This window comes from Streptomyces sp. NPDC000075 (assembly GCF_040301925.1).
GTDB lineage: Bacteria > Actinomycetota > Actinomycetes > Streptomycetales > Streptomycetaceae > Streptomyces > Streptomyces polychromogenes.
In genome coordinates this window covers 1-50187 of the sequence record NZ_JBEPFL010000050.1, presented here as the reverse complement: position 1 = coordinate 50187, position 50187 = coordinate 1, and the positions used below count along the sequence as shown (strand labels likewise).

44 protein-coding genes are annotated in these 50187 nt (G+C 75.7%); 16 read left to right on the top strand and 28 right to left on the bottom strand.

All coding sequences use genetic code 11. The features are described from left to right. Positions 1-52 precede the first annotated feature (52 nt). The 4 genes from ABT403_RS36175 to ABT403_RS36160 all read right to left on the bottom strand — a co-directional run bounded on the left by ABT403_RS36175 (position 53) and on the right by ABT403_RS36160 (position 7114). Entirely contained in the window at positions 53-709 is a 657-nt protein-coding gene (locus ABT403_RS36175) for a DUF2278 family protein (RefSeq protein WP_344158179.1), read from the bottom strand. A 44-nt stretch (positions 710-753) separates the two neighbouring features. Further along, on the bottom strand, positions 754-2274 hold the full coding sequence (locus ABT403_RS36170) for an alpha/beta hydrolase (RefSeq protein ID WP_344158176.1): 1521 nt from the start codon (positions 2272-2274) through the stop codon (positions 754-756). Between the two features lie 64 nt (positions 2275-2338). Then, positions 2339-5521: an amidohydrolase family protein gene (locus ABT403_RS36165; RefSeq protein ID WP_344158173.1), complete on the bottom strand. Its 3183-nt coding sequence runs from the start codon at positions 5519-5521 to the stop codon at positions 2339-2341. Positions 5522-5677: 156 nt separating this feature from the next. Next, positions 5678-7114, bottom strand: a complete 1437-nt coding sequence (locus ABT403_RS36160) for a multicopper oxidase family protein (protein WP_344158170.1) — start codon at positions 7112-7114, stop codon at positions 5678-5680. Between the two features lie 327 nt (positions 7115-7441). Between ABT403_RS36160 and ABT403_RS36155 the strand changes: the two genes are divergently transcribed. The 3 genes from ABT403_RS36155 (at position 7442) to ABT403_RS36145 (ending at position 10842) form a co-directional block, all read left to right on the top strand. After that, positions 7442-9355, top strand: coding sequence for a choice-of-anchor R domain-containing protein (locus ABT403_RS36155; RefSeq protein WP_344158167.1), 1914 nt, complete (start codon positions 7442-7444; stop codon positions 9353-9355). A 33-nt stretch (positions 9356-9388) separates the two neighbouring features. Continuing rightward, positions 9389-9967, top strand: coding sequence for a TetR/AcrR family transcriptional regulator (locus ABT403_RS36150; protein ID WP_344158164.1), 579 nt, complete (start codon positions 9389-9391; stop codon positions 9965-9967). Between the two features lie 89 nt (positions 9968-10056). Further along, entirely contained in the window at positions 10057-10842 is a 786-nt protein-coding gene (locus ABT403_RS36145; RefSeq protein WP_344158161.1) for an oxidoreductase, read from the top strand. Between the two features lie 71 nt (positions 10843-10913). Here the strand turns inward: ABT403_RS36145 and ABT403_RS36140 are convergent, their stop codons facing one another. From ABT403_RS36140 to ABT403_RS36130, 3 genes are all read right to left on the bottom strand, one after another. Next, positions 10914-11171, bottom strand: a complete 258-nt coding sequence (locus tag ABT403_RS36140) for a hypothetical protein (protein ID WP_344158159.1) — start codon at positions 11169-11171, stop codon at positions 10914-10916. 98 nt (positions 11172-11269) lie between these two features. Then, positions 11270-13327, bottom strand: coding sequence for a sensor histidine kinase (locus ABT403_RS36135; protein ID WP_344158156.1), 2058 nt, complete (start codon positions 13325-13327; stop codon positions 11270-11272). A 147-nt stretch (positions 13328-13474) separates the two neighbouring features. Continuing rightward, the gene (locus tag ABT403_RS36130) at positions 13475-14143 is read right to left on the bottom strand and encodes a response regulator transcription factor (protein ID WP_344158153.1); all 669 of its coding nucleotides are present in this window, start codon (positions 14141-14143) and stop codon (positions 13475-13477) included. A gap of 124 nt (positions 14144-14267) precedes the next feature. Between ABT403_RS36130 and ABT403_RS36125 the strand changes: the two genes are divergently transcribed. Together ABT403_RS36125 and ABT403_RS36120 are read left to right on the top strand one after the other, a co-directional pair. Continuing rightward, entirely contained in the window at positions 14268-15503 is a 1236-nt protein-coding gene (locus ABT403_RS36125) for a dehydroquinate synthase/iron-containing alcohol dehydrogenase family protein (protein WP_344158149.1), read from the top strand. 5 nt (positions 15504-15508) lie between these two features. Then, complete coding sequence (locus tag ABT403_RS36120; protein WP_344158964.1) at positions 15509-17230, top strand: asparagine synthetase B family protein; 1722 nt, start codon at positions 15509-15511, stop codon at positions 17228-17230. On the opposite strand, the gene ABT403_RS36115 is transcribed toward ABT403_RS36120, so the two are convergent. From ABT403_RS36115 to ABT403_RS36105, 3 genes are read right to left on the bottom strand one after another with little or no spacing between them, the layout of a single operon-like run. After that, on the bottom strand, positions 17145-18332 hold the full coding sequence (locus ABT403_RS36115) for an anhydro-N-acetylmuramic acid kinase (RefSeq protein WP_344158146.1): 1188 nt from the start codon (positions 18330-18332) through the stop codon (positions 17145-17147). The genes ABT403_RS36120 and ABT403_RS36115 overlap by 86 nt on opposite strands. Continuing rightward, positions 18329-19630, bottom strand: a complete 1302-nt coding sequence (locus tag ABT403_RS36110) for an MFS transporter (RefSeq protein ID WP_344158143.1) — start codon at positions 19628-19630, stop codon at positions 18329-18331. Before ABT403_RS36110 ends, ABT403_RS36115 begins: the two co-directional genes overlap by 4 nt. Then, entirely contained in the window at positions 19627-21075 is a 1449-nt protein-coding gene (locus ABT403_RS36105; protein ID WP_344158140.1) for a L,D-transpeptidase, read from the bottom strand. The genes ABT403_RS36110 and ABT403_RS36105 overlap by 4 nt, the downstream gene beginning before the upstream one ends. A 169-nt stretch (positions 21076-21244) precedes the next feature. On the opposite strand from ABT403_RS36105, the gene ABT403_RS36100 reads away from it, so the two are divergent. Beyond that, positions 21245-21865, top strand: coding sequence for an L-threonylcarbamoyladenylate synthase (locus tag ABT403_RS36100; protein ID WP_344158138.1), 621 nt, complete (start codon positions 21245-21247; stop codon positions 21863-21865). 29 nt (positions 21866-21894) lie between these two features. On the opposite strand, the gene ABT403_RS36095 is transcribed toward ABT403_RS36100, so the two are convergent. Further along, on the bottom strand, positions 21895-22545 hold the full coding sequence (locus ABT403_RS36095) for a MerR family transcriptional regulator (protein WP_344158135.1): 651 nt from the start codon (positions 22543-22545) through the stop codon (positions 21895-21897). Between the two features lie 119 nt (positions 22546-22664). Here ABT403_RS36095 and ABT403_RS36090 point away from each other — a divergent pair, with 119 nt between their 5' ends. The 3 genes from ABT403_RS36090 (at position 22665) to ABT403_RS36080 (ending at position 24615) form a co-directional block, all read left to right on the top strand. After that, entirely contained in the window at positions 22665-23294 is a 630-nt protein-coding gene (locus ABT403_RS36090) for a hypothetical protein (RefSeq protein ID WP_344158132.1), read from the top strand. Positions 23295-23326: 32 nt separating this feature from the next. Then, complete coding sequence (locus ABT403_RS36085; RefSeq protein ID WP_344158129.1) at positions 23327-23554, top strand: DUF6296 family protein; 228 nt, start codon at positions 23327-23329, stop codon at positions 23552-23554. Between the two features lie 146 nt (positions 23555-23700). Then, positions 23701-24615 (top strand): carbonic anhydrase, encoded by a 915-nt coding sequence (locus tag ABT403_RS36080; RefSeq protein WP_344158126.1) that lies wholly within the window; start codon positions 23701-23703, stop codon positions 24613-24615. Positions 24616-24688: 73 nt separating this feature from the next. Here the strand turns inward: ABT403_RS36080 and ABT403_RS36075 are convergent, their stop codons facing one another. The 10 genes from ABT403_RS36075 to ABT403_RS36030 form a co-directional block, all read right to left on the bottom strand. Further along, positions 24689-25951: an MFS transporter gene (locus ABT403_RS36075; RefSeq protein ID WP_344158122.1), complete on the bottom strand. Its 1263-nt coding sequence runs from the start codon at positions 25949-25951 to the stop codon at positions 24689-24691. Continuing rightward, the gene (locus ABT403_RS36070) at positions 25948-28506 is read right to left on the bottom strand and encodes an ATP-grasp domain-containing protein (RefSeq protein WP_344158119.1); all 2559 of its coding nucleotides are present in this window, start codon (positions 28504-28506) and stop codon (positions 25948-25950) included. Before ABT403_RS36070 ends, ABT403_RS36075 begins: the two co-directional genes overlap by 4 nt. A gap of 123 nt (positions 28507-28629) precedes the next feature. After that, entirely contained in the window at positions 28630-29589 is a 960-nt protein-coding gene (locus tag ABT403_RS36065) for a PLP-dependent cysteine synthase family protein (RefSeq protein WP_344158116.1), read from the bottom strand. 146 nt (positions 29590-29735) lie between these two features. Then, positions 29736-30998, bottom strand: coding sequence for an SGNH/GDSL hydrolase family protein (locus ABT403_RS36060; RefSeq protein ID WP_344158113.1), 1263 nt, complete (start codon positions 30996-30998; stop codon positions 29736-29738). 112 nt (positions 30999-31110) lie between these two features. Further along, positions 31111-31911: an RNA polymerase sigma-70 factor gene (locus ABT403_RS36055; protein WP_425580193.1), complete on the bottom strand. Its 801-nt coding sequence runs from the start codon at positions 31909-31911 to the stop codon at positions 31111-31113. Between the two features lie 141 nt (positions 31912-32052). Continuing rightward, positions 32053-32811, bottom strand: coding sequence for a carbonic anhydrase (locus ABT403_RS36050; RefSeq protein WP_344158107.1), 759 nt, complete (start codon positions 32809-32811; stop codon positions 32053-32055). Positions 32812-32888: 77 nt separating this feature from the next. Further along, entirely contained in the window at positions 32889-33485 is a 597-nt protein-coding gene (locus ABT403_RS36045; protein ID WP_344158104.1) for a HutD/Ves family protein, read from the bottom strand. A gap of 69 nt (positions 33486-33554) precedes the next feature. Then, the gene (locus ABT403_RS36040; RefSeq protein WP_425580177.1) at positions 33555-35327 is read right to left on the bottom strand and encodes a glycosyl hydrolase family 18 protein; all 1773 of its coding nucleotides are present in this window, start codon (positions 35325-35327) and stop codon (positions 33555-33557) included. Positions 35328-35437: 110 nt separating this feature from the next. Further along, a complete protein-coding gene (locus ABT403_RS36035; protein ID WP_344158960.1) occupies positions 35438-36913 on the bottom strand; it encodes a VWA domain-containing protein in 1476 nt (491 codons plus the stop codon). Positions 36914-37044: 131 nt separating this feature from the next. Beyond that, positions 37045-37866, bottom strand: a complete 822-nt coding sequence (locus ABT403_RS36030) for an NADPH-dependent F420 reductase (RefSeq protein ID WP_344158101.1) — start codon at positions 37864-37866, stop codon at positions 37045-37047. Between the two features lie 58 nt (positions 37867-37924). On the opposite strand from ABT403_RS36030, the gene ABT403_RS36025 reads away from it, so the two are divergent. After that, positions 37925-38386 (top strand): hypothetical protein, encoded by a 462-nt coding sequence (locus tag ABT403_RS36025; protein WP_344158099.1) that lies wholly within the window; start codon positions 37925-37927, stop codon positions 38384-38386. Between the two features lie 49 nt (positions 38387-38435). Here the strand turns inward: ABT403_RS36025 and ABT403_RS36020 are convergent, their stop codons facing one another. The 4 genes from ABT403_RS36020 to ABT403_RS36005 form a co-directional block, all read right to left on the bottom strand. After that, on the bottom strand, positions 38436-39797 hold the full coding sequence (locus ABT403_RS36020) for an FAD-dependent oxidoreductase (RefSeq protein ID WP_344158097.1): 1362 nt from the start codon (positions 39795-39797) through the stop codon (positions 38436-38438). Positions 39798-39975: 178 nt separating this feature from the next. After that, a complete protein-coding gene (locus ABT403_RS36015; protein WP_344158094.1) occupies positions 39976-40509 on the bottom strand; it encodes a GNAT family N-acetyltransferase in 534 nt (177 codons plus the stop codon). A gap of 107 nt (positions 40510-40616) precedes the next feature. Next, positions 40617-41582, bottom strand: coding sequence for an isopenicillin N synthase family dioxygenase (locus tag ABT403_RS36010; protein ID WP_344158091.1), 966 nt, complete (start codon positions 41580-41582; stop codon positions 40617-40619). Between the two features lie 116 nt (positions 41583-41698). Beyond that, positions 41699-41878: a hypothetical protein gene (locus tag ABT403_RS36005; protein ID WP_344159012.1), complete on the bottom strand. Its 180-nt coding sequence runs from the start codon at positions 41876-41878 to the stop codon at positions 41699-41701. 247 nt (positions 41879-42125) lie between these two features. Here ABT403_RS36005 and ABT403_RS36000 point away from each other — a divergent pair, with 247 nt between their 5' ends. Both ABT403_RS36000 and ABT403_RS35995 read left to right on the top strand, forming a co-directional pair. Beyond that, positions 42126-42635, top strand: a complete 510-nt coding sequence (locus ABT403_RS36000) for an HPP family protein (RefSeq protein WP_344158088.1) — start codon at positions 42126-42128, stop codon at positions 42633-42635. A gap of 107 nt (positions 42636-42742) precedes the next feature. Continuing rightward, complete coding sequence (locus ABT403_RS35995) at positions 42743-43501, top strand: VOC family protein (RefSeq protein WP_344158958.1); 759 nt, start codon at positions 42743-42745, stop codon at positions 43499-43501. A 12-nt stretch (positions 43502-43513) separates the two neighbouring features. Here the strand turns inward: ABT403_RS35995 and ABT403_RS35990 are convergent, their stop codons facing one another. Next, positions 43514-43936 carry a YjbQ family protein gene (locus ABT403_RS35990; protein ID WP_344158085.1) on the bottom strand — a complete coding sequence of 141 codons (423 nt, stop codon included), beginning with the start codon at positions 43934-43936 and terminating at the stop codon, positions 43514-43516. Between the two features lie 91 nt (positions 43937-44027). Here ABT403_RS35990 and ABT403_RS35985 point away from each other — a divergent pair, with 91 nt between their 5' ends. Then, positions 44028-45065, top strand: a complete 1038-nt coding sequence (locus tag ABT403_RS35985; protein WP_344158082.1) for a PHP domain-containing protein — start codon at positions 44028-44030, stop codon at positions 45063-45065. Between the two features lie 40 nt (positions 45066-45105). Here the strand turns inward: ABT403_RS35985 and ABT403_RS35980 are convergent, their stop codons facing one another. Beyond that, entirely contained in the window at positions 45106-45960 is an 855-nt protein-coding gene (locus tag ABT403_RS35980) for a UbiA family prenyltransferase (protein WP_344158079.1), read from the bottom strand. Between the two features lie 89 nt (positions 45961-46049). On the opposite strand from ABT403_RS35980, the gene ABT403_RS35975 reads away from it, so the two are divergent. Genes ABT403_RS35975 through ABT403_RS35965 form a run of 3 tightly spaced genes read left to right on the top strand, consistent with a single transcriptional unit; the run spans position 46050 to position 48719 of the window. Next, positions 46050-47117 (top strand): type III polyketide synthase, encoded by a 1068-nt coding sequence (locus tag ABT403_RS35975; RefSeq protein ID WP_344158076.1) that lies wholly within the window; start codon positions 46050-46052, stop codon positions 47115-47117. A gap of 40 nt (positions 47118-47157) precedes the next feature. After that, positions 47158-47691 (top strand): isoprenylcysteine carboxyl methyltransferase family protein, encoded by a 534-nt coding sequence (locus ABT403_RS35970; protein ID WP_344158956.1) that lies wholly within the window; start codon positions 47158-47160, stop codon positions 47689-47691. Further along, a complete protein-coding gene (locus ABT403_RS35965; protein ID WP_344158073.1) occupies positions 47688-48719 on the top strand; it encodes an NAD(P)/FAD-dependent oxidoreductase in 1032 nt (343 codons plus the stop codon). The genes ABT403_RS35970 and ABT403_RS35965 overlap by 4 nt, the downstream gene beginning before the upstream one ends. Before the next feature lie 909 nt (positions 48720-49628). Here the strand turns inward: ABT403_RS35965 and ABT403_RS35960 are convergent. Continuing rightward, positions 49629-50135, bottom strand: a complete 507-nt coding sequence (locus tag ABT403_RS35960; protein ID WP_351650726.1) for a hypothetical protein — start codon at positions 50133-50135, stop codon at positions 49629-49631. Positions 50136-50187: the final 52 nt, after the last annotated feature.

Genomic DNA, 50187 nt, shown 5'->3' with positions numbered 1-50187 from the left:
GCCGGGCTCCCCGAGCCCGGCCGGCCCACTGTGGTGACCGGGCGGCGTACCGTCAGCCCTCCCCCACCGGGTGGCCGTCGGCGTCGGTGCGGTCCGCCTGCGGGGCGAACGCGCTCAGGAAGGCGTCGTACCAGCCGTCCGGCCGCCGGGTGAGGACGGCCCCGTCCTGCCAGGTGCCGTTGTCCGGCCACCACCGGCTCCCGTACGGGTCGCCCTGGTTGCGGTGGACGTCGTGCATCCCCGGGCCCCGCTCGGAGGCCGCCCCGAAGACCAGGACCTCACGGCCCGGCACCAGGAGGGCCTCCAGGGCCGCGGCGGCCCCGGATCCGGAACCGGGAACCCACGGGTGCGGCGGGCTCAGCCGGTCCCGCAGGTTCCGCAGCCAGGCGGGCAGCCGGGCCGGCCGGTCCGCGAGGGCCGGGTGGCGCAGGTGGTCGAGGGCGCCCGAGCCGGAGTACGGCGACAGCTCGTGGTAGCCGGGGCCCATGGCCGGCACCGGGTCGAGGACCGAGGCGGCCAGCCGGAGCGTCTTCCACCGGACGCCCGCCCCTTCGCCGCCCGCGCCGTCCAGGCCGACGGAGCAGCGGTGGCGGCCGGCGGGCGCGTCCACCTCCAGGCAGACGTGGAGCCGGTGCCCCGTGGTCTCGGGGCGGTCGCGGAAGTGGCGGTGCAGGGTCCCCGCGAGCACGCCGTAGGAGTCGAGCGGCATGCGGCCAGTCAACCACCGGGCCGGGGACGGGCCCGGCAGCGGGGTCAGTTCGGGCAGTCGGTGTCCCGGGCCGGGCGGGTGCCGGTGGTCAGGAAGCGGGTGACGGCCGCGTCGCCGCAGGCGTTGCCGTTGCCGAGGTAGACACCGTGGCCGCCCTGCTCGACCGTGACCATCACCGCCCGCTTCCCCAGCGCCTGGCGCATCTTCAGGCTCCCGGAGTGCGGCGTCGCGGGGTCCTTGCGGCTCTGGATCATGAGGATGTCCGACGGGCCGCGGTCGGTGATCCGGACCGGCGGCGTGGTGGGCGGGGTCTTCCAGAAGGAGCAGGGGGTGACGTTGACGGGCATGCCCGCCGTCAGGGGGTGACGGGCGCGGTCCTCGTCGACGGCGCGCTGCTGGTCGGCGGCGGACGGCAGGGGCCAGGCGACGTCGTTGCAGATGACCGCGGCCGTCTGCGAGGCGTCCTGGTCGCGCAGCGGCTGGGCCAGCTCGGGCGGGAGGACCGGCGTGGCCTGCGGGTCCCGCAGAGTGAGCAGGAGCCGGGCGAGGCCGGGGAAGGCGGAGTCCCCGTAGAGCGCGTTCTGGAGGGCCTGGCGCAGGCCGTTGCCGGTCAGGGGCACACCCGGGGTGGTGGAGGGGCGCGGGGCGCGGTCCAGGGAGTCGGCGAGGGAGAGCACGAGCGGCTCCACCTCCTCGGGGCTCCGCGCCAGGCGCAGGCCCTGGCCGTCCCGGTCGGGGTGGGCGGCCCAGGCGGCGAAGTCGGGGAAGCGGTCGTCGGCGCCCTCGCCCATGTTGGCGAGCCAGCCCCGGGCGACCCGCCGCGGGTCGGGGTCTCCGCTGCTGTCGAGGACCCAGCGGTCGGTGCGACCGGGGTGGGTCTGCGCGTACACGGCGCCCACATAGGTGCCGTACGAGACGCCCCAGGCGGAGATCCGGCGCTCGCCGAGCGCCGCGCGCAGGCGGTCCATGTCGCGGACCTGGTTGGCGGTGGTGAAGCTGCGCAGGACGGCGCCGCCGTTCGCGGCGCAGGCCTCGGCGACGCGCTGGGAGCGTGCGAGGTTGCCGGTGACGTCGCCGCCCGGGCCCGGCCAGGAGCGCAGGGTGGTGAGGTGGCGGTCCTCGGGGGCGAGGCCGCAGCTCGCCGTGGTGCTGCCGCCGACGCCGCGCGGGTCGAGGGCGACGAGGTCGTAGGCGCCGGCGAGCTGCTTCTGGAGGGCGGCGCCCTTCTGCGTCAGGCGCTGGACGCCGGAGCCGCCGGGACCGCCGGGGATGACGACGAGGGTGCCCCGGCGGGCCTCGGGGCGGTCGCTGCGGATGCGGGAGACGGCCACGCTGATCTGCGGGCCGGCCGGGTCGGCGTAGTCGAGCGGGACGGGGAGGTCGGCGCACTCCTGGATGGCGGGGCCGCCCGGCTTGGCGCAGGGGCGCCAGTCGAGGCGGGGTGCGGAGGTGCCGGAGCGGCCGGGCTCCGCCGGTGCCGCCGACGCGGCGGGGACGGCGGCCGCGGTCAGGGCGGTCGCGGTGGCGAGGGCGAGCAGGAGCGGCGTGGTCCGGTGATTCGTCATGGCGCAAGCCTCGTCGGCCCGCGCCACGCGCCCCATCCGGGAGCCCGGTGGCCGCCCGGTGGGGTTAACCCCCGTGGAGGGAGGGGGTGTTGCAGCAGGCGTCGCGGTGCATCTGGCGCAGGACCGGCTGCCAGGCGGCCGGGGTGGCGGCGGGGGGCTCGGGGAAGGCGGCCTCCAGGGCGGCGCGTTCGTACAGGGTTCCGGCGCGCAGGACGGCGCGGACGCGGACCAGGTCGGCGAAGTCGGTGAAGGGGTCGCCGTCGACGAGGGTGAGGTCGGCGTACTTCCCGGGTTCGACGGTGCCGAGGTGGGCGTCGGCGCCGAAGACGCGGGCCGGGGTGCGGGTGGCGGTGGTGAGGGCCTCGGCCGGGGACAGGCCGTAGCGGTGCAGGGCGCGCAGGGCGAGGTGGAGGTGGAGGCCGACGGGGGTGAGCGGGGCGTCGGTGCCCAGGGCGACGCGTCCGCCGCCGTCCAGGACGGACCGGTAGACGCCGATCTCCCGCTCCAGGGCGGCGAGTTGTTCGGCGGTGGGCGGCTGTCCGGCCGCCGCCCGGATCGCGGGCAGGTCCCAGGGCGGCATCAGGGCGGTGACGCGGCGGTCGGCGGCGAGGGAGGGGTCGGCGCCGATCAGGGGGAAGGCCGTGAAGGGGGTGGCGATCAGGTCGAAGCGGCCGTGCGCGTAGACCTCCAGCGTGTCCTCTTCGGTGTGGCCGCCGGGGGTGGCGCCGTGGCCGTACTCGGCGCGTTCGGTGGCGATCAGATGGGTGGTCAGGTCCTGGCCGGACTGGATGCCGGGGGCGCACAGGTGGCTGCCGGCCAGGACGCCGAGCCGTTCGTGGGCGAAGCGGGCCGCCTGCTCCATGGCGGCGTAGGGGGCGCGGACGTAGGTCTTGACGAAGTCCCAGTCCAGGGCTGCGGCCCGGGCCAGCGAGCGGGTCAGGCCCTCGGGGGTGCGGTGGGCGCGGCCCATGCTGTAGGCGACGCGGGAGCCGTCGAGGAGCTCCCCGCCGGCCAGCAGCCGGGGCGCGGCGAGCAGCCCGGCCCGGACGTCCTCGCGCAGGCGGGCCTGTTCGTAGGCGGAGCCGCCGAGGGAGACGGCGGTGGTGACCCCGTAGGCGAGGTGCAGGACGCCCTGGCGGGCCCCGTAGGTGTACGGGTACGGGTGGACGTGGGAGTCCCACAGGCCGGGCAGGACGGTGCCCCGCGAGGCGTCGACGGTGCGGGCGGTCCGGCGGCCGGGGCGGTGGGGTTCGACGGCGGTGACCCGGCCGCCGCTGACGAGGACGTCGACGTCGGCGCGGGGCGGGGTGCCGGTGCCGTCCCACAGCAGGCCGGCGTGGACGACGGTGTCCACGGGCGCGGGCCGGCGGTGGGTGAGGGCGACGGGGACCGTGCGCGGGGCTCCGGCCGGGGCGCCGGCGGCGTCGAGGGGGAGCAGGCGCAGGCGGCCGGCGGACTGGTAGAGCAGGGTGCGGGAGTCCCCGGACCAGGAGGGGTGGTCGGCGCTCTCGTCGGTGAGGCGGCGAGACTCCCCCGTCGGGGTGCCGTCGGGTGCGACGGGCAGCAGCCACAGGGCGGACTCGCTGACGCAGGCCAGGAAGCGGCCGTCGGGGGACCAGACGGGGCCGGAGGCGTAGCGGTCGGAGAGGGAGGCGTGCGGGGCGAGGGCGTGCAGGCGGGCGGTGCCGGTGGCGGTGTCGACGATCCGGATCAGGTTGTAGCCCTCGCGGAAGCGGCGGCTGAGCCGGTTGCGGTCGCAGAGCGCGAGGAAGCGGCCGTCGGGCGACCAGCTGGGCGGGCTGGGCAGTCCGCCGCCGCCGAGGGCGGTGACGAGGGGGGTCTCGTCGCCGGTGGCGAGGGAGCGGACGAGGAGGCGGCCGGAGAGGTCGAGGGCGGCCAGGCGGGTGCCGTCCGGGGAGAGGGAGCCGTAGACCCGGCCGGGCGGGGACAGGACGCTCTCCCGGCCGTCGGCGAGTTCGCGGCGGCGTACGGTGTTGAGCCCGTCGCGGTCGTCGGTGTAGAGCAGGGCGCGCCCGTCGGGGCTCCACACCGGGTTCTGGGGGTAGGCGGTGGTCTTGGCCTGGACGAGCCTGCGCGGGGCTCCCCCGGTGACGTCGGCGACCCAGAGGGCGCCGAGGGCGGCGAAGGCCACGCGGCGGCCGTCGGGCGAGAGGGCGGGCAGGTGGATCCCGCGTACGGGCAGGGGCCGTTCGGCCTCCAGGGCGTACTCCTTGACCCGGTAGCGGGGGCGGGCCACCTCCAGGGTGGCGTCGAGGGGGATCTCCTCGCCGGTGCGGTCGAGGTGCGGGCGCAGGATGCGGAACCGCCCGTCGAGGGTGACCAGGAGGCGGTCGTCGCCGAGCCAGCGCGGGGGCGCCGGGGCGAGGTCTCCGTCGAGGGCGACGGGACGGCCGTCGGCCCAGAGGGTCAGGTGCTCGGCCTTGCGGGGGCCGGGGGTGGCGCACAGCCAGGCGGTGCGTCCGGCCGGGGAGAGGGCGGGGGCCAGCAGGCCGCCCTCGGTGGCGGTGTGTTCGGTGCGGACGGGGCCGGTGCCGTCGGCGGCCGCCGAGGCCAGGGTCCGCGCGGTGAGGGTCTCACCCGTGAGGGCGGCGCGGACGAACAGCACGCGGGAGCCGTCGGGGGTGAAGACGGGGTCGAAGTCCTCCCAGGCGCCGCCCTGGTCGGGGCCGTCCTGCCCGGGGACGCCGGTGAGGCGGCGCAGGCCGCCGTCCCCGAGGGCCACGGTCCAGATCCGGTACGGGCTGCCCGCCACGGGGTCGCCGCCGCGTTCGGAGCAGAAGGCGAGGGTGCGGCCGTCGGGCGACCAGGCGGGGGCGCGGTGGTCGAAGGGGCCGTCGGTGAGCCGGCGCAGTCCGCTGCCGTCGGCGCGCATCACCCAGATGTGGAAGTTCCCGCCCCGGTAGGCGCTCACGGCGACGCGGCCGCCGTCCGGGGAGAGCACGGGGCGGCCGGGTTCCAGGTCGGGCGGGGTGAGCCGGGCCGCCGGGGAGCCGTCGGGCGGCAGCGACCACAGGACGCCCTGGACCTCGGCGATCACCCGGTCCCCCGCGGCGGTGGCGGTGGCCGCGCCGTTGGTCGTACGGGTGAACCGCAGCCGCAGGGGCGCCGCCGGTTCCGCGGGGGCCGGGCCGGGTGCCGGCGCTCCCGCCGCCCCGGCCGGTCGGTGTCCGAGGAGCGCCGCCAGCGCCCCCGCCGAAGCCGCCCCCAGTACCGTCCTGCGCGCCATCCGCATCGCGAACGCCCCTCCCGTCCCCCGGTCCCGCCCGCCGGTCCCGTCGGACGGTCGAACGACCCGGCCCCGGCCGGGGCAACGGGCCCGGACACGGGCTCACCCCGGCGGGCCCACCGGCCGCCGGGGTGAGGATACGCAGGGGGCGGGGCGTCAGGAGATGCGCATATTGGCCATCATGCCCATGGCGCCGTGGTCGAACAGGTGGCAGTGGTACACGTAGGTGCCCCGGTATCCGGTGAAGGTGGCCTGGAGCTTGACGGTCTCGCCCGGCTTGAGCGGGACGGTGTCCTTGAGGCCGGTCTCGGGGCCGGAGGTGACCGGCTGGCCGTTGCGCTCCAGCACCCGGAACTGGACCAGGTGCATGTGGAAGTTGTGCGGGGCGATCTTGTTGGAGTTGTGCACGGTCCAGATCTCGGTGGCCCCGTAGGCGATCTCGGTGTCGATCCGGTCCATGTCGTACGTCTTGCCGTTGATGTACGCGCTGCCGCCGGGGGCCTCGTCCATCCGCATGTCGAACTCGCGGTTGACGGTGGCCGTGCCCAGCTCGGGCAGGGTGCGCAGGCGCTCCGGCACGGAGCTGTGGTCCGGGGCGGTGCGGGTGACGCGGAACTGGAGGACCTGGCCGACCACGTCCGCCGACTCGAAGGGGGCGATGTCCTTGTTGCGGAGCTCGATGACGGTGCCGACCGGGTAGCGGGAGAAGTCGATGACCACGTCGGCGCGCTCGCCGGGGCTGATCTTGACGACGTTCGTGCGGTACGGGGCGGGCAGCAGGCCGCCGTCGGTGCCGATCTGCACGAGCTCGGAGTCGTCGGCCAGCGACAGGTCGAAGAAGCGCTGGTTGGAGGTGTTGGTGAGGCGGAAGCGGTACTTGCGGGACGCCACCTCGAAGTAGGGCCAGGCCCTGCCGTTGGCGAGGATCACGTTGCGCATCTTGAAGTCGCCCATGGCGTAGACGAGTTCACCGTTCTCCAGGAAGCGCGCGTCGCGCAGCGAGATCGGCACGTCGTACTGGCCCGCGGGCAGGGGCAGCCGGCGCTCGACGTCGTCGGTGAGGATGTAGGTGCCCGTCATCCCCCGGAAGACGTTCTCCGACTCCATGTGGTGGGCGTGGTCGTGGAACCACAGGTTCGCGTGCGGCTGGGTGTTGGGGTACGTGTACGTCTTGGTGCCGCCGCCGGAGGGGATCAGGTCCATCGGGGAGCCGTCGCTGTCCTGCGGGACGTGGGCGCCGTGGAGGTGGATCGAGGTGGGGACGGCGAGGTTGTTGATCTGCTTGATCACCACGCGGCGGTTGGACTCCGCCTTGATGACCGGGCCCGGGAAGGAGCCGTTGAAGGTGCGCAGCGGGGTGCGCAGCCCCGGCACGATCTCCTTCACGGCCTCCTTGAGGGTCAGGCGGTAGTAGCTGGTGCTGCCGGTGTTGAGGTAGGGCGTCAGGACCGGGGGCAGTGGCATCTTCTGTATGAACTTGGTTATGCCGGCGGCGTCGAGCTCGGCCGCCGCGGCGCGGGCGGGCTCCTTCGCGGTGGCGTTCACGACGGGCAGCAGCATGCCGCCGGTGCCGACGATGCTGGTGGCGGCCACGCCTGCCTTGAGTGCGGTCCGTCGAGTGATCACTGTTCCCCCGTGGGTACTGGCCCGGCGCCTCGTGTGCCGGTCGGTCGGGTGGGCGCACGCGCGTGCGCGGTGCTGGACGAGGAGAGCCTGCGCGAGGCCGGTGGTGCCGCGCTGGTGCGGCTGTGGAGGAGCCGTGAAGGGCTGACCCGAACGGGCGACTTCGCGGTGTGTCTCGGGCGTGGTGGGCGTACACGGGACCAACGTGGCGCCCTGGCCGGGGATATTGGATGAATAGCACCGTCCACGTGCTCTGCCAGGCTTTTTGACGGTTCATCACAGTGGAGGCAATGCGTGATGCGCACACGGTCCGTGCTGACGGCCACCGCCCTGCTCACGACGCTGCTGCAGGCGGCGGACGGGACGGCGGGGGCGGCCGCCGCGGGCGGGCCCCCCGACCGGGCCGGGCGGTGGGCCGCCCCGGACCGCCAGGCGGGCCACGAGACGGCCCTGGCCGGGATCAGGGGCGGCGGGAACGCGGCGGCCCAGGAGTTCAGCACCGGCGCCGCCCGGCTGGACCGGGTGAGCCTCTACCTGAGCAGCGGGGCGGCGACCGGGAAGGTGCGGGTGCAGGTCCGTACCGTGCGGGACGACCCCGGTTCCGCGGTCGCGGACGCCGCCGTCGACCTGGCCTCGCTGGGCGGGCCGGGCGCGGGCTGGGTGGAGGTCCCGCTGGCGGCCGCCGTCCGGCCGGGCGCCCGCTACTGGCTGTTCGCCCAGGCCACGACGGCCGAGAACAAGCCGGTCGTCTGGTACGGATCGCGCGGGGCCGCGGCGGGGACCCCGGCCGGCGCGATGTACGAGGAGTCCGGCGGCGGCTGGCGGGAGGGCGACGGACGGTTCGCGTTCTACGTGAACCCGTCGGGTCCGGAGCGGTGCGGGGAGGTGGAGGCCTGTTACGTCCCGGCCTCGCTGAAGCCGGCCCGGACGGCGGGGCTGCTGTCCGACCCGGGCGGGGCGGTGGAGGCGGTCGACCCGGCCTTCGCCGTCGGCGCCCGCTACGTGCCGGGCAGCAACGTGCTGGAGCTGCCGTCCGGGCGGTGGCGCTACCTGCCGGCGGGCGCGGCGAAGTCCCGGTTGGTCGCGGCGGACGACCCGGGGGCCCTCGCGCAGATCGCCGAGTCCCGGCGCTGGCTGGCCTCGGGCACGGTCCCGGGCGGTCAGGGGACCCGGCGCGAGGGGGCCGAGCGGGCACTGCTGTCGATGCGGGCGCTGTTGCGGCCCAACGGGGCCTTCGCGGCGGCCTGGTATCCGTTCTGGGACTTCTCCTGGCCCCGGGACTCGGCCTTCGCGGCGGCGGCGTTCGCGCACACGGGCCATGACGAGGAGGCGTACCGGATCCTGCGGTACAACGCCGGGACCCAGCGGCCGGACGGCACCTGGGAGGCCCGGACCCGCCTCGACGGGTCGGGGCCGCCGGACGACCGGCGGTGGCAGCTCGACGCCGACGGGTGGGTGCCCTGGGCCGCCTGGCAGTGGTACCGGACGGCGCCCGAGGCGGGCCGGGCGGAGCGGCTGCGGGCCCTGTACCCGGCGCTGGCGAAGGCGGCCGACTACACCGCGGGCTCACTGGACGCGGAGGGGCTGCCGCCCGCCTCGCCCGACTACTGGGAGCTGCCCACCGCGACCGCCAACATCGGCACCGCCGCCCCGCTGCTGGCCGGACTGAACGCCGCCAGCGACCTCGCCCGGGAGCTCGGCCGGGACGCGGACGCCGGGCGCTGGGCGCGGGCCGCCGGGCGGCTGGAGGCGGGCATCGCGAAGCGGTTCGCCCCGCTGGGCTACGCGCGGACGGTCGACGGGCTGCACGGGCGGGACAGCGCGGCGGCGTTCATGGCGCCGCCGTTCAACACGGCGCCCGCCGGGCTGCCCCGGGCACTCGACGACACCTACCGGGAGCTGCGGCGGTCCAACGGCGGGCTGGTGCCCGGCAGCGACCCCGGCGCTCCCTGGGGGAACGTCTCCTGGACGGCGAGCACCTCGTTCTTCGCCCTGGCCTGGACCTCCTCGGGCGAGCGGGCGAAGGGCGGCGCGGTGCTCGACTGGGTGCTGGCCCAGCGCAACCTGCTCGGGGAGCTGCCGGAGACGGTGGACGCCCAGGGGCGGCCGAAGGCGGTCGTCCCGCTCGGCTGGACGGACGCGCTGGTGCTGCTGACCCTCGCCGCGCAGGAGGGCCGGGGGGCGCAGACCCCGCCGGAGGCGCGTACTTGACCCGTGGGTACAGAATCAGATTGAATCGTGATCATGGGAAGGCCGAAGCAGTTCGATCCTGATGCCGCCGTCGAGCAGGCCATGCAGGTGTTCTGGCGGCAGGGTTACGCCGCCACCACCCCGCAGGACCTGGTCGACGCGCTCGGCATCGGCAAGGGCAGCCTGTACCACGCCTTCGGCAGCAAGCACGCCCTCTTCGAGCTGGCCCTGCGGCGCTACCGCGACGGCCAGGCGGAAGCCGTGATCGAACTGCTCGGCGGGGACGGGCCCGTGAAGGAGCGGCTGCGGGCCGCCCTGCTGATGCTCGTCGAGATGGACCTCGGCGATCCGGACCGGCGCGGCTGCATGGCGGTGAACACCGCCGCGGAGCTGGCGGCGGCCGACGAGGTGGCCTCCGAGCTGGTGCGGCGGATGTTCGACCGTACGGAGGAGGCCCTGCGGGCGCTGGTCGAGGAGGGCCGGCGCTCCGGGGAGATCCCGGCGGAGCGGAACGCCCGCGCCGTCGGGAGCATGCTGCTGAGCACGGCCGTCGGGCTGCGCCTGCTGGCGCGCGTCGCCGAGGGGCCCGAACGCCTCGCACTGGTGGTCGAGGCCACCGTCGACTCCCTGTAGCCCCCGCTCACCCCGCCCGGCCCCGCCCCGAGTGGGGCGGCTCCGGCATGCCCATGTTTTGTACCTGTAGCTCAAGAACTGGGGAACTCATGAAGCTCGGACTGCACGACAAGACCGCCGTCGTCACCGGCGCCGGCCGGGGCATAGGCCTCGCCACGGTGCGGCTGCTGGTGGAGGAGGGCGTGCGCGTGGTCGGCGCCGCCCGTACGGTCACACCGGAACTCGCCGCCACCGGCGCCCTGGGGGTCCGCGCCGACCTCGCCACCGCCGCCGGGGTGGCCGCCCTCGCCGACGCCGCCCACGCCGAACTGGGCGGCGTCGACCTGCTCGTGAACAACGTGGGCGGCGGCGACCCGGAGAGCGGGCTCACCGGCTTCCTGGACACCGACGACGCCCAGTGGGCGCGGTACATGGACCTCAACCTGATGAGCGCGGTGCGCCTGACCCGCGCGGTCCTGCCGGGACTCGCCGCACGCCGGGGGGCCGTCGTCAACGTCTCCTCGGTCTGCTCCCGCCTGCCCGCGACCGGACCCGTGGCCTACAGCGCGGCCAAGGCGGCGCTGGGGGCGGTGACCAAGTCCCTCGCCGAGGAGTTCGGCCCCCGGGGCGTCCGCGTCAACACCGTCTCCCCCGGCCCGGCCCGGACGGCGGTCTGGGAGGACCCGCAGAACTTCGGGGGCCTGGTGGCGGAGGCCGCCGGGGTCGGGCACGCGGACCTGCTGGAGGGGCTGCCGGAACGGTTCGGCCTCACCACCGGCCGGCTGACGGAGCCACGCGAGGTGGCCTCCGTCATCGTCTTCCTGCTCTCCGGCGCGGCGGGCAACGTCACGGGCGCCGACTACGTCGTCGACGGCGGGATGGTCAAGACGGTCTGACCGCCCGCACACGAGGGCCGGGGCCCGGGACGATGTCGTCCCGGGCCCCGGCGTGATGGGGTGGCCTCCGGTCAGGAGGTGTAGTAGAGCCACCACTTGTAGCTCTCGTAGGAGCAGTGCCAGCTCTTGTAGTGGCCCGACCGGCCGGCCGATTCACAGGCGCCCCTGCTGGAGTAGGGGCCCTTCTTCCCGGAGGAGCGGTGGTCCACGACGGAGGCGGCCGAGGACGCCTCGTGCTGCGGCGCCGCCAGCGCCACCGGGCCGGAGAGGATCACACCCGCGGCCACGAGTGCGACCGGTGCGATCCGGGAGAGCTTCTTCGCGTTCATTTCGGGTTCCTTCTTCCTGTCGGTCCGGGGCCCGTTCGAGCTCCGGACCATCAACGTACGGACGCCCGTGTCCCGGGCACATGGTCCCCAGGTCCCGCTCAGGTCCCGGCCGTGCGCGGGAGCACCGCCCTGACGACGGTCCCGGCGCCCGAGCTGACCAGGGCGAAGGTGCCGCCCAGCTCCTCGGCGCGCTCCGCCATCGAGCGCAGGCCCACACCGCCGTCGCCGCAGGCTCCCTCGGGGACGCCGGTGCCGTCGTCGCGCACCTCCACCGTCACCGCCTCCGGGGTCAGCACCACCGCCGCGTGCGCGTGCCCGGCCCGGGCGTGCCGGACCACGTTGTTCAGGGCCTCCGCCGCGATCCGGTACAGGGCCACCTCCACCGCGGCCGGCAGCCCCGGGAAGGGCTCGGGGGCGAGGCTGACGGTGATGCGCAGGGTGCGGCCCAGGTGTTCGGCGAGCTGGCGCAGGGCGCGCGGCAGATCGGCGCCGTCCAGGGCGGCGGGGGCCAGGCCCCCGGTGATGTGGCGCAGTTCGTCGATGGCCCGGCCGATGCCCTCGGAGACGGTGGCCAGGGAGGCGGTGGCGCGCCCGCCGGGCGGTAGGCCCGTCCGGGCCGCGTCGACCTGGAGGCGCAGCCCGGACAGGGCCGGCCCCAGGCCGTCGTGGAGGTCGTGGCGCAGCCTGCGCCGCTCCTCCTCGCGGGCCAGGACGATCTGTTCGCGGCTGGACTGGAGCTCCTCGTACAGCTGGAGCGAGGCGACGGCCGGGGCGCTGTGCCCGGCCAGGATCCGCACGGCCTCGCGGTCCTGCTGGTCGAGGGCGAGCTCCCCGGCGCGGGGCGGGACGTAGAGGTGGCCGATGGCGTTGCCCCGGTGGACCAGGGGGAAGGCCTCGTCGAGGCCGCCCGGCGTGCCCAGGCGGACCAGTTCGCGGTCGCCGTGGCGGGTGTGGACCACCAGGCGGGCGGCCGGCAGCCGGAGGGTGCGCACGACCGTGTCGCACAGCAGCCGGGGCATCTCGCCGGGATCGAGGGCCTGGCCGAGGCGGTCGGCGAGGGCGCGCACGGCCTGGTAGGGCTGGGCCCGTTCGCCGTAGTAGTAGCGGTCCACGAGCCGGGCGGACCAGCGGGCGGTCGGCCGCAGCAGGGCGCCCACCAGCAGCGTGAGGCAGGCCATCAGCCCGGCCTCGGGGCTGAGCGAGCCGGGGGCGAAGTAGTCGAGGACGAAGGCGCCGCCCGCGTAGGCCATGAAGAAGGCGAAGGTGAGGACGAAGGCGGTCAGGATCCGGCGCCCCGCGCGGTCCAGGGCCCAGGTCCGGTCCCGGACGTGCACGTAGCCCACGGTGGCCGGCCAGGAGGCGGCGGCGAGGTAGACGAGGACCACCTCGAAGCCCATCGGGGGGTCGCCGTACTCGTTGAGCCCGATCACCACGAGCCACAGCACGTACGGCACCGCCAGGATCGCGTACGGGCGCTCGGACTTCGGGGCGCGGGGCCAGCGGATGAGCATGATGAGGATCCCGGCGCCCGCGATGACCGGCGGGACCCAGCGGGCGGCGGTGTCCATCCACGGGGTGAGCATGAACTCCAGGTCGGACCAGGCGGAGTGGGCGAGGGGGCTGGGGACCCCGTAGTAGACGAAGCCGGTGTGGGTGAAGGCGTGGTACTGCTGGAGGGCGCTGAAGAGGGCGGTGAACGTCACGTACGGCGGCCCCCAGCCCCGGGGGAAGCGGCCGGTCGGCAGCCACAGCGGCATCGGGTAGATGATGCTGTTGATCAGCGTGAAGGCGACCATCACCAGGACGAACACGGCGGTGAGCACACCCGGGCCGGCGCCCCAGACCACGGCGATCAGCGGGACCACCTGGGCCAGGGTCAGCAGGCAGCCCGAGCAGAGCATCAGGGCGCCCAGTACGCGCGCGGTGCGGCGGGCCGCGAAGACCATGCCGGTCAGGGCGATGCCCAGGCCCACGAGGACGTGGTCGGCGGCCAGGTGCAGCCTGAGGTGCTCCAGGGCGGGGTGGTCCAGGTGGGTGAGGGTGACCGCGCCCCAGGTGAGCGCGGAGATCATGGTGAGGACGCAGACGGTGTACGCGGGCAGCATTTCGGGCCCCGAGCGGGGCGTGCTCGCCGTGGTCCGGTTCGCTGTGCGCATGTCGGCCTCCCCGGCCGCTCGGTGCGTTGGTTTCCAGCCTGGTGCGCCCCGGGTCCCGGGCGCATGGGGTGATCGTCCCGGTTCCCGGTTCCCGGTTCCCGGTCCGGGCCCTCCGGCGCGGCCCCGGCTACGGGACCGCGCCGGGGGTCAGCCGTCCTCGCCCAGGCCCGCGTCCCGGGCGCGGGCGACGGCCTCGGCCCGGGAGGTGACCTGGAGCTTGTCGAAGACGTGGGTGATGTGGTTGCGGACCGTCTTCTCGGAGAGGACCAGTTCGCGGGCGATGCGCCGGTTGTCGTGGCCCCGGGCGATCAGTTCGAGCACCTCGACCTCGCGGGAGGTCAGGGCCGGGAAGAGCTGCCCCGCGTCACGCCGGTGACCGCCCGCCAGGAGGGCGGAGAGCCGGGCGGCGATCTCCGAGCCGAAGACGGCGCCGCCCGCCGCGACCGTGCGCAGGGCGTGCAGGACCTCCTCGGAGCCCGCGCCCTTGACCACGTAGCCGCGGGCTCCCGCCTGGAGGGCGGCGAGGAGGCTGCCGTCGTCGTCGGACATGGTGAGCATGAGGACCGGCAGTCCGGGGTGGCTGGCCGCGAGGCGGCGGGTGGCCTCGATCCCCGACAGGTCGGGCAGGGACAGGTCCATCACGACGACGTCGGGGCGGTGGGCGTCGACCGCGCCGGGGACCTGGCCGCCCGTCTCGGCCTCCGCGACGACGAGGGCTCCGCCGGTGCTCTCCAGGGCGGCCCGCAGGCCCTCGCGGAAGAGGGGATGGTCGTCGACGATCAAGACGCGGGGGATGGTGCGGTCGTCTTCGTACACGCATCGACACTAGCAGTCACTGCACGATCACTCATGGTAAGGGGGCGGGTGCCGGGCGGGGTGGGACCCGGTGGGGGTTCCTGCCTCAGGCACCCGGGGCTCGGGCACGCCCATCGTGGGCGGCATGCCTGCCGACGTTCCCCTTGTCCGTATCGACCGGTCCCTGCTCCTCGGCCCGGCGCACGTCCGCGTGCAGCTGCGGTGCGGGGCGGGCACCGCCGGTGAACTGACCGGGGTCCTGGGGGAGCTGAACCCCCGCCGGATCGCCCTGGTCACCGACCCCGGCCTGCCCCGGGCGCACGCCGCGCACGTACTGCGGCTGCTCGGTGCGGCCGCGCCGACGGCGGTCCTGTGGCCCCAGCTGCCCACGGGCGGGGGCGCGGGCCTGCCGGCCGTACCGGACGACGCGCTCGTCGTGGCGTTCGGCGGCAGCCGGGTGATGGCCGCCGCCGGCCGGGCGCTGCGCGCCGACGGTACGCGGCCGCCGCTGGTCCGCCTCCCCACGACGCTGCGCGCCATGTCCGACAGCGCCCTGTCGGTGGCGGACGGGACGGGCGGGCCGGGCGCGGCCCCGCTGCTGGTGCGGATCCAGGCGGAGTTCCTGGACACCCTGCCGCCGCGCGCCCTGCGGGCCGGGCTGAGCCCGCTGCTGCGGACCGTGCTGGCCGTGGTGCCGGGATCCGCCGCGCGGGTGGCCGCCCGGCTGCGGCCCGGTGGCGGCTACGGCCCCGAGGTCCTCCTCTCGTTCGTATCGCTGTGCGTGGAGGCCCGTTCGGCCCTCTGCCTCCACGACCCGCTGGAGCGCGGTCCGGCCGCCGCGTTCCGTTACGGGGAGGGCGTGGCCCGGGCCGTGGCGGGGCTGAGCCCCGGGATCCCGTACGGGGAGGCCCTCGCGGCGGGCCTGCGGGCCTCGGCGGCCGTCGCCCGCGCGCTCGGTCTGCTGAGCGCCGCCGACGAGGCCGCGCACGAGGACCTCCTCGCCCGCGCGGGCGCCGCCCGGACCCTGCCCGGGGGGATCGAGCCGGGGCGGGTGGCCGCCGCCGTGACGGGGGGCGGGCGGTCGGCGCCGATGGTGCTGCTGCGCGGGCCGGGCGAGCCGTACGCCCACGGGGGCGGCCTGTTCACCGAGGTCGGCGCGGACCTGCTGCACGAGGCGCTGGCCGCACTGGCCCCGGCCCGGCGGGTCCCGGGACCGGACCGGGACCGCGAGCGGATCGCGGCCCCGCGCGGCCGGGACGGCGGGCGCACCAGGCTGGGCGGTGCGTCCGCGTCCAGGGCGGACGGAGCGTCCGCACCCCTGGCGGACGGAACGTCCACACCCCTGGCGGACAGAGCGTCCGCACCCTTTCCGAGGCTGTGATCACCATGAACCGCTTCCTGGGCCACTTCGGCTTCCGGCTCCCCTCCCACCGGCTGCGTGCCGCCGCCGCGCTCCTGGACCCCGCACCCGGCGGGGCGTGCGTGAACCGGGGCGAGGGGTGGGGGCTGGCGGCACGCCGGACGTGCTCCCGGGACGGGATCACCGCCGTCCTCGACGGCACGGTCGACAACGGGCTCGCCCTGTTCACCCGGCTGGAGGTGCGCGGCCGCGGGGTCGCCGACCGCGACGGGCCGGCCGTGGTGCGGGCCGCCTACGAGGTGGACGGCGCGGAGTTCGCCCGGCACGTCGAGGGCGACTTCGCGGCGGCCGTGGTCGACGCGCGGGGCGCGCCGGTGCTGGTGCTGGCCTGCGACGCGGCGGGCACCGTGCCGGTGTACTACCACTGGGACGCCGGGCGGGGCCGGCTGTGCTTCGCCCCGGACGTGCCGGCCCTGCTCGCGCTGCTGCCGGACCCGCCGGGGCTGTGGGAGCCCGGGCCGGACGCGTACCTGGCGACCGGCGGGCCGCTCGACGGGCACACCCTGATCGACGGGGTGCGGGTGCTGCCGCCCGGGACGACCGCGGTCTGCTCGCGGCGCGGGGGCCTGCGCCTGCTGCCCGGGGCGGGGGCCGGGCCGGGCGCGGAGTCCGGGCCGGGGCGGGGCTCCGGGGTGCGTGAGCGGGCGGTGGATCAGGTGCGGCGGCGCTCGGGCGGGCCGGGGCCGGTCTGCCTGCTCGGTTCCGGCGGGCCGGGGTTCGCGCTGGCGGAGGGGCTCGCGGCGGTGGCGCGGCCCGGGCTGGCGTCCGTCGGCGCGCCGGAGGGCCGGGGCGGCGGGGCCCGGGCGGGGCGGGTCGCGGAGCCGGCGGCGGAACTGGTGGCGGAGCTGGTCTGGCGGACGGGACTGCCCGACGCCGATCCGGCCGTACTGTCCGGGGCCGCGCTGTTCGGGGCGGCGCGGGAGGCGGGCTTCGCCGCCGCGCTGGCCACGGACCCGCTGGACGAGCTCGCCCGGGCCCGCCGCCGGGTCGGGGAGGCCGTCGCCGACGGTTCGCCGGCCCGGTACGCCGAGGCGCTCGCCGTGGTCCCCGCCGGCCTGCGGGAGCGGCTCTACTCCCGCGACTACGGCGCGTACCTCGCCGACCGGGGCGACGCCGGGCAGGCCCTGGCCGGGCGGCTGGACGGGGCGTGCGGGGAGGGGGGCCGGGCCGCGCTGCGGGGCGTGCTGACCGGCTTCGAGCTGGAGGTGCTGCTGCCCGCCCGGGGGCTGCGCCGGCTGGCACACCTGAGCGCGGCCCACGGGGTCCGGGCCCGGCTGCCACTGTCGCCGCACCTGGCCTGGGAGGCCTTGGCCGAGCCCCGTGCCGCCGTCGGACGGGCGGGGGTGTGGCGTCCGTTCACCGCGCCGCCGGTGCTGGAGGGCGCGCTGGGCGCCCTCGTCCGGGACGTGCTCTCCCCCGGCCGCCTGGCCGCCTCCGGGGTGTTCGACCCGGCGGCCGTGGGGCGGTTGCTGCACGCGCACTCCGCCCGTCCGTCCGGCCGGCTCGCGGGCGCCGTCTGGGCCCTGCTGGTGTTCGAGCTGTGGCGGGAGGAGTTCGCGGTCGCGGTACGCCGCCCGGTGCGGCCGGAGGGCCCGCTGACGCTCACCCTGGCGGCGGCCCGACGGCCAGTCGCAGCGGCGGCCGGGACGGGGCGGGCGGCAGCCGCAGCGGCCGCAGCCCCGGGGTGAGGGAGCCCAGCACCCGGGGCCCCCGGGCCCCGGTGCAGGCGGGGGCGTTGCCGGGCAGGCCGTGCAGGGTGAGGAAGCCGAGGACGGCGAAGGCGTACGCCTCCTTGGCGGCGGCGGGCAGGCCGAGCGCGCCGGAGTCCAGCAGGGCGGTGTCCGGGGGCAGTTCCTCGCGGAGCATCCGCATGAGGACGGCGTTGCGGGTGCCGCCGCCGGAGGCGATGACCTCGGTGACGCGCAGCGGGCGCAGGGCGTCGGCGATCGTGCGGGCGGTGAGCCGGGTGAGGGTGGCGAGGAGGTCCTGCGGGGCGAGGGGGCCGAGGCCGTCGAGGGCGGCGTGCAGGTGGCCGGGGTGGAAGAGCTCCTTGCCGGTGGTCTTGGGGGCGGGCAGCCGGTAGTACGGCTCGGCCAGCAGACGCCGCAGGAGCGGCTCGTGGACCCGGCCGGCGCCGGCGAGGGCGCCGTCCTCGTCGTATCCGAGCCGCCCGGCGGTGAGTTCGCGGACGGCGGCGTCGAGGAGGGCGTTGCCGGGGCCGGTGTCGAAGGCCGCCGGCGGGCCGGCCGGGGGCAGGGCGGTGACGTTGGCGATCCCGCCGATGTTCAGCGCGGCGGGGGCTCCGGGCCGGCTGCGCAGCAGCATCAGGTCGATCAGGCTGACGAGGGGGGCGCCCTGGCCTCCGGCCGCGATGTCGCGGGGCCGGAAGTCGGAGACCACGGGGCGTCCGGTGGCCTCGGCGATCCAGGCGGGGCGGCCCAGCTGGAGGGTGCCGTGCACGCGGCCTCCGGTGCTCCAGTGGTAGACGGTCTGGCCGTGGGAGGCGATCAGGGCGGCGCGGCCCCCGCACAGTTCGCGGTCGGCGCGGGCGGCGAGCTGCGCGAAGGCCCGGCCGATCAGGGTGTCGAGGCGGCACACGTCGGCCAGCGCGGTGGGCGCGGGCGGCAGGGCCGCCGCGAGCGCGGCCCGCAGGGTGTCCTCGTAGGGGGCGCTGACCATGCCGAGCGGGACCAGGCGCAGGGTCTCGCCGCCGTCCTCGAGGGTGAGCCGGGCCGCCGCCGCGTCGACGGCGTCACAGGAGGTGCCCGACATCAGGCCGATCACCCTCACCGCAGGGCCCGCCGGTGGTCGTCGCCCCGCAGGCCGGCCAGGGCGAGGGCGCTGAGGGCGCAGGCGCCGGCGGCGTAGTGGGCGGGGACGTCGCCGCTGCCCGTGCCGGCGGTCAGGGCGGTGATGACCAGGCCGGCGCAGCCGGAGAACACCGCGTTGGCGAGGGCGTACGCGAGGCCGAGCCCGGTGCAGCGGACCTGCGCGGGGAACATCTCCGCGAGCATCGCGGGCCCCGGCCCGGCGAGCAGCCCGACGGCGGCGCCCGCGCCGCACACGGCGGCGGCCTTGGCGGGGGCGGGCATGGCGGGGTCCTGGAGGAGGTGCAGGAGCGGCAGGGCGAGGAAGGTGACGGCGAGGGCCCCGCCGAGCATGACGGGGCGGCGGCCGACCCGGTCGCTGAGGATCCCGGCGGGCAGGATCGTGGCGGCGAAGCCGAGGTTGGCGAGGGCGGTGGCCGTGAGGGCCTCGCGCGGGGTGGCGCCGAGGGTGGCCTGGAGGTAGGAGGGCAGCACGACGAGGAAGGTGTACCCGGCGGCGGACCAGCCCATGATCCTCCCGATCCCGAGGAGGACGGTCCGGGCGGTCGCCCGGCTTCCCGGGCCGCCTTCGCCCGTGCGGCGGCTCGCGGCCCCGGTCTCCGGGAGGCCGCGCCGCAGCTTCAGGGCCGTCAGGCCCAGGGGCAGGGCCAGGAGGAACGGGATCCGCCAGCCCCAGGACGTCAGGGCCCGCGGAGTGAGGAGCCAGGCGAGGAGGGCGGCGGTGGCCGCGCCGGCGAGGAGGCCGAGGGCGACGGTGAGGGACTGCCAGGCGCCGTGGCGGCCGCGCCGGCCCGGCGGCGCCTGCTCGGTCATCAGGGCCACCGCGCCGCCGAACTCCCCTCCCGCGCTCAGCCCCTGCACGGCCCGCAGCAGGGTGAGCAGCCAGGGCGCGGCGGCTCCGGCCGTGGCCCGGGTGGGGAGCAGGCCGATGAGGGTGGTGGCGAGGGTCATCAGGCCGACGACGAGGATCAGGGTGGGGCGGCGGCCGATCCGGTCGCCGAGCCGGCCGAAGAGCAGGGCGCCCGCGGGGCGGAGGAAGAAGGCGACCGCGAAGGAGGCGTACACGGCGAGCAGCGGTCCGGCGCCCGCCGGGCCCGTCCGGGGGGCGGGGGTGAAGAAGAGGTCGGCGAGGACGGTGGCGAAGCAGCCGTAGACCCCGAACTCGTACCACTCGACGAAGTTCCCGGCGGCGCCCGCGAGCAGCACCCGGCGCGCCGGCGGGGCCGGCGGCGCGGCGGGGTGCCGCCCCAGGTCGGTCACGTGGTGGGGTCGAGGCGGGAGGCGGCGGCGTCGGTGCGGGGGGCGGCGGGCGCGGCGGCGGGGGTCAGGGCGCTGCCGGCCAGCCAGGTGCGCCAGTCCACGTTCCAGTCGCCGAAGCCGTTGTCGAAGGGGGACATCCGGTCGCCGCCGCTGTTGACCACCTCGACGATATCCCCCTCGCGGACGGTCTCGTAGAACCAGGCGGCGTCCTCGGTGGACATGCCGGTGCAGCCGTGGCTGACGTTCTCCTCGCCCTGCGCCTCGACCGACCAGGGAGCGGCGTGGACGTACTCGCCGCTCCAGGTGACCCGGGTCGCGTAGAGGACGGGCAGGTCGTAGAACTCCTTGGTGCCCTTCCGGATGCCGACGCTGTCCCCGCGCATGCGGACCTTGGCCTCCTTGCCCAGGACGACCTTGATGCCGCTGCGGGTCAGGAAGCCCGCCTTGCCGGTGGTGACCGGGATGGTGCGGATGACCCGGCCGTTGCGGCGGACGGTCATCTCGTGGGCGGCGGAGTCGGTGACGGCCTCGATCCGGTCGGCGACGGTGAACTCCAGGGGTTCGGAGGGCCCCCCGTAGCCGTGCTCGCCGAGGGCGAGGCCGTCGAGGCCGCTGCGGACGCGGACGACGGTGTGGGCGGGCCAGTAGGTGCGGGGCCGGAAGTGCAGGGTGGCGTCGTCGACCCAGTGCCAGGCCCCCTCGACGTGGGGTTCGGAGGTGACCTGGAGGGCCTGTTCCACGCGGGCGCGGGTCTCGGGGGCGTCGGCGGGCACGGGGTGGCTGAGTTCGGCGGTGACGATCTCCCCGGCTCCGTACGTGCCGGGGCGGGGCCCGAACTCGGCGGTGAGGCGGCCCCCTTCGGTGGTGGGGCGGGCGGTGCGGAAGGCGAGGGTCACCCCGACCGGGGTGCCGTCGCCGTCCTGGGCGCCGACCTGGAGGGTGTAGGCCTCCCCCGCGCGCAGGGGTTCGGTGTTGTGCCAGCGGCCGGTGTCGGGGGCGAGTTCGCCGGCGAGCCGCCGGCCGTGGCCGTCGCGTACGGTCACGTCGGTGAGGCGGCCCGCCTCGGCGCGGGCGAGGGCAATCTCCAGGGGTCCGCCGGCGGCGGTGGGGAGCGTGCCGGTGCCGGCGAGGGACGGGTTCCACAGGAGGGCCGCGGCTCCGTGGGCGGTGGCCAGGACGCGCTGTTCCCGCCAGGCGCCGCAGGGGCCGCTGGCGAAGGCGGGGGCGGCGCACCAGCGGGCGGCGGGGGCGCGGCCGCGGTCCAGGGCCCGTGGGTCCAGGGCCCGTCCGACGAGCAGGGTGACCGCCGCGTCCCGCGCGCCGGGGGCGTCCGGGCCCTGCGGGGTGCCGGCTCCCGTGGTACGGCCGGGTGCTGCGGCGACGGCCAGCAGGGCTCCCGTCACCGCGGCCGCCGTGCTCCACGCCTTCGTCCGCGATGTGGCCACGCGGCCCTCCCAGTTGTCGTGCGTCCGGATGGGAGCATCAAAGGCGACGAGAAGCCGAACCGATGATCGTAAGCGCGGTCCTGCGGCCGAACGGGCGCCGCAAGTGAACCCGGACGGAGCAGGGGGGCGGAGCGGAACGGGCCGGTCCCCCGTCCCGTAGGCTCGGCGGATGGCGAAGTACTTCGACGTGCACCCCGAGAACCCTCAGCGGCGCACCATCAGCGGCGTGGCCGACAGCATCCGCTCCGGCGCGCTCATCGCGTATCCGACCGACTCCTGTTTCGCGCTGGGCTGCCAGCTGGGCAACCGGGAGGGCCTGGCGCGGATCCGGCAGATCCGCGAGCTCGACGACAAGCACCACTTCACGCTCGTGTGCCAGAACTTCGCGCAGCTGGGGCAGTTCGTGCACGTGGACAACGACGTGTTCCGCGCGATCAAGGCGTCCACCCCGGGCGCCTACACGTTCATCCTCAAGGCCACCTCGGAGGTGCCGCGCCAGCTGCTGCACCCGAAGAAGAAGACGGTCGGGGTGCGGATCCCCGACCACGTGGTCACCCAGGCGCTGCTGGAGGAGCTGGGCGAGCCGCTGCTGTCCAGCACCCTGCTGCTGCCGGGCGAGGACGAGCCGATGACCCAGGGCTGGGAGATCAAGGAGCGGCTCGACCACGTGGTGGACGCGGTCGTCGACTCCGGGGACTGCGGGACGCGGCCGACCACCGTCATCGACTTCTCGACCGGCGAGGCCGAGATCGTCCGCCGGGGTGCCGGCGACACCGACCGCTTCGAGTAGAGGGACCGCCGGGTCCGGGCCCGGCCCCGTCAGGTGACCCCGTAGCGGCGGACCGTCTCCTCCTGCTGCGCGATGCGGTGCATGGCGCGGAGGATCGGTTCGAAGAGGATGGTGGCGGCCACGGCCGCCTCCACCCGTTCCGACTCCGAGGGGAAGGTCTCCACGAAGTCCAGGTCGTGGACGGCGACCTGGCGCATCATCCGGGCGTAGGGGGTCATCATCTCCGCGTTCCACCCGTAACCCAGCCGGATCAGCGAGGCGACCGCCTCCACCAGCGAGGCGTGGTCCGGGTTGAGCGGGGCGAGATCGCGGGCGCTCTCCCAGCCCAGCTCCTCCAGCAGCCGGTCGACCTCCCGGCGTGCCGTGACCCGGGCCTCGTCGTCCTCCTCGGCGTCCGGCGCGGGCGGGTGGGGCAGCGCCCACAGGGAGGCGCCCAGGCGGAACGTGCGGCCCACGGTGTCGTCGTCCACGTGCCGCAGCACCTTCCCGGCCGCCGCCACCGAGAGCCCGCCGACCTGGAGCAGGGTGCGGACGAGGCGCAGCCGGCGCAGGTGGGCCTCGTCGTAGTCGGCGGTGGTGGCGCTGATCCGGCGGCCGGGCTCCAACAGGCCTTCGCGCAGGTAATACTTGATGGTCGCGGTGGAGACGCCACTGCGTTCGCTCAGCTCTGACAGCCGCATCCCTTGCGCCTTTCCTCGGATAGCGCCACTATCTCATCACCCCCTGTTGGACAGCGACGCTATCCAACCCGCGGCCCACCGTCCGGCGGCACCGCAGGCACGAAGCGATAGGGAGAACGATGTTCCAGCACGGCAGTACCCGGCGCACCGCCGCACGGCGGGCCGGCCTCGTGGCGGCGCTCGGCCTGAGCCTCGCGCTCACGGCGGCGTGCGGCGGCAAGGACACCGGGTCCGGGTCCTCCTCGTCCTCGAAGGGCGGCGGCGGGTCCTGGCAGGTCGGCGACTGCGGCGGCCCCGACCCCAAGCAGGCACCGGACGGGTACCGGGCGATGGGCTGCGACGAGTCCGGCGCGACCTTCAAGGCCCTGGAGGTCACCTCGGCCGGGTTCCTGCCCGGCTCGGTCCAGTGCCCGGCCGGGACGGACCTGATGATCCGGGTGTCGGTGTCGTACGGCACCTCCAAGGACAAGTCCAAGGGCGGCGGCATCCCCACCCACACGGTGTGCGGGCGCAACCTCTCCGGCGACCACCCCGGCGACGCCGGGGCCGGCGGCGGACAGCTGGTCAAGGGCGACTGCGTCTCCTCCTCCGCCCAGGAGGTGGCCTGCGCGTCGGCCGGCGCCGGCGCCTTCAAGGTGCTCGACCTGGTCAAGGAGAAGGGCCAGTGCCCGTCCGGGACCACCGAGCCCATGGAGCTGACCCTGTCGATCGGACGCCCGTACGACGTGATCTGCGCGGCTCCCGCATAGCGGGGCGGGCCGGGGCGGCCCACGATGGACACATGAGCGCGGGACGGTACGAGCTGAGGTTCCCCGGCGGCGCCGGGACGGGCGAGGACACCGTGGTCGTGGACCGTACGGAGGCGACCGGTCCCGGCGGGCATCCGGTCTACGCGGACGCCACCGGGATCGTGCGCGCCGAGATCAGCGACCGGGGCGAGGTGCGGATGCTGGCCACGGGCGGCCACCAGGTCCCGTCCCAGCCGGTGACGGCGCGCCCGCTGCCCTAGGGGTGTTGCGCCCGCGTCGTGTGGGCCGACGGTGCGAAACCCGGACGTCGCCGCTCGCGCCTGCGGCCGCCGCGCCCGGGCCGGGTCCGATAGTCGCCTGGGTGCCCGCTGACGGGACCCGTACGGCGACCCCGGAGGAACAAGCGATGGACAGCGCAGGACTGCCGCGCCGCACGGCCCTGCTCGCCGGCGGCCTGGCGGCCTTCGCCGCGGGCACGCTCGCGGCCTGTACGGCCAGGCCCGCCATCCCGGCCGGCAGCACACGGGGGCGGCCCGAGCCCGCCGCGCCCAACCCGCAGACCACCACCCCGGCCGCCGCCTACGCGCGGCTGATGGAGGGCAACAAGCGGTGGGTGGACGGCAACCTCCAGCACCCCGACCGGGACCCCACCCGCCGCCAGCTGGTCGCCCAGAGCCAGACCCCGTTCGCCGTGGTCCTGTCCTGCATCGACTCCCGGGTGCCGCCGGAGCTGCTGTTCGACACCGGGCTCGGTGACATGTACGTCCTGCGCACCGGCGGGCAGGCCGTCGGCCCGGTGGTCACCGGCTCCGTCGAGTACGGGCCGCTGACCTCGGCCACCCCGCTCGTCCTGGTGCTCGGGCACCAGCGCTGCGGCGCGATCGACGCCGCGTACAAGGCGGCGCGCGACGGGAAGCCCCTTCCGGGCAACCTGGAGGCGATCACGAAGGCGCTGCGCCCGGCGTACGAGCAGACCGTCAAGGAGGGCGGACCGGACCCCGTCGACCGGATGATCCGCGCCCAGGTCAGGCTGACCGCCGACGAGCTGCGCGGCAACGCGGACCTCGCACCGCTGGTGCGCAAGGGCACCCTCGCGGTGGTCGGCGCCTACTACTCCCTCGACACCGGGAAGGTGGAGGTCCTGACGGGCGCCCTGCCCACCGGGACGGCCAGCACGACGGCCGGCACCACCCCGGAGCCCTCCGGGACGCCCGTCGGCACCGCTACGCCCTCGGGGACCCCCGCGCCCAGCGGCAGCGCCACGCCCTCCGGCACCGGCCTGCCGACGGAGACCGCTCAGCCGACGGGCCTGCCGTCCTGAGCGGCGGCACGCGGGAGCCCCGTGCCGGGCCGCGGGAACGCGACCCGGTACGGGGCTCCGGAACCGGCGGGCGTCAGGCCGCCGGCGCGGGCTCGGCCGGGGCGGCCTTCGCCGGCCGGGGGGCCGGGTAGACCGCCTCGCGCGGCAGCCTGGGCTCCAGGCGCAGGACGCCCAGGGCCGAGACGGTCGCACCCACCGCGAGGACCAGCCACATGGCCGTCGGCGAGAGGGTGAGCAGGGCCGTCAGGACGGCCGGGGCCAGCGCGCTGGGCACCGCCCAGGAGAGCTGGTAGACGGCGAGGTGCCGGCCGCGCGTCTCCTCCGGGGCGGCCTGCGCGCACAGCGCGGAGGCCGTGGCGCCGTGCATCAGCTCGCCCGCCGTGAACAGGACGGTCGCGGCGAAGATGCCCACCAGGATGACGGACTTGTCCCCCACGGCGGCCAGAGCGGCGAAGACCACGAACGAGGCCGCGAACACGGCCGCGCCCAGGGCCACCGCGCGCGAGCGGCGGAAGGCCACCAGCGCCCGGGTGACCGGGATCTGCAGGAGCGCGATCCCGACCGTGTTGACCGCGTACAGGACGCCCACCAGCGAGGTGGACGCGCCCAGGTCCTGGGTGACGTACGCCGGGATGCCGACCGCGAGCACCGTGTAGCCGAACGCGGTCGGCACGTTGAGCAGGGTCAGGGCGAGGAAGGGCCGGTTGCGGGCGACGAGGCGGTAGCCGCCCTTGCGGGAGACCCGGGGGGCCGCGTCGCCGGGGGCCGTGCGCGGGATCGGGATGGACCCGAAGCAGAACGCTGCCAGGACGTATCCGGCGGCCGTGCAGAACACGATCACGTAGTAGAACGCGTCGCTGCCCAGGGCCAGGACCCCGCCCGCGATCAGACCGCCCACGCCCAGACCGGCGTTGCGCAGGCTGCGCTGCGCGGCGAGCAGCTTGTCCCGCTCGTTGCCCTTGACGAACTCGGCGATGAACGACTGGATGGCCGGCGGGTACGAGGTGTCGCCGAGCGCCACCAGCAGGATCACGCAGAACATCGTGTAGCCGTTGTCGACGAGCGGGTACGTGCAGAAGCCCGCGGCCCGCAGCAGGTACCCGCCGGTGACGACGGCCTTGGCGCCGAACCGGTCGATGAGGACGCCCGCCGCCGGGTTGCTGATCAGGCCGATCACGGCGGCGGCCGTCATGAGGGTGCCCACCTGGGTGAGCGGCAGCCCCGTCACGTGGTGGAAGTACAGCAGCGACAGGGGGAGGTACATGCCGGCGCCGGTGGCGTCGACGACCATCCCCAGCATGTACCGCGTCTTCGCCGACAGGCGGGCCCCCGTCATGACGCGTCCCCGATCACGCTGTGTTCGCGCACCCACTCGCCGAGCTCGCGCAGCCGGCGCTCGCACTCGGCGCGGTCCGGCGCGGTGCCCACGGCGGCGGCGAGGAAGTCGGAGGATCCGGAGGCCGGGGCGATGACCTGGCCCTCCTCCGCGTAGAGCCAGAAACCGTCGAGCCAGGGCTCGTCGGGGACGGCCGGCAGTTCGCGCACCAGGCCGGGCCGCTTCATCATGAGGAGCTGGCCGGCCATGTGACGCGGGCTCGGCAGCCCGGCCGGGTCGTCGCCCCGGCGGACGGCGTCGGGGAGCGGGTGACCGGCGTCGGCGCGGACGGCGTACTCGCCGAGGTGTACTCCGAACAGGCTGTGGAAGACCTCGCGGATCTTGGCGCCGCCGGGGCGGCAGGCGATCTCGCACAGCACCAGACGGTCGTCGGGGGTGTGGAAGACCTCCATGTGGAAGGCGTGGTCGCGCAGCCGGGAGCCCTCGGGGGCCAGGGTGGCGAGGACCCGCTCGGCGAGGTCGAGCAGGCGCGGGGTGAGCGGGTCGTCCTCGTCGAGGGTGAGGTCGATCCGCGGGCCCGGGTCGGAGGCGAAGGAGGACAGGTCGTACTGGTACTGCGAGGGCCAGGCCATGGCCACGCGGCCGTCGCGCACCACGCCGTCGACGTGGCACATGCGGCCCGGGACGAAGCCCTCCAGCAGGACGTCGTCCCGCTCGCCGGCGGCGTACGCCTCGGCCAGGGTCTCCTCGAAGGAGGCCGCGTCGCGCAGGATACGCAGGCCGATGGCGTTGAAGCCGCTGCGCTCCTTGAGGACCAGGGGGAAGCCCTCGGCGTCCGCGAAGGCGCGGGCCTCGTCGGCGGTGCGGGGCTGGACCCAGGGGGCGACCTCGATGCCCGAGGCCTGGGCGCGGGTCTTCATCAGGGCCTTGTCGCGGAAGGGCTTGACGTCGTCCTTCCAGGGGCCGCGCAGCCCGGCGCGCTGGCGCAGCCGCGCGGCCAGGTCCATGTCGCCCTCGTGCAGCACGGTGACACCGGTGATGTGGTGCTCCGCCATGAGTTCGAGGGCGCGGGCCTCGAACTCCGGGGAGTCGAAGTCGTCGTGGACTTCCAGACGGGTGTAGCCGAGGTTGCCGTCGGGGACCTTCTCGCCGGCGAGTTCGATCTTCTCTCGGTTGGCGAGGACGACGATGTCGCCGGTGTGGTCCGGCAGCCAGGAGCGGTACGGGAACGGCTCCAGCGGGTTGCGGTGGATGATCAGCAGGTTCTCGCGGGGCGCGATCTCGGAGGGCCGCGCGAGGACGGTGGTGCCGTCCGGGTGGGCCAGGGTGATGCGGACGTGGTCGCGGATCACCTCGGCGCCGCGGCGGATCGCGGCGGTGGTGTCCTCGGCGGCGACGGCGATCAGGCCGAGCCGGTCCCAGTTGTCGGTGAGGACGCGGACGCCGTCGCCGGGCTTGGCGCCGACGGTGACGGAGATGACACCCTCGGCGGCGCGGGCCCCGTCGAGCCCGGCGACGGACTCCACGGTGGTGCCGGGGGTGCCGACCACGGCACGGACGCTGGCACCGCCATGCGCGACGGGCCGGTCGGGCAGTTCCTCGACCAGGCCGAAGGGGTGGCCGACGGCGAGGGTGATCAGGTCGACGCCGAAGGCGCTGCGCACCAGTTCGGGGATGGAGTCGCCGCCGATGCGGTTGTGGCCCTCGATGACGCGGGGGCCCTTCGGCGTGAGGCGGACCTCGGTGTGGCAGACGCCGTCGCGCATGCCCATCACGTCGAGGAAGCCGCGTATGCCCTCGCGTATCGCCGCGTCGTCGGCCTCGGAGAGCCGGGCCGGGACCGCGTGGCCCAGTTCGGCGAAGTGGCCGTCCGAGGTGAACTTCTCGGTGACGGTGATGATGACGTGGCGGCCGGCGAAGCTGAAGGACTCGACGCTGAACTCGGGGCCGTCCAGGAACTCCTCCATGAGGAAGTCCTTGAGGACGAACAGCGAGGAGACCCGGTCGGTGCGGGTGCCGGAGAGCCGGGTGACCTCGTCCCAGACCCGGTCGGCGTCCTCGGGGCCGCGCACGCGCATGACGCCGATGCTGGCGGTGGCGTCGACGGGTTTGACGATGAAGGGGAAGCCGTAGGAGGCGCCGAAGGCGTCCAGGTCCTCGCGGGTCTTCAGGGAGCGGGCGCCCACGGCGTGCTCCGGGTCGTGCTCGGCGACGTAGCGCCGCATGGCCGCCTTGTCACGGATCCGGGCCGTGACCTCGTAGCCGGTGCCCCCGAGCCCGTACAGGTCGTTGATCCGGCCCGCGTTCTCCAGCCCCGGCTCGGTGAGGGAGACGACGGCGGCGAAGCCGGGGCTCTCGTGCCAGGCCCGGACCAGGGGCTCGACCAGGGTCCAGTCGGTGAAGTCGACGACCTCGACGGCGGCGGCGAGACGGTTCTGCACCTCGCTCACCTTGGTCGGGTGCTGGAGGAGCAGCACGTTCAGCCCCAGGTCGTGGGCCTTCTGCACGGTCTCGTCGGTCCCACCGACGAGCAGCAGGGTGCGCTCGGGGTTCATTCGCTCTCTTCTCCCCCTGCGGCGGCAGGGAATGTTCAGGCTCTTACTCGGGCAGGCGTGGGGGGCGGGGAAGGAGTGGGGCGGGCGGCCCGGTCCGCCGTGCGGCGGGCTCCGGTGCCGCGTTCAGGGCCGGCCGGCGGTTTCCGCTTCCGGCCACCAGCTGAGGTAGCGCTCGCCGCTGTCGGGGAACACGGTCGCCACGACGCTGTCCGACAGGTCGTGCCGCCGGGCGAGTTCGGCGCAGGCGTACGCGGCCGCGCCCGCGGAGATCCCGACGAGGAGCCCGGTGCGGGCGGCGAGGGCGCGGGTGGCGGCGGCGGCGTCGGCGTCGTCGACGGCGATCACCTCGTCGATGAGGTGGACGTCGGTCACGGGGCTGATGAAGCCGCCGTTGAGGCCGGGGATGCGGTGGGGGCCGGGCTCGCCGCCGGAGAGCAGCGCGGAGCCCGAGGGCTCGACCGCGACCACCTTCAGGTCGGGGTTGCGCTCGCGCAGGTAGCGGGCGATGCCGGTGATGGTGCCGCCGGTCCCGATCCCGCACACCAGGTAGTCGACGCGGCCGCCGGCGTCGCGCCAGATCTCCGGGCCGGTCGTCGTGTAGTGGGCGCGGACGTTGTCGGGGTTCTCGTGCTGGCGCGCGTACCAGGAGCCGGGCATCTCGGCGTGCAGCTGTTCGGCGCGCTCGCAGCAGGCGCGGAAGCCCAGGGTGTGGTCGGTGAACTCGACCTCGGCGCCCAGCATGCGCAGGGTCAGCACGCGCTCGCGCGAGGCGTTGGAGGGGAGGACGATCAGACAGCGGTAGCCCCGGGAGGCGGCGAGCGCGGCCAGGGCGATGCCGGTGTTGCCGGAGGTCGACTCGATGACGGTGGCTCCGGGCACGAGGGCGCCGGACTCCTCGGCGGCCCGCAGCATGAAGAGGGCGGCCCGGTCCTTGATGCTGGACAGCGGGTTGGCGGCCTCCAGCTTGGCGAGGACCCGGGCGGTGGCGGGCAGGCCGTCGAGCTGGAGTTCGATCAACGGCGTCTCGCCGACGAGATCCTCGAACGATGCCGCGATGCGGCCGGCGGTGAGCGCGTTGTTCACGAGGCTCCCCCTTTGGTGCTGGACGTGCGGTCGGTCCTCCGAAAGGTAGCCAGGTGCGGTGGTGCGCGATTGGGGCCCGGCTCGGGGGAGGCTGGAGCCCCGCTCGCGCACCGCGCGTGCTGGTGACCGACGCGACGCCCTTGGTACTAGAGCGCGTTCACGTCTATCGCGTCGGCCATCGCCCGGTAGCCGGCGTCGTTCAGGTGGAGGTGGTCGGCGAAGGCGTACTCGGCCTTGAGCTTCTCGGGGTGCTCCGGGTCGGCGACGGCCCGGTCGAAGTCCACGACGGCGTCGTAGGCGCCGCCGGTGCGGATCCACTGGTTGACCTCGGTCCGCACCGCGTCGCCCCGCGCGGTCCCGTAGCCCGAGTCCCCGAAGGGCGGGATGGTGGCGCCGATGATCCTGACGCCCCGGGCGTGGGCCTCGCGGATCAGCTCCCGGTGTCCGGCGATGATCTGCTGCGCGGAGACCCGGGGGCCCGTGGTGCAGCGGTCCTGGGGGCCGTCGGGCTGGACGATGTCGTTGGTGCCCTCCAGGACGATCACCGTGCCGGTGTCGGGGCGGCCGAGGGCGTCGCGCCGGAAGCGGTTCAGGGCGCTCTCGCCGAAGCAGGCGGAGTCGGTGAGGACCTTGTTGCCGCCGATGCCGGCGTTGAGGACCGGGCGGGGCCGGCCCTGGGCGGCGAGCCGGGCGGCGAGCGCGTCGGGGTAGCGGCGGTCGGCTCCGGGGGTCGCGCCGAAGCCGTCCGTGAGGGAGTCCCCGAAGGTGACGACCGCGTCCCGGCGCGGGCCGGGGGCGGCGGGGCTGCGGACGTCGACCCCGGCCAGGTAGTACCAGGAGTAGCTCTGGTTCCCGGGCGCGGAGAAGGCGTCCCCGGCGGCGTCGCGCAGGTGGTCGCCGTCGGCCCGGAAGGAGGTGGCCATGGCGACGTTGTGGAAGGTGGCGGGGCCGCTGGGGTCCTGGAAGTACAGGGTGACGGTGAGCTGTTCGAAGGCCTGGACGGGCAGGGACACGGCGTCGCTGGACAGTTCCGCGCCGGCCGCGAGGGTCACCGCGGCCCCGCCGCCGAAGCGCAGCGGGCGTACGGTCCCGGGCTGGAGGGCCGCGCCCCCGGCGCTCTTGGCGACGGTCGCGCCGGTGAGGCGCAGCGGGGTCTTCCCGTAGGCGTTGGACAGGCGCACGCGCAGTTCGCTCCCCTGGGCCCCGGCCCGGATCACCTGGCGCACCGACTGGTTACGGAAGCCCTCCTCGGACCAGTTGGGGAACCAGTCGGTGTGGGTGGCGGTCTGCGGGGAGGCGCCCCAGGCGCTGTGCCAGGGGTTGCCGTACGCGGCGGCGGGGGTGGTGGCGGCCGCGGCCAGGAGGGCGGCGGCCAGCGGGACGGCGAGAGCGGTCTTGTTCTTGTTCACACCACCCTGACCCGTGCCGGCCCCCGGATGTGACAGGAGTGCCGGAAATTCCTCGTGATTTCCCGTCCCCCGGGTCCGGTCCCGGCGGGCCGGGACCGGACCTGAGGGTTCCTCAGCGGCGCACGCCCGCGAGCTTGTCGGGGTTGACCTGGATGCGGAGGTTGCGGATCAGGCCGTTCTCCAGGTCGAAGGTGAGCGCGGCGACGGGGTTGCCGTCCACCTCGGTGAGGACGCCGAGCTCCCCGTTGATGAAGGCCGGGGTGACGACGGCCGCGGCGTTGGCGGGCTTGGCCAGGACGCCGAAGAGCCAGCGGGCCACGTGGTCGGCGCCGTACAGCGGGCGGCGGGCCGCGGTGACCTTGCCGCCGCCGTCGGACCAGGCCGTGACGTCGGGGGCGAGCATCTCCAGGACGGCGTTGATGTCGCCCCCGGCGCAGGCGGCCAGGAACCGGTCGGTGACGCGCTCGCGCTCCGCGGTGTCGGTGTCGAAGCGCGGCCGGCGGGCGGCGACGTGCTTGCGCGCGCGGGAGGAGATCTGCCGGACGGCCGGCTCCTCCCGGTCCAGGAAACCGGCGATCTCCGCGTGGGAGAAACCGAAGACCTCGCGCAGGAGGAAGACGGCGCGCTCCACCGGCGAGAGGGTCTCCAGGACGACCAGCATCGCCGTGGAGACGCTTTCGGCGATTTCCCGGTCCTGCGCCACGTCGGGTTCGGTGAGCAGGGGTTCCGGGAGCCAGGGTCCGACGTACTCCTCCCGCTTGGCGCGGGCGGAGGTGAGCCGGTTCAGGGACAGGTTGGTGACCGTGCGCACGAGGTACGCCTTGGGGTGGCGCACCTCCGAGCGGTCGGCCTTGTTCCAGGTCAGCCAGGCGTCCTGGACGATGTCCTCGGCGTCGCTGACGGTGCCCAGCATGCGGTAGGCGGTGGCGAACAGGAGCCTTCGGTGTTCGTGGAAGGGGTCCGTCTCGGGTTCGGTCGTGATCACCGCTCGATTCTGCACGGACCGCCTCCCCCGCCTCGGGCCGGGGCCCGCAGGTGCGGCGGGACGCCGGGGCTACAGGGTGCGGACGCGCTGGTCCTTCAGGTCGTAGCGGGCGGCGGCTATGGCGAGCTTGCCGGCGGATATGGCGCGGGCCAGGTCGGGTTCGGCGGCGAGCCGGTCGCGGGTGCGCAGGGCGTGGGCGTCGATGGTGGCGGCGATGCGGGCGTCGCCCTGCCGGCCGTGGTCGATGGACGGGCGTATCTGGTCGGCGAGGTACTGGATGTGGGCGGGGAGCGGGGTGCCGGTCTCATCGGCGTGGACGGCCGCACCGACGGCTCCGCAGGACTGGTGGGCGAGGACCAGCACCAGGGGGACGGCCAGTTCCAGCACCCCGTACGCGATGCTGCCGAGCACGGCCTCGTCCAGCACCTCGCCGGCCGAGCGGACGGTCAGCAGGTCGCCGAGCCCCTGGTCGAAGACGAGTTCGGGCGGGACCCGGGAGTCCACGCAGCCGAGGACGATCGCGAAGGGGTGCTGGCCGGTGGCGAGCCGCAACCGGGTCGACGGCGACTCGTGCGGGTGCCGCTCGTGGAAGGTGCGCCAGCGCCGGTTGCCGGCTTCCAGTTCACGCCGGGCCTGTTCGGGGGTGGCGGGACGGCCGCCGGGGCCCGGGGCGGGCGGGGCGGCGGAGGCGGGGAAGGCCGAGCCGAGCGCGAGGACGGATCCGGCGGCGGCCGTACCGGCGACGGCGGTCCGCAGCAGGGCGCGCCGGCTGGGCGCGGCCCCCTCACGTAAGGAATCGGCGTTCGACGTGCTCGTGTTCGAGACCATGCGCGCCAGCATGGCGCTTTGTCCCGGCTTGACCCAAGGGTGCGCGAACGGTTGTCCGAAACCCCCGCGCGGGCGGCTCAATCCCGTGGGGTGATCGTCCGCAGTGCGACGACGGCCGTCCGGCCTGCGGTGCGCACCCGGCACGGCGCCACGGGGGCTTCCAGCAAGGCGGCGTCGTACGGGCCGAGTTCGACGCCGCCGCCGGGGTGGTCGAGGCGGGCCGGTCCGTCCAGGGCCACGATCAGCAGGACGGTCTCCGGCGCGGGAGCGAGGGCGAGCGTGCCCCGGACGACGGCGGTGTCCGCCGCGACCCGGCCGCGCCGGTACATCACGTTGAAGTTCACGACGGGCCCGTCCAGCAGCCGGCAGCCGGTGGGCTCGTCGCCGGGGAAGTCACAGGGCGCGTAGCGCTCGTCGACGCGGCGGGCCACCCCGGAGACCGTGAGCTCCATGCCGGCGCCCTCGGCGAGGGTCAGGGTCCTGTCGACCCCGGGGAACTCCGAGAAGGGGCCGTCCCCGGCGACCTCGGCGAGGCTGACCCGCCAGGCGGACCCCTCCGTCCCGGCACCCCCGGGCCGGGCCGCGATCTCGCGGGTGACCCCGCCGCCGTTCTTCCAGGGCACCGCCGTACGGTCGGCGGCGCGCAGGATCGTGACGTCGGCGGGGCCGGTCATACGGGGCTTCCTTCCCTCGGGTCCGTACCGCCCGGCGGCCGGTACGGACCCGGGGCGCTGCGGCCGAGCCTAACCGGCCCGGCTCACGGCGAAGTCGTCGCCGTGGACGGCGCCCTGCCCGTACCAGCCGTGCAGGTAGACGGTGACGGTCCCGGAGGCGCCGGTGGTGAAGGGCACCGTCAGCGCGGTCCAGCCGGTGGAGCCGGTCCAGGTACTGGCGTTCGCGCCGCCCCGGACCCCGAGGTAGGCGTAGCTGCCCTGGACCCAGCCGCTGAGGGTGTACGCGGTGCCGGGGGCGAGGGTGAGGGTCTGGGCGCATTCACCGGTGTGGGCGGAGTCCGGGTTGGCCGAGACGGCGTAGGTGCCCGAGTGGACCGGCGCCGTGCCGACCGAGCCGCCGTTCTCGCAGGTCCAGGGGGTGAGGGAGCCGGTCTCGAAGCCTCCGTTGACGAGGGCGCCGCCACCGCCGCCCGGGCCCGGGACCGTGAGGGTGAAGGCGCCGGTGTGGCTGGTCTTCCCGGCGGCGGTGACGGTGAGCGGGTAGGTGCCGGGGGCCGCCGTGGCCGAGGCGGCGACGGTGAGCTTCGCGGTGGCGCCGGCGGTGACCGCGTCGGGGGTGAGGGTGGCCGTGACCCCGGCGGGGGCGCCGGAGACGGTCAGGGCCAGGGGCTGCGCCGCGCCGGAGGTGACCTGGGTGGAGACGGTGGCGGTGGTGCTCGTGCCCGGGGGCACGGAGGCGGAGCCGGGGGCCACGGAGACCGAGAAGTCGTCGGCGGCCGGTCCGCCGCCGGTGAACGGGGCGAAGGTGTGGGTGAAGTACCAGGGGTCCTGGGCGATGCCGGAGCAGGTGTCGGAGCCGCCGGTGCCGGGGCAGCCGCCGTTGTCGCGCTGGAGGGCCCAGAACGAGAGGGTGTTGATCCCCTTGGAGACCGCCCAGTCGTAGACGGCCGTGGCGTTGGCGGTGGTGAAGGTCTCGGCGGCCCCGTAGTCGTCGATGCCGGGCATCTCGGTGACGCCGATCATCCCCCACAGCTGCGCGGGGGTCCGGCCGGGATAGAGGGCGGCCAGCTGGTCGTAGAGCCCGGTGGCGGCCGTACGGGTGTCGGCGGCCATGTCGTGGGAGGCGCCGTCGTAGTAGTCGAAGGTCATCAGGTTGACCACGTCGACCCGGGCCCCGGCGGCCTTGGCGCTCTTGAGGACGGCCAGTCCGCTGGCGGCCAGTCCGCTCGTGGTGGTGGGGAGGGTGTAGGAGATCTGGAGGGGGCGGCCCGAGGCGGCGGCCCAGTCCTGGAGCTTCTTGATCGCCTGGTTGCGCCGGTCGACACCGGCCTTGTTCGTCAGGGACTTGTCCTCGATGTCCATGTCGAGGCGGGCGACGTCGTAGGTCGTGACCAGCTTCTGGTAGGCGGCGGCGATGGAGTCGACACTGGTGCAGCTGTCGGCGATCTCGGTGCCCCCGCTGTCGGCCGCGTAGCCGCCGAAGGAGGGGATGACGTCGCCGCCGCGCGCCCGGATGGCGGCGAAGTCGGCGCCGAAGACGGAGCCGGCGACGGGCTGCGCGGTGGAGCCGTTCCAGTACGGGGTGCAGGAGCCCTTGGCCTCGGTCTGCACGAAGGCCATCGTCAGGTACTTCGCACCGGACTTCTGCGCGAGGTCGGCGGGACTGTCGGAGGAGTACGCCTCGAAGTAGGGGGCGAAGACATGCGCGGGCAGTGGGGTGGCCGCGGAGGGGGTGGCCGCCCGGGCGGGCCCGGCGCCGGCGGCGCCGAGCAGTCCGGCGCAGGTGACGAGGGTGGCGCAGGCCGCGCTTAAGCGGCGGAGGGCATGCTGACGCAGTCTCAACGAAGGCTCCCGGTGGGGCGCGAGCGAACGGGCGGACGCCTCATGATTGGTCTGGACCAGGTCCGGGTCAAGGGGGCCGGCCGATCCGCGCCCCGCCGGGAGCCGGGGGTTCAGCGCAGGATGCCCGCCTGCCGGGCCGCGCGGATCCAGGAGGGGAACTCCGACAGGAGCCGGTCGTACAGGTCGGGGTCCGAGATCCGGTCGATGTCGTCGACGGCGAAGAAGCCGACGTTGTCGACGCGGCGGCCGGGCATCGTGTCGAAACGCTCCAGCACCCCGAAGCCGGCCCGGCCCAGGCCGACGAACTGCCAGAACACCGGCTCCTCGACGGCCTCCCGCAGCTCCCGCTCGATCTCGGCGTTGCGGTAGACCCCGCCGTCGGAGAAGAAGAGGACCAGGGTGGGCGCGGGTACCGGATTGGCCCGTACGAAGGCGCGCACCTCGGCGATGACCTTCTGCTCCTCGTTCTGGAAACCCACCTGCCGCATGTCGACCTGGCCGGGCTCCAGGCCCCTGGGGGCCCGCTTGCGGCCGAAGACGCTCATCTGGCCGACGCGCACGTGCAGGCGCAGCCACTCCGGGAGGTCGCCGATGGCGAGGTCGGGCAGCCGGGCGGGGTGGGTGGCGAAGGTCCAGGCCTGCATCTCGCCGTCGTCGTCCAGCTGCGCGGCGACGGCGGCCATCCGCTCCACCACGCCCGCGACGGTGCCCCGGGAGTAGAGGGTGCTCATCGAGCCGGAGGCGTCGAGGACCAGGACGACGCGGGCGGTGATGTCGGCGGCGCCGGCCTTGCGGAGGCTGACGGCCACCTGTTCCTTGCGCAGGGAGAGCCGGCCCCGCATCTCCGGGGGGAGCCACTCCTCGCCCTTGACCAGACGGACGACGGTCTCGGCGGGGGCGGAGGCGGGGGCGGGTACGGAGGCGGGCGCGGGGGCCGCCGCCGGGGCGGGGGCCGGGGCGGGCGTCTGCGCCGGAGCCGCGGGCCACACCGGGGCGGGCGCGGGAGCGGGGGCCGGAACGGGCGCCGGGGCGGGCGGGCCTACGGGGACGGGCGGCTGAGGGGGCGTCGGCGCGGGCGGGGCGTCGTCCACGGTGATGCCGTAGTCCGTGGCCAGTCCCGCGAGCCCGCTCGCGTACCCCTGGCCGACGGCGCGGAACTTCCACACCCCGGCCCGCCGGTAGAGCTCGCCGCCGATCAGGGCCGTCTCCGGCCCGGCCTCGATGGCGAAGTGGGCCACCTCCGCCCCCGACACCGCGTCGAGCAGCCGCAGGTGGAGCCCGGGGACGTGCCCGAAGGTGCCGCCGTCGGCGGAGCCGCAGAGCACGACGCGCTCGACGTCCGGCTCCAGGGCCGCCAGGTCGACGTCAAGGGTGTCGGCGCCGGGCCGCTTGCCGACGTGGCGTACGGCGCCGGAGGCGTGCCGGGGCTGGTTGTAGAAGACGAAGTCGCCGTCGGAGCGGACCCGTCCGCCGCCGGCCAGCAGCAGCGCGGACGCGTCCACGTCGGGCACGCCCGGCCCGGGGGACCAGCCGAGCACGGCTCTGACGGAGGATGCCGCGACCGGCAGGTTGGCGCCTTTGCTCATTGTCGTCACGTCGGACAGTCTGCCCGGTGGAGCGCGCCGCGGGCGGCGGAACCCGGCGGGCGGCCCGGACCGCCGTACGGGGTCCGGGCCGCCGCCGGCACGGGCTCAGCCCACGCGCTCAGCCCACGGGCTCAGCCGCGGAAGGCCTCCGGGCGGACGGGCGAGGCCTCGGCCAGGGCGCGGGTCACCGCGTCGGCGCCCGCGCGCAGCCCGTAGACGGGGGTGGCGGGCTGCTGGCGCCAGGACTCGTCGATGCCGCCCGCGTCCACGGTGTCGAAGCCGAGTTCGTCGATCAGGGCGCGGACGGCCTTCTTCGCCGCCTCGTCGTCACCGGCGACGGGCAGGGCCATGCGGTCCGGGTGGCCGGCCGGGAGGGGCCGCTCCAGGATGTCGGCCGCGTAGGTGCCGTTGAAGGCCTTGATCACCGGGTGGCCCAGCCGGCGTTCGGTCCAGCGGCTCTCGGTGAGGCCCTCGTCCTCGACGGCGGCGATACGGCCGTCGCGCTCGCGGGGGTAGTAGTTGTTGGTGTCGATGACGGCGAAGCCCTCGGCGGCGCCGTCGAAGATCCCGGCCGGCAGGTCGGGGACGTTCTTGAAGGGGACGGTGACCACGACGATCTCGGCGCCCAGGGCGGCCTCCTCGACGGTGACGGGTGTGGCTCCGGTCTCCTCGGCGAGGGCGGTCAGGGTGTGGGGGCCGCGGGAGTTGGCGACGCGGACCTCGTGTCCGAGGGCGGTGAGCCGGCGGGTGAGGTTGCCGCCGATGTTGCCGGCGCCGATGATGCCGATCTTCATGAGCTCTCCAGTGCGTGCGGAGTCGGATGTCGCGTCCGTCGCAACCGCCGCCCGGGCCGCCGCATTCCGCCGCTCGGCGGACTCGGGGGCGCAGATCGCCCGTACGAGCGAAATCTCGCCATTTCCCGGACAAGGAGAACCCCTTGGCGGAGCCGGCACGTCTTCCGGGGCAGCCGGGGACCGTACCGGCACGTGATCACGGGGAAAGGTACCGACGATGCTCCAGCTCCCTGCCAAGCGCACCACGTCCGTCGCCCTCACGGCCGCCCTGGGTGCGGCCGCCCTCTCCTTCGCCCTCGCCGGCGGGACCTCGGCCACCGCCGCCGCCCCGCCGTCCGTCTCCGGCAGCCCGGAAGGGGCGTTCACCCGGATCGCCGACTTCTACGGCGCGTACATCGACGCGGTCTACGACGGCGACGGCCGCACCGCGGACCGGCTGCGCTCCTTCTACCTCTCCGAGTCCCTCCAGGCCGAGCTGCGGCAGTGGGAGGAGGCCAACCACGCGAACGGGGTGCTGCGCGCCCAGAACGTGCCGCTGAAGTGGAAGGTGACCTCCGTCGACAGCGGGATGGGCAAGACCAACGCCTCGGTCACGCTGACGTGGAGCGGCGACACCACCACCACCGTCCACGTGCAGGCCGACCTGCGGACCAAGAAGATCACCTCGATCCGGGACTGACCCCGCGCACGGCGGTGGGGCCCGCCGGACGGCGGGCCCCACCGGTGTCTCAGGCGCCGCTCGCCCCGAGCATGTCCTCGCGCTCCACGATCTTCACGCGCTCGCGGCCCTGCGGCTCGCCCAGCGCCTTCTCGGCGGCGTCGAGCGCGTACCAGCCCTCCCAGGTGGTGTAGCGGACCCGGCGCTCGGCGAGGAAGGCCTCGACCGCCTCGGGCTCGGGGGCGGCGGGGGTGAGCAGCCGGCCGTTGGCGTGGTCGTCGAGGAGGCTCGCGACGGTCTCGTTGGCGTCGCCCTTGGTGTGGCCGATCAGGCCGATGGGGCCGCGGCGGATCCAGCCGGTGACGTACGTCGAGGCCATGTGCGCGCCGGACTCGATGACGCGGCCGCCCTCGTCCGGCACGGTGCCCGACTCGACGTCCCAGGGGAGCTTGGGCAGTTCGTCGGAGAGGTAGCCGACGGCCCGGTAGACGGACTGGACGTCCCAGGTGGTGAACTCGCCGGTGCCCTTGACGTTGCCCGTGCCGTCGAGCTCGGTGCGCTCGGTGCGCAGGCCGACGACCTTGCCGTCCTCGCCGAGGATCTCGGCCGGGGACTCGAAGAAGTGCAGGAAGAGCTTGTGCGGGCGGTCGCCGGTGTCGCGGATCGCCCAGTTCTCCAGGGTCTTGGCGACCATGTCCGCCTGCTTGTTGGAGCGGCGGGTGGCGATCGAGCCCTCGTCGTAGTCGATGTCCTCGGGGTTGACGATCACCTCGATGTTGGGCGAGTGGTCGAGCTCGCGCAGCTCCATCGGGCTGAACTTCGCCTGCGCCGGGCCGCGGCGGCCGAAGACGTGGACCTCCAGGGCCTTGTTGGCCTTGAGGCCGTCGTAGACGTTCGGCGGGATCTCGGTCGGCAGCAGCTCGTCGGCGGTCTTGGCGAGGATGCGGGCGACGTCCAGGGCGACGTTGCCGACGCCGAGGACGGCGACCTTCTCGGCCTCCAGCGGCCAGGTGCGCGGCACGTCCGGGTGGCCGTCGTACCAGGAGACGAAGTCGGCGGCGCCGTACGAGCCGTCGAGCTCGATGCCCGGTATGCCGAGGGCGCGGTCGGCGGTGGCGCCGGTGGAGAAGATCACGGCGTCGTAGAAGGAGCGCAGCTCGTCGAGGGAGATGTCGCCGGGGTAGTCGACGTTGCCGAAGAGGCGGACCTGCGGCTTGTCGAGGACCTGGTGCAGGGCGGTGATGATGCCCTTGATGCGGGGGTGGTCGGGGGCGACCCCGTACCGGATCAGGCCGAAGGGCGCGGGCATGCGCTCGAAGACGTCGATGGAGACGCCGGGTTCGGCGGCCGCCTCGGACTTCAGCAGCGCGTCGGCCGCGTAGATACCGGCGGGGCCGGCGCCGACGATTGCTACCCGCAGGGGGCGAGGCATGACAGGGTCCCTTCGACCGACAATCGGACTGATCAAGGAAACCCTAAACTAAGGCCACCCTAACCCCATACCCGCCTCTTGTTTATGGCCTCATAAGCCCACCTTATGACTTCCCCAAGCCCGCCTTCTGCTTGGCGGCCGCCGCCGCCCTGGCCCCCGGGGCGGCGGCTCCCCCGGCTCAGCCCTCGTACTCGGTGAGGTCGATGCCGTACAGGGCGACGGGGGCTCCCGTGGCGGGGTCGACGGTGTCGCCGTCATGCGCCATGCCGAGCTTGCGGATCACGTTGGCGGACTCCTCGTTGCCGACCCGGTTGACGGCGACGACCCGGTCGAGGCCGCGGTCCTGGAGGGCGAACTCCAGGCTGGCCTGGGCCGCTTCGGAGGCGTAGCCCTGGCCCCAGAAGGGCCGGCCGAGGCGCCATTCGACCCGCACCTGGTGCCGCGTCTCGGGCAGGTCGTCGGCGGCGGACAGGCCGACGGCGCCGATCAGCTCACCGGAGGCGAGGAGCTCGACCGCGAAGACGCCGAAGCCCTCGTCGTCCCACTCCTCCTCCCAGAGCTCGATGGCCTCGGCGGTCCCGTCCAGGTCGAGCACGGAACCGTCGCCGATCCAGCGCATCACGTCGGGGTCCGAGGTGATCTCCGCGAGGGGGACGAGGTCGTCGTCGGTCCAGCGGCGGAGGAGGAGGCGGGGGGTGCGGATCTCGGTCATGCCCCACATCCTGCCGAACCCGGCCCGACCAGGGGTAATCGGGGCGGTACCGGGGCGGGCGGTGCCGGGGCGGGCAGTGCCGGGGCGGGGCGGGCGGGCGGGCGGGGTCAGGCGACGGTGATCTGGTCCAGCTTCGCGCGCAGGTAGGCGTGCGAGTCGACCGGATCGTGCGCCACCCGGCCGACCGGGGCGGGCAGCGGCTCGACGCGGGTGTGGGCGTCGCACTCGTAGAAGTAGACCAGCGAGACCAGTTCCTCCGCCGGGGCGTGCGCGGGCGGCGGCAGGACCCGGTGGCGGCCCGCCCGCCAGCGGTCGCCGGTCCAGCGGGCCAGGAGGTCGCCGATGTTGACGGTGAGCGCCCCCGGGTCCCAGGGGGCGTCCTGCCAGCCGTCGGCGTCGGTGTGGATCTGGAGGCCGCCCGCGCCCTGCTCGCGGTCCAGGACGGTGACCGTGCCGAAGTCCGTGTGCGGCCCGATGCGGAACTGTCCGGGCAGGGGCTCCCCCACGCTGCGGGTGCCGGGGTACCAGTTGAGGTTGAACCCCCAGGTGGGGTGGCCGGTGTGGCGGGTGAAGTGGTCCTCGGGCAGGGTCAGGGCCACCGCGAGCAGCTCCAGCAGCTCGTCGGAGAGGGCGCGCATCGCCGTCAGGTACGCGGTCACGGGCGCGCGCAGACCCGGCACTTCGGCGGGCCAGGTGTTCGGCCGGAACCATTCGGCGTCCACCGAGGGCACGCCGGTGGGTTCCTCGGCCGCGAAGGACCAGGACTCCTTGAGGTCGGGCGGCGAGGCCGTCCCCTCGGCGTACGCGTTGGCCTCGGCGCCGGGGCCGAGCCAGCCGCGTCCGCCCACGCTGACCGCGTACGGCCGCTTCGCCTCGGGCGGCAGCCGGAAGAAGGAGCGCGCCGCCTCCCTGATCCGGGCGGGCAGGGACGGGTCCACCCCGTGCCCGGTGACCAGCAGGAACCCGGCCGTCTGGAGGGCCTCGTCCACCCGGCCCGCGATCCGGGCGCGCTCGGCGGGGCCGCCTGAACGCCACCCCGCGAGATCGATGACGGGGACCTGGGACTTCGCCATGGGGACCTGCCTTCCACCGGGGGGACCGGGACGAGCGTAGGGCTTCGGGGGCGTCCGGGGCCGCCGCACGGCGGAAAGTGCCCTGGAAAGGGTCCCGCCCGGGGGCCGGTGGCGCCCTACTCCGGGAGCTCGGTGCCGCAGTGGGCGCAGTGGTACGGCGACGGGTCCTCGGCCAGGCGCCCGCAGGCGGGGCAGACCCGGTGGAGCAGGCAGGCCGGTTCGCCGCCCTCGGCGGGCGGCGCGGGGCGCGGCGCGTCGGGGTCCGGGGCCCCGGAGGGCCTGGGGTGCGTGGTCATGCCTGCCGCTCCTTCGCTGCCGCCGGGGGCCGTCGGCCCCGCCCCGGTCCGCATCCGCATCCGCATCCGCATCACGGGCGCATACCCCCGGCGCCCGGCCGCACACGGATGGTCGATACAGTCATGTCCGGAACGCGACGGCCGCACACACCCCGGCCGCGCGGCCCGCCGTCCGGTCGACCACCAGGGCGGGCGGGGCCGCCCGCCCCCCTCCTGCCCCGGCCCCGCACCGAAATCCCGCTCCCGCATGCCTGCTCCCACCCGTATCCCCACCGTTCCCGGCGCCCCGCCCCGGCCCAGCGCCGTGGCCGCCTTCCACAGCGTCAGCGCCGCCACGACGGTGCTGCTGGCCCTCGTCGCCATCGGCGCGGCGATCCACGAGCCGGTGCTGATACCGCCGCTCGCCGCCAGCGCCGCGCTGGTGCACAGCGCCCCCACCCTGCCCCTGGCCCAGCCGCGCGGGGTGATCATCGGCCATATGATCGGCGCGGCCTGCGGCTACGCCGTGCTGGCGGCCGCGGGCGGGTCGGCCTGGGCGGCGGCCGTGGCGGCCGGGCTCACGCTGGCCCTGCTGACCCTCGCCCGCACCCCGCACTCCCCCGCCGTGGCCACGGCCGTGGTGACCGTGCTCCAGGCCCCGGCCCCCGGCCGCTTCGTCCCGCTGCTCTTCGGCTCGACCGTGCTCCTGGTGCTCACCGGATACGCCGGGTCCCGCATCCGCCGCACCGCCCCGAGGTACCCCGCCTACTGGTGGTGATGACCCGCTGGCGCGCCTGCGCCGCACCGAGGGGGCCCGGGCGCTACTCCTAGTCCGTGGAGATTTCGACGAAGGACGTGTTCGGGGCCCCCTGCTGGGTGAGTCTGATGGCCCGCGACCTGGAGGCCTCCCAGCGCTTCTACGGGGCGGTCGCGGGGTGGACGTTCCGGCCGGCCCGGCTCGGCTCGGCCTTCTCCGTGGCGGTGCTGGACGGCGTACCGGTCGCGGGGATCGGGGCGCTGGCCGGGGACCTGGCCGTGGCGGTGGCGTGGACCCCGTACTTCGCCGTCGACGACGTCGACGTGGCGGCGGCCCGGATCCGCGAGCGCGTGGGCACGGTGGCGGTGGGCCCGGTCTCCTTCCCCGGCGGCGGCCGGGCGGCGCTGGTCGCCGACCCGGACGGGGCGGTGTTCGGGATCTGGCAGGGCCCGGTCTCCGCGGGCTGGCGCGTGGGGCGGGGCTCCTCCCCCGCCTGGCTGGAGCTGCGCACCCGCAACGCCTTCGACGCGGCCCTGTTCTACGGGGAGGTCCTGGAGTGGGCCACGGGCCGCGCCGGCTGCTGCGAGGTCTCGTACGAGGAGGAGCAGGTCGTCCTGCGACAGGGCGGGGAGCCGGTCGCGCGGCTGGACAGCGGGCCGGTGGAGGTCGGGGCCTACACCCCGCACACCCGGCCGCGCTGGCACGTCCACTTCCGGGTCCCGGAGCTCGACCCGGCCGTCGAGGCGGCCCTCGACCTCGGCGGGCGGACGGTCTCGGTGGTCACCTCGGACGGCCGGGAGCGCTCGATCATGCTGCGCGACCCGGACGGGGCCCTGTTCACCCTCACCGAGCGGATCGGCGAGGCCGGGGAGGAGGGCGCGGACTGAACCGCGGTCGGCTCAGCCGAGGAACGACAGGCGCACCTGACGCTCCGGATTGTCGGCGTTCGTGTCGACCAGGCAGACCGACTGCCAGGTGCCGAGCTGGAGACGGCCCCCGACGACCGGCAGCGTGGCGTGCGGGGGGACGAAGGCCGGCAGGACGTGGTCGCGGCCGTGCCCCGGGGAGCCGTGCCGGTGCTGCCAGCGGTCGTCGGCGGGGAGCAGGGTGCGCAGGGCGCCGAGCAGGTCGTCGTCGCTGCCGGCGCCCGTCTCGATCACGGCGATGCCGGCGGTGGCGTGGGGGACGAAGACGTTGAGGAGGCCGTCGCGGCCGGCCGCGGCCTCGGCGAGGAAGCGCTCGCAGTGGCGGGTCAGGTCGGTGACGGTCTCGGCGCGGCCGGTCGTCAGGTCGAGGACCCGGGTGGTGAATCGGTCGGACATACGGGCCATGATCGCGCACCGGGCCACGGTTGCGCCGAGCGCTCGCCGCCGTACGGGCGGGTTGGGACACTGGCGGCGTGAGGTGGTGCCGATGGACCCCGTGGCCGCGCTGGACCGGATCGCCTTCCTGCTGGAGCGGGCGCAGGCCCCCACCTACCGGGTCCGGGCCTTCCGTACGGCGGCCTCGGCACTGACCCGGATGGGTGCGGCGGAGACGGCGGAGCGGGCTGCCGCCGGAACGCTGGAGGCCGTCAGGGGGATCGGGCCGAAGACGGCCGCGGTGGTGCGCGAGGCGCTGCTCGGGGAGGTTCCGGGGTACCTGCGGGGGCTGGAGGACGAGGCCGCGGCGATGCCCGCCGGGCCCCCGCCCTCCCCGGCCGCCCTGGCGCTGCGCGCGGCCCTGCGGGGCGACTGCCACCTGCACTCGGACTGGTCGGACGGCGGGAGCCCGATCGAGGCGATGGGCCGGGCCGCCGCCGGGCTCGGGCACGAGTGGGCGGTGCTCACGGACCATTCGCCGAGCCTGAAGGTCGCGCGGGGCCTGTCGCCGGAGCGGCTGCGGGAGCAGCTGGAGGTGGTGGCGGAGCTGAACGCGGGGTGGGCGCCGTTCCGGCTGCTCACCGGGATCGAGTGCGACATCCTTCCGGACGGTTCGCTCGACCAGGAGCCGGAGCTGCTGGAGCGGCTCGACCTGGTCGTGGGTTCGGTGCACTCCAAGCTGCGGATGGAGGCCCCGGCGATGACCCGGCGGCTGCTGGCGGCGGTGCGCAACCCGCTGATGGACGTCCTCGGGCACTGCACGGGCCGGCTGGTGACCGGGCGCACCCGGCCGGAGTCCGCCTTCGACGCCGGGGCCGTCTTCGCGGCCTGCGCGGAGTCGGGGACGGCGGTGGAGATCAACAGCCGCCCCGAACGCCTGGACCCGCCGCGCCGGCTGCTGCGCCTGGCGGTCGGGGCGGGGGTCCTCTTCGCCGTCGACACCGACGCCCACGCCCCGGGCCAGCTGGACTGGCAGATCCTGGGCTGCGGCCGGGCGGCGGAGTGCGGGGTCCCGCCGGAGCGGGTGGTCAACACCTGGCCGGCCGAGGACCTGCTGGCCTGGACGCGCACCCGGCGGGTGCCGGGCTAGGGGTGTCTGATCGCCGGATCAGGCCGGGCCGGCGGCCCCGTCACCAGGCCGCGGCATGGCCGGCGCTGCGCGCCAGGAGCAGCAGGACGTCCGCTCCCGCCACCGCCAGCACCCCGAGGAACGGGATCCGGCCCGGGGCCCGGGACGTGCCCAGGAGCAGGGCGCCCGTAAGGGTCAGGAGGGGCCAGCCGTACGGGGTCACGTGCCCCGGCGGGCCCAGGACCAGGAGGGCCGCCGAACCGAGGACGAGCAGCGCGGCCACCGTGGCCGCCCGGCGGGCGCCGAGCCGCTGCGGGAGGCCGCGCACGCCGGCGGCGAGGTCGTCGGCGATGTCGGGCAGGACGTTGGCGAAGTGGGCGCCCGCGCCGAGCAGCGCGGCGGCGCCGGTCAGCCAGGGCGGCGGCCAGGGCGCGCCGGGCAGCCCGAGGGTGACGAAGGCGGGGAGGAGGCCGAAGGCGACGGCGTACGGGAGCCAGGACGCGGCCGTCGCCTTGAGCCGCAGGTTGTACGCCCAGGCGGCCGCGACCCCGGCGAGGTGCGCGGCGCCGGCCGCCGGGCCCGGGGCCAGCGACAGCGGGACGCACAGGGCCAGGGCCGTGAGGGCGGCGGCGGTCCCGGCGGCGGCCGGGACCCCGCCCGTGGCCAGGGGTTTGTCGCGGCGGCCGGCGGCCCGGTCGCGCGTCAGGTCGACGCGGTCGTTGCACCAGCCCACCGAGAGCTGCCCCGCCGCCACGGCCGCCGCCGTGAGGGCGGTCCCGGCGGTCCCGCGTCCGGCGGCGGCCGCCAGGACGGCGGCGAACAGGGTGACGGCGGCGGCCGGGAGGGGGTGGCAGGCCCGCAGCAGGCCGCCCACCGGGGCCGTCGGGAGGGGGAAGGCGGGCGAGGGGGCGGGCACGGCGTCACGCTACGCCGTGACGGCACGTTGGATTCACGCCTTTCGCGCGCTTCACCCCGGTTCGCCCGGTTCTTCCCTATGTTGGGCCAATGACCCGAGTCCTGTCGGTGCGCAGCGTGTTCCCGCCCCACCTCTATCCGCAGGATCGGATCACGCGGGCGCTGGTCGGGTGCCTGCCGCCCGGCTCGGACGCCGACGCCGCCCTGCTGCGCCGGGTGCACGCCTCGGTGCGGGTCGGCTCCCGCCACCTCGCCCAGCCGCTGGAACGTTACGGCCCGGACGCCGACTTCGGCACCACCAACGCCCTCTTCCTCCGCACCGCCCTGGAACTCGGCGCCGAGGCCGTCGAAGGCGCCCTCGCCGGGGCCGGACTGACGGGGCCGGACATCGGGCTGGTGGTGTCGACGACCGTCACCGGGCTCGCCACCCCGTCCCTGGAGGCCCGGCTCGCGGTCCGGACCGGGCTGCGGCCCGGCGTGCGGCGCGTCCCGCTCTTCGGGCTGGGCTGCGCGGCGGGCGCCGCCGGGCTGGGGATGCTGCACGAACAGCTCGCCGGGCGCCCCGGGCAGGCCGCGCTGCTGCTGTCCGTGGAGCTGTGCTCGCTGACCCTCCAGCCCTCCGACACCTCGATGGCGAACCTGGTGGCGGGGGCCCTCTTCGGTGACGGGGCCGGGGCCCTGGTCGCGGTGGGGGCCGGGCACCCCCTGCACGAAGGCTCCGGCGGCCCGTCGGTGGTCGACGCGCGCGGCCGCCTCTACCCGGGCACGGAGCACCTCCTCGGCTGGGACATCGGCCACTGGGGGCTGCGCATGGTGCTGGGCCGGGAACTGCCCGAGCTGGTGGGGCTGCACGTGGTGGAGGAGGTCGAGTCCTTCCTGGCCGGGCACGACCTCAAGCCTTCCGACGTCGACGTCTGGATCTGCCATCCGGGCGGCCCGAAGATCCTCGACGTGCTGGCCGGCTCCCTGGGCCTGCCCGGGCACGCCCTCGCGGCGAGCCGCCGGTCGCTGGCCGCCGTGGGGAACCTGTCCTCCGCGTCCGTCCTGCACATCCTCGGCGCCGTCCAGGCCGCCGGGCCGCCCGCGCCCGGATCGGTGGGGCTGATGCTCGCCTTCGGTCCGGGTTTCGCCTCCGAACTCGTCCTGCTGCGCTGGTGAGGTGCCCATGCCGCTGTTCCCGTCGATCCCCTCGACCCCACTGACCTGGTACTTCCTCCTCCTCGCCCTGGTCGTCGCCGAGCGGCTGGCCGAGCTGGCCACGGCCCGGCGCAACGCCGCCTGGAGCCTGGCGCGCGGCGGCCGGGAGTACGGCCGCAGCCACTACCCGGCCATGGTCGCCCTGCACGCCGCCCTGCTGGCGGGCTGCGCGGCGGAGGCCGTGCACCGGCCGTTCCTGCCCGCGCTCGGCTGGCCCGCGCTCGGCGTGCTGGTGGCGGCGCAGGTGCTGCGCTGGTGGTGCGTGCTGTCCCTGGGGCCGCGCTGGAACACCCGGGTCATCGTGGTGCCCGGGCTGCCCCTGGTGGCCTCGGGGCCGTACCGGCTGCTGAGGCACCCCAACTACGCGGCGGTGGTGCTGGAGGGGCTGGCGCTGCCGCTGGTGCACACCGCGTGGGTGACGGCGCTGGCCTTCACCGTGCTCAACGCCGTGCTGCTGCGGGTGCGGATCCGCTGTGAGAACTCCGCGCTCACCTACGCCCGTACGGCCGATCCGCTGCTGGGCCTGGTGCGGTGATCGACCTGCTCGTGGCGGGCGGCGGCCCGGCCGGGCTGGCGACCGCGATCCACGCGGCGCTGGCCGGGCTGGAGGCGGTGGTCCTGGAGCCGCGTCCGACGCCGGTCGACAAGGCCTGCGGGGAGGGGCTGATGCCGGGCGCCGTCCGCCGGTTCGAGGAGCTGGGGGTGGTGGTGACGGGGCGTCCGTTCCACGGCATCGGCTATGTGGACGGGGTGACGGGGCTGCGCGCGGAGGGGCTCTTCCGCGCGGGCCCCGGACGCGGGTGCCGCCGTACGGACCTCCAGGCGGCGCTCGCCGACCGTGCGGCGGCGCTCGGGGTACGGGTGCTGGCGCGGCGCGTCGGGGAGGTCCGCCAGGACGGGCGGCGGGTGTGCGCGGCCGGGCTGACGGCCCGTTACCTGGTGGCGGCGGACGGGCTGCACTCGCCGGTGCGGCGGGGGCTGGGCCTGGGGGTGCCGGCCGCGCCGGGGCGGCCGGCCCGGTACGGACTGCGCCGGCACTACGCGGTGGCCCCGTGGAGCGACCTGGTCGAGGTGTACTGGGCGCCGGGCGCGGAGGCGTACGTGACCCCGCTGGCGGCGGACCGGATCGGGGTGGCGGTGCTGACGTCGGAGCAGGCGCCGTTCGACGTGCAGCTGGCCCGCTTCCCGCTGCTGGCGGCCCGCCTTCCGCCGCCGCCCGACCGGGGCGGGGTGCGCGGCGCCGGGCCGCTGCGCCAGCGGGCGCGGACCCGGGTGGCGGGGCGGGTGCTGTTCGTGGGGGACGCGGCGGGGTACGTGGACGCGCTGACCGGGGAGGGGCTGACCCTGGCGGTCTCGGCGGCGGGGGAACTCGTACGGTGCGTGCGCGCGGGCCGCCCGCAGGAGTACGAGCGGGCCTGGCGGAAACTGTCGCGCACCTACCGAACCCTGACCTCGTCCCTGCTGTGGGCCCGCCGCCGGACGCCGCTGGCAGGCCGGATCGTCCCACTGGCGGCCCGGCTGCCGGGGGTGTTCACGGGGGCGGTGAACCTCCTGGCCCGGTGAGCCCCCTCCCGACCACGGCCGCCCGGCGGGCGGAGCCAGCCCGCCGGGCGGCCGGCGGGCGGGGCGGGTGCGCCGGCGCCGGGGGCGAGGCGAGCGGGCCGGGTGCGCAGCGAGGCGGGCCGGGTCGGGCGGCTGCGCGGCGGGCGGGGCCGACGGCGAGGCGGGCCGGGCCGGACGCGCGGCGGGCACCGCAGGTGCGCGGGCGAGGCGGGTCAGGTGCGCGGCGCGGCGGGCCGGGCCGGGCAATGCGTGGCGGGCGGGCCGGGCCAAGTGGCGCAGCGAGCCGGGCCGGGCGGGTGCGTGGCGGGCGGGCCAGGCCGAGTGGCGCACCGTGCCGGGCCTGGCGGGCGGGCCGGACCGAGTGGCGCAGTGAGGCTGGCGGGCGTGCTGCGAGGCGGGGCGGCTGGGCGCGCAGCGAGCCGGGCCGAGCCAGGTGGGTGCGTGGCGGGCGGGCCGGGGCTGGTGGCGCGGCGGGCGGGTCGGGTGCGCAGCGGGCCGGGCTGCGTGCGCTGCGAGGCTGGCGGGCGCGCGGCGAGCCGGGCCGGGCTGGGCGCGCAGCGGGCGAGGCGGGCTAGGCCGGGCGCGCGGCGAGGCAGGCCGCGCGGCGACGCGAGTCGGGTGCGCGGCGAGGCGAGCAGGCCTGCCGCGCGGCGAGGCGGGGCGGGGCGGCTGGGCGCGCGACGAGCCAGGCCGGGACGGGCGGGTACGTGGCGGGCGGGGCGGGTGCGGGGCGGGGGCGGCACCGGCTGTGGCGTTGCCGACGCGCCGGGCGGGCGGGAGCGTGGGGGCGGGCGAGCGCCGGGACGCTGGGTGGTCGTGGTGCCGGGCGTCTGGGCCCACTCGGGCAAGGGGTACCGAGGGGGAAGCCCCCGGTCGCTCGTGGGCGGCCGGGGGCTTCCGGGGTGGGGGTCAGGCTTCTTCGTCGGTGCGGGGGCGGTGCGGACGGTAGGCCAGTGCGACCCCGGCCAGGACCGCCGCCGCGCCGGCGCCGAGCACCGCCGCGACCCCGGCCCACGGGTACGGCGCGCCGAGGGTGCCTTCGAGGGGGTTGAAGAACGCGACCCCGCCGACGATGTGCAGCGCGACCACGGCCAGCGCGGCCACCGCCGCCCCCCGCCACACCGCCGGGGTGTCCCGGACGGCGAGCAGGGCGCCCAGCGGCAGGCAGAGCAGGGCCACCGCCAGGGGCACCAGCCGGCCGGGGTCGGGCGGCTGCGCCAGGTCCCCGGGCAGGTGCAGCACCCCGCAGAACAGCAGGGCGGCGGCCGTCGGCCAGCGCAGCGCATGCCCCAGCACTCCCCCGCGCCGGGCCGCACGGACCGCTATGGCGTCGGCCTCGTGCGCGGCCCCGGCGGATACGGGGCGGGTGGGTACGGGGCGGGTGGGTGCGGGACGGGCCGCGCGGGCCGGCGGCATCAACAGAACTTTTTTGGCATATGCCGCATATTCGGCGCTGGTGCGAGCAGGC

Bases quoted from the DNA above. Each gene is read 5' to 3' on its own strand.
- ABT403_RS36175 (WP_344158179.1), bottom strand. From the start codon at position 709: ATGCCGCTCGACTCCTACGGCGTGCTCGCGGGGACCCTGCACCGCCAC.
- ABT403_RS36170 (WP_344158176.1), bottom strand. From the start codon at position 2,274: ATGACGAATCACCGGACCACGCCGCTCCTGCTCGCCCTCGCCACCGCG.
- ABT403_RS36165 (WP_344158173.1), bottom strand. From the start codon at position 5,521: ATGGCGCGCAGGACGGTACTGGGGGCGGCTTCGGCGGGGGCGCTGGCG.
- ABT403_RS36155 (WP_344158167.1), top strand. From the start codon at position 7,442: ATGCGCACACGGTCCGTGCTGACGGCCACCGCCCTGCTCACGACGCTG.
- ABT403_RS36150 (WP_344158164.1), top strand. From the start codon at position 9,389: ATGGGAAGGCCGAAGCAGTTCGATCCTGATGCCGCCGTCGAGCAGGCC.
- ABT403_RS36145 (WP_344158161.1), top strand. From the start codon at position 10,057: ATGAAGCTCGGACTGCACGACAAGACCGCCGTCGTCACCGGCGCCGGC.
- ABT403_RS36140 (WP_344158159.1), bottom strand. From the start codon at position 11,171: ATGAACGCGAAGAAGCTCTCCCGGATCGCACCGGTCGCACTCGTGGCC.
- ABT403_RS36135 (WP_344158156.1), bottom strand. From the start codon at position 13,327: ATGCGCACAGCGAACCGGACCACGGCGAGCACGCCCCGCTCGGGGCCC.
- ABT403_RS36125 (WP_344158149.1), top strand. From the start codon at position 14,268: ATGCCTGCCGACGTTCCCCTTGTCCGTATCGACCGGTCCCTGCTCCTC.
- ABT403_RS36120 (WP_344158964.1), top strand. From the start codon at position 15,509: ATGAACCGCTTCCTGGGCCACTTCGGCTTCCGGCTCCCCTCCCACCGG.
- ABT403_RS36100 (WP_344158138.1), top strand. From the start codon at position 21,245: ATGGCGAAGTACTTCGACGTGCACCCCGAGAACCCTCAGCGGCGCACC.
- ABT403_RS36095 (WP_344158135.1), bottom strand. From the start codon at position 22,545: ATGCGGCTGTCAGAGCTGAGCGAACGCAGTGGCGTCTCCACCGCGACC.
- ABT403_RS36090 (WP_344158132.1), top strand. From the start codon at position 22,665: ATGTTCCAGCACGGCAGTACCCGGCGCACCGCCGCACGGCGGGCCGGC.
- ABT403_RS36085 (WP_344158129.1), top strand. From the start codon at position 23,327: ATGAGCGCGGGACGGTACGAGCTGAGGTTCCCCGGCGGCGCCGGGACG.
- ABT403_RS36080 (WP_344158126.1), top strand. From the start codon at position 23,701: ATGGACAGCGCAGGACTGCCGCGCCGCACGGCCCTGCTCGCCGGCGGC.
- ABT403_RS36075 (WP_344158122.1), bottom strand. From the start codon at position 25,951: ATGACGGGGGCCCGCCTGTCGGCGAAGACGCGGTACATGCTGGGGATG.
- ABT403_RS36070 (WP_344158119.1), bottom strand. From the start codon at position 28,506: ATGAACCCCGAGCGCACCCTGCTGCTCGTCGGTGGGACCGACGAGACC.
- ABT403_RS36055 (WP_425580193.1), bottom strand. From the start codon at position 31,911: ATGCTGGGCACCGTCAGCGACGCCGAGGACATCGTCCAGGACGCCTGG.
- ABT403_RS36050 (WP_344158107.1), bottom strand. From the start codon at position 32,811: ATGGTCTCGAACACGAGCACGTCGAACGCCGATTCCTTACGTGAGGGG.
- ABT403_RS36045 (WP_344158104.1), bottom strand. From the start codon at position 33,485: ATGACCGGCCCCGCCGACGTCACGATCCTGCGCGCCGCCGACCGTACG.
- ABT403_RS36035 (WP_344158960.1), bottom strand. From the start codon at position 36,913: ATGAGCAAAGGCGCCAACCTGCCGGTCGCGGCATCCTCCGTCAGAGCC.
- ABT403_RS36025 (WP_344158099.1), top strand. From the start codon at position 37,925: ATGCTCCAGCTCCCTGCCAAGCGCACCACGTCCGTCGCCCTCACGGCC.
- ABT403_RS36020 (WP_344158097.1), bottom strand. From the start codon at position 39,797: ATGCCTCGCCCCCTGCGGGTAGCAATCGTCGGCGCCGGCCCCGCCGGT.
- ABT403_RS36015 (WP_344158094.1), bottom strand. From the start codon at position 40,509: ATGACCGAGATCCGCACCCCCCGCCTCCTCCTCCGCCGCTGGACCGAC.
- ABT403_RS36010 (WP_344158091.1), bottom strand. From the start codon at position 41,582: ATGGCGAAGTCCCAGGTCCCCGTCATCGATCTCGCGGGGTGGCGTTCA.
- ABT403_RS36005 (WP_344159012.1), bottom strand. From the start codon at position 41,878: ATGACCACGCACCCCAGGCCCTCCGGGGCCCCGGACCCCGACGCGCCG.
- ABT403_RS36000 (WP_344158088.1), top strand. From the start codon at position 42,126: ATGCCTGCTCCCACCCGTATCCCCACCGTTCCCGGCGCCCCGCCCCGG.
- ABT403_RS35995 (WP_344158958.1), top strand. From the start codon at position 42,743: ATGGCCCGCGACCTGGAGGCCTCCCAGCGCTTCTACGGGGCGGTCGCG.
- ABT403_RS35990 (WP_344158085.1), bottom strand. From the start codon at position 43,936: ATGTCCGACCGATTCACCACCCGGGTCCTCGACCTGACGACCGGCCGC.
- ABT403_RS35985 (WP_344158082.1), top strand. From the start codon at position 44,028: ATGGACCCCGTGGCCGCGCTGGACCGGATCGCCTTCCTGCTGGAGCGG.
- ABT403_RS35975 (WP_344158076.1), top strand. From the start codon at position 46,050: ATGACCCGAGTCCTGTCGGTGCGCAGCGTGTTCCCGCCCCACCTCTAT.
- ABT403_RS35960 (WP_351650726.1), bottom strand. From the start codon at position 50,135: ATGCCGCCGGCCCGCGCGGCCCGTCCCGCACCCACCCGCCCCGTACCC.